Origin of the sequence: Arcicella sp. LKC2W, from assembly GCF_034931005.1 — a bacterium.
Lineage (GTDB): Bacteria > Bacteroidota > Bacteroidia > Cytophagales > Spirosomataceae > Arcicella.
In genome coordinates this window covers 230,686-276,445 of the sequence record NZ_JAYGIN010000012.1, presented here as the reverse complement: position 1 = coordinate 276,445, position 45,760 = coordinate 230,686, and the positions used below count along the sequence as shown (strand labels likewise).

Here is a 45,760-nt window from a genome sequence, read left to right as displayed (position 1 = left end):
AACAAATTAATTAATAATATTAAATATTGTCATCATGACGTAGGGGCGTATCGCATACGCCCAAAAAGTCGAGATGTGGGCGTATGCGATACGCCCCTACACAATATCAATTTATTTATTCCAAATACTTAGATTTGAATTATCGAAATCTAATCTATAAATGAATTAGTTATTTAATTTGTAGCCATCTTAGGGTTTTATAAAAGATAAAAATGACTTGATGAACGGAACGTTTCGAATACTGTGTTTTCAATCTTACCTCAATGGTCATTTAATTAAACATACAGGTAAGATAGAAAACATAGATGTCAAAAAAAATCGGTTTTCTTCCTGAAAAGCAATTCTGTTTGAATTTGAGATTATAAAAAACTTTAGGATTATAAACTAAAAATAATTCATCGAAAAGCTATTATTTGTTCCCTATATATATGAAATATACTTTACAAATTTACCCATATTTATTCAAACAAACGATTAAGATTTTAGCCTTAATCTTCTTTTGCTGTTCGGTAGCTTATCCGCAACAACCAGATTCTACGTCCCAAAAATCAGTAGAAATTGTCAGTATGAAGTCTGAAAAGGATAGTTTGATGTTTACAAAACTGAAAAAACGATTCTCTAAAAATAAAATCCTCAACGAAATCTACAATGCTCTTTTTAGAGATGTTTATAACCAAAACTCATCGGGACAAGAAATTATACAGATTGAAGATAATCCTTTCCAAGAATATGAAGGCAGAGTAATTCGTAAAATATATGTGAAACGTAGGCAAGTTTTTGGTGAAAGTATTGCCGATACGAATAGAATTGCCAAAGGGTTCGACCGTTTCCTCAATTCACTACACAGTAATACTAAAGAAAAAGTAATCCGAAAATCATTTTTAATGTTTGATGTTGGAGACATTATAGATGCCGACCGATTGCGTGATAACGAACGTCTGATGCGTAGGAGTTCAATCCTCCACGATGCCCGAATTTTGGTTTTACCAGACCCACAATTTCCTAATTTAGTTGATTTATTGGTCATCACACAAGACATCTGGTCGTTGCTACCCGAAGTAGGATTTAATAGTTTTAACGATTATTATTTGGGCATTAACCAAATCAATGTCAGGGGATTAGGACATTCTTGGAAAAACATTCTCTATTTTAATTATAATGAAAAACCAGCCCTCGAATATTATAGTCAATATACCATTCCGTACATTGGTCGTACTTTTATTACGGGACAAGCAGAAGTAGAATTAAGAAGATTAACCAATCATTATGCAGTCCGTTTTTATCGTCCATTTCTTACGCCTGACATGAAATTGGCGGGAGGTTTTGAAATGAGTAATGACCGAAATAATGTTAATACTTTTCGTGGATATGATGGAACGTCCTTTAAAAATACAGATACTACTTACTTGAAATTTCCGACCAACCGTAATTATTTGGATTTTTGGACAGCTTATGCCTTCAAATTACCGTTTTTGGACAAAGAAGTTCAGCAACGCTCAAGACTGGTTGTTGGCGTGAGATTTTCGGATATTTCTTATACGCAACGACCAACTGTTTCTGCCGACACTAATCAATTATTTAGAAATCACCGAGATTATTTAGCAGGAATTGGATTCTCGAATAGACGTTACAAACGAGATTTTTTGATTTATGGTTTTGGACTCACCGAAGACGTTCCTTATGGATATTTGGCAACTTTGGTGGCTGGCTTTGAAAATTCAGATATTTTCGGGAAACGCTGGTACTCAGGCATTAAACTCGCCAAAGGGCAATATATTGGCAAAGCTGGCTATATTTATGGATTACTAAATGCAGGAGGATATTCAAATGGGACAACAGGTTTGAGCATAGAGTCAAACTACTTCAGCACCTTACACACTTATCGAAAAAGAACACAGGTACGTCATTTTGTAAACCTTCGTTACGCATTTGGCAATAACCGATACACTGGTGAATTTGTAAATGTAAACCGAGAAAATGGGATTCTGGACGTAAATAGCGATAAACTATGGGGAACTAAAAAATTAGGCATCGGCTATCAAATTGTCTTTTTCTCACGACTAAACTTTGTGGGTTTCAGAATTGCCCCATTCTTTCAAACCGATTTTGCTTTTGTCAATCCTAAAAGTCAGTTCTTGCTAAATAAAGTGCCTTATACGGGCATTGGCATTGGTATTCGTTTGAGAAATGAAAATTTAACTTTTAATACCTTTCAGATTAAATTTTCATATTTCCCTAATTTGCCCGATGTCCAAACCTTGAATTTTGCCTTCAATGATACTTATAATCTTCGTTTGAGAGACTTTGATATTTCAGCACCAGAGATTGTTCCGTTTAGATAAACGGTCTATATTATCCTCCAAAACTACCGTTTAATAAGTCTTTGCTATCAAATACAACAAATTTCGTTTAACCTATGTTGGTACATTAAAGATACAGACATATATTTCGTATTGATATTTATGCCCTACATGACTTATGACAATAGAAAAAGATATAAAACAAAAAAACTTCAAAAATCCTTATAATAAATTAACGGTCAATTTGATGTACACAAATGGTTGGCTAACTAATCAATATGCCCAAATATTAAAGCCGTATCAATTAAGCACTCCTCAATACAATGTTCTGAAAATTCTACAACAAATCTATCCAGAGCCTGCAAATATTAATTTTATCATCGAAAGAATGGTTGACAAAATGTCTAATGTTTCTCGTTTGGTGGATAAATTAATTGCGAAACAATTGGTTGTAAAGGTCAAGTCAACAGAAGACCTCCGCTCTGTTAATGTGGCACTTACGGCAAACGGCACTATACTTTTGAAGGAATTAAACCAAAAAATTATCGAGTCAGAAGCTAATTTTATTAGATTAAATGACGCAGAAATAAATTTATTGAACATTTTACTCGAAAAAACAAGAAATAGCAAAACCATAAACAATTGATTTTCAGCAATTTAAAAAACATTAACAAATAATTAACAATTCAATGTATTGACATCTAATGTTTATACATTAATTTTGAATCACAAACAAGATGAGCATAGAAAAAGATATACAGCAAAACAGTTTCAAATCCACCTATTCTAAGGCGGTTATCAATATCTTTTACACAAATAATTGGTTGACATCATTGCAAATGGAGATTTTTAAGCCTTTTGACTTAACGCCACAGCAATATAACGTTTTGAGAATTTTACGTGGTCAATATCCAGAACCCATTACTGTAATTGCTATTATTGAAAGAATGCTTGACAAAATGTCTAATGCCTCACGTTTGGTAGATAAATTATTAGCTAAAGAATTGGTTATCAGAAAAATTTGTCCCAATGACCGCAGAGCAGTTGACGTAATTATTACTCAAAAAGGGTTAGACCTCTTAGCAGAATTAGACGTTTTACAACAAAAATGGGAGCAACAATTACACGGACTTTCTGAATGTGAAGCCAATCAATTAAGTTTTCTTTTGGATAAATTAAGAAATTCAGACCCGAGCAATGAACTCGAAGAACTTACTAAGAAAATTACCAATAATTAATACAATAGAATTTCAACAATTCTAAATCATAATAATTCTTTTTAACAATTAAATTTTAAGCAAAAATGAAAGTAATTAAATTCATCGCAAGTATTTTAGTAGCTGCTTTATTTGTAAACGTTGCAACGGCTGGTACTCCATCAAAAGTAAGCAAAAAAGCAACTTTGTCAGTAGATACAAAAGCAAGTAAAATCCATTGGTTAGCTAAAAAAGTAGCAGGTCAACACGAAGGAACAATCGGAATTACTTCTGGTTCATTAGTAGCTGACGGAGCAAAAATCTCAGGTGGTTCATTTGTAATTGACATGAAATCAATCGTTTGTACTGATATTACAAATGCAGAATATAACCAAAAATTCATCGGTCACATCACTACTGGTGATTTCTTTGAAGTAGAGAAATTCCCAACTTCAACTTTCAAAATCACTAAAGTTGCTGGTTCAAACATTACTGGAGATTTAACAATGAAAGGTATCACAAAGTCAATTACTTTCCCTGCGAAAATTGCAGTTGTAGGTGGTAAAGTAACGGCAACCGCTTCTATTCCAGTTGACAGAACTGATTTTGGTGTGAAATACAACTCTAAAAAATTCTTTGATACAATCGGTGATAAAGCTATCGACGATGTATTCAACTTAGACGTAACTTTAGTAGCTGGTAAATAAGAATTAGTTTGAACAACTCATACTAAAACGGCGAAACACCACGTTTACTAAACAGTTTCTCATTAGTCCTCACATTATTCAAACCTTTAAGTTTGAATTTTGTGGGGATTTTTTGTTGACCAAATTCTTTTTTTAGTTATTGGTGATTAGTTATTAGAAAATTAGTGAATTAAAAGCTGAATTATATCCACAAGATTTATTCTATCCAATAATTATAAGTCACCATTAACAAACACTCAATACTGCCCAATAGCAAGCAATACCAATGTACACGCTTCCTCTGTTTTTATTCCTTTTGCTTGAGCCATTGCTTCAAATTCAGCATTTTCAGTGCCTGGATTAAAGATAATTCTACGTGGATTTTGCTTTAAAATATAATCGTATAGTGCAGGTTGATTTTTAGGCCCAACATACATCGTTACGGTATCAATATCTTCAAAATCAGGATAATTGGTTTGAATCTTATGCTCTTGTATGACACCCTCCTTTTGTCCTACCAAAACAATTTCATGTCCGTGAGCCAATAAACTGTTTGCAGCCTTAAAAGCGTAACGTTCTGTATTGGTCGAAGCTCCTATTATTAAAGTTTTCATATTATTTAAAATCGATTTAAGTATTTATGCAATATTTTTTCTGAATTGATGTAAAACAACTAATGAATTTGCAATGTTTTGCGTATTTTCTGCGTATTTTTTCTTAATTTAAAACAATTTTTAGGACTCTTTTAGTTTCTCAAAAAGTTATTACGACCATTTTTATATAAAATTCATGAATATTCCAGAATCGTATGAGGGTTTTCGCCAGTCATGGGTGAATAATCCGCAGACGGCTATATCGTCTTATATAGCTAAGGAGCAGTCCTTTATACCCAATTTACTACCCGAACAAGCAGTACAAATGCCAGCAGTGCAATTAGCTTATCTTTTAGAAAAAAGATTTGGACAACAAGCATTTTACCAAGCATTAAACCCTGCCAATACGATTGAAAGTCCTGTGAATCACGAAATAGATGGAACTTGGCTGAAAACGGTAAATATGGTAGGAATTAACGTTCGCACAATTGGGAGTTTCTGGAATGTTATAAAATATGCGATGACTTTACCAACTGCCCAGTCCTCAATTCATCTTTTACCCATTTGGGAATGTGGCGTTGTGGCAAGTCTCTATGGTATAGCCAGTTGGAATATAAATCCTGAGTTTTTTGATGCAGAATTAGCCATTTCTTTTCCGCATCTTGATACTGTCGAAAAACAATTAAAAGTTACTTGTAATTTATTACACTTAATGGGAAAAACAGTAGGAATGGACGTGATTCCACATACTGACCGTTATTCAGAAGTTTCTTTGGCAAATCCGCAGTTTTTTGAGTGGTTACAACGCCGTGAATTTGACATTATTGACCATTCTGAAAACTTGCACGAGAAAGTACAAGAACGTATTTTAGATTTTTTGTATCAATATGGAGGAACGGTTGCAGAACATTATTCAAGACGTAAAGAAGATTTTTTTAACAATGACATTTATTCGGAAGAACAACGTTTGAAATTTCTCTTCGGTGAAAAAAACAATCTTGAAGGACGTAACAAACGTAGGAATCAACTTATCAATCATCTATTTGCCGAAGGCTACGAACCCGTACCTGCAACGATGGCACCACCATATAGAGGACTCGAAGTTGACCACCGTGAAGAAGCAAAAACCATTGATGACGATGGAAGAGTTTGGCGGGATTATGTAATTGCTAAACCACAAGCAATGTCAAGAGTTTTTGGACCTTTGGCAAGAGTGAAATTATACGACTCAAAAAATGAAAATCGAGATTGGGAAGTTGACTTTTCAAAACCAAGACAAAAAGTTTGGGATTATATGGCTCAAAAATATTTGAACGTTGCCCAACATTATAATTTTGATTTTATGCGTGGAGATATGTCGCACGTACAGATGAATCCTAATGGCACTCCATCAAATCCAGACAATTATTATGACATTCATAAATATATCAAATATGTAGTACGTCAACAAAAACCGTCATTCGGCTATTTTGCTGAAAGTTTTTTAGCTCCACCCAATACAATGGCTTATGGAGTGGAAGAAGAACATCTGGAAGGCTCAGATACGGATACGACTTTAGGAGACTTGCAATCTATGGTAGTAGGGTCAGAAAAGTTTGTTTCAGAATTTGCTCGTTATCATTATTTATTGACAACTCGTAAATTTGCCCCTAACTTTACAATCATGACTGCCGATAAAGATGACCCACGTTTTGATGAATTTTATGTAAAAGGCAACGAAATCAGAATGTTTATTGGTTTATTCTTGACAGATATGCCTTCTTATATGGCTTTAGGCTTTGAGCAACGAGATACACATTTATCGCCTGCCCCCAATGAACATTATACCAAATTGTATGTTTTCCAATTATCAGAAGGTGATAAAGCAACACATGGAAAATACCACTGGGGACAAAATGGCAAGTTGTTTAGCAATATTAGTATTTTAAAACAGATTTCGGAAAAGATAAACCCATCAATACAAAACCAAGAAATTGAATGGATAATCCAACCAGATTTGACAGGGCAAAAAAAGGTAATTGCTTGGACACAAAAAATAATCCAAAAATATTTATTTATCGTAAGTTTAAATACTGAGTTTACGATTGAAACTGATGAGGTCAAAAATATCATAGAATCTAAAAATGCAAAACCATATTTCTCTACGCATTATACAAGTTCTAATGAGCCAATGGTATTTCCAAATAATCTATTAAGTGCAGGAGAATGTAGAATATATGAAATTTAGTTTTTTGAAATAACCAATCACTTTGACCTTAACATAAACTTGTTTAAACAAGTTTAATCCTTTTTTTTTAGTAGCATTATCATATCACTAACTTTTTATACAACCACTAAAACATTTATTACTGTCACTAATTATCAAAATAAGTTGTAAATGAACTCGTTAATTAAGTCATCAATTCAGCATTAACAATTAACTTTTCAAACATTATAAACGACCCATTGTTGAAATATACAGTAGTAAAGATTGAACTAAATTAATTCCCCTATGACGGAGAAAAAAGCAGGTATTGGCATCAAAAAAAACACCAGTTTTTGGAATGAAAAATGGGTAACCATCCCATTTCCAGAAGTGGAAAACCCACCCACTTACAAAATATCAAATTATGGACGTTTGAGAAGTTTTCAGAACGACCCAGAACATGGTGATATTATTGGAGGGTCCAAAATTCAAGGTTACAAATCATTAAACATTAGGGCAAAAGGCAATAAATCATTGAACCGATATGTCCACAAATTAGTAGCGGAGTTTTTTGTTTCAAAAGATGACGACGAAAACAGAAAGTTCGTTCTTCATCTCGACCATGATAAGTTAAACAATTATTGGGAGAACCTAAAATGGGCTACTCGTGATGAAATGACTATTCACAACCGTGAAAACCCTGCGGTGAAAGATAGAGTTATCCCGAAACGAACAAAGAATTACAAACTCACTGAAAGTAAGGTAATTATGATTAAGAAGATGTTAAAATCGGACAAAAATCGCTTGAAAATGATTGCCAAACAATTTGGTATTACGCATACTCAATTGAATCGTATTCGTTCAGGAGAAAACTGGGGACACGTGAAGTTGGAAGATTAATTTTGTTTCGGAACTATCTACAATTTGTCGCAGAATAAAATTAGACCACAGATTGTACTGATTCAACGGATTTACACGGATAAATTTAAAGAAAAATCAGTGTAAATCTGTTTTATCCGTGGGCTAATTTTGTCTTGCGACAAATTGTAGATAATTCCGTTTTGTTTTGACAATCATACAAAGCTGAATTTATCAACGCTTTCATAAAGATTGGAAAACATCCCGAAAGTTTGACCCCTAACGGAGTTGTTTCGGGATGTTAAAATAGCTAATCACCATTCAGTTCTACTTTGGCACTTTAAAATAAAGATGGGAATTTGGGTATTTATAGTCCAACTTCCCGAAAGTCAAATTTGGTCAATTTATTTAAAGTGCCAAAGTAGAATTATTTAATTCTACAAATTTCCTTTTCTCATTTCCTTCACGGCATAATCAACAGAACGAGCCGTAAAAGCCATATACGTCAATGATGGATTTTGAGTAGAAGTTGAAGTCATTGATGCACCATCAGTTACAAAAACGTTTTTGCACGAATGTAAAGCATTCCATTTATTCAGAAGCGATGTTTTTGGGTCTTTTCCCATTCTTACGCCACCCATTTCATGAATATCCAATCCTGGAGTTCGGTTAGAATCATTCGTTCTGATATTTTTGAAACCTGCTTTTGTGTACATTTCGGTCAATTGCTCAAAGAAATCTTTGGTCATTTTTACGTCATTATCGTCATAATCCACCGAAACTTTCAACTGAGGAATTCCCCAAGGGTCAACTAATGTTTTATCCAAAGCCACATAATTACTTTCCTTCGGAATGGTCTCTCCCATCATGTGCGAACCTACGCTCCAAACATTATTTAATTTCGGATTCAAGATTCCTTTTTTCAAATCTTCACCCAAACCATTTCTGTCATCATGTTCGTATCTGTTTGCCCCAAATCCAGAAGCATAGCCACGCAAGAAATCAGTTTCTTGTTTCAATAAATTGCGAAAACGTGGAATATATGGCGAATTTGGACGACGACCGTCGGTTGTACTGTCTAAATATCCTTCATATTCAGCATTAATAGTGGCACGATAATTATGAAATGCTACGTATTTTCCGAGCAATCCGCTATCATTGCCCAAACCATTTTGAAAACGATTTGACGTTGAATTCAATAAAATCAAATTGGTATTCAAGGCAGCAGCATTCACAAAAATGATTCTTGCATAATACTCAATCATTTCTTTGGTGTTTGAATCAACAACTCTTACGCCTGTGGCTTTGCCTTTTTTCTCATCGTAAATGATAGAATGTACAACCGAGTCTGGACGCAATGTCATTTTGCCTGTTTTGGCAGCCCAAGGTAAAGTAGAAGCATTACTACTGAAATATCCGCCGTAAGGACAACCACGTTCACAAATGGTACGATGCTGACAAGATGCACGCCCTTGGTCGAAATGAATTTGTTTAGGTTTTGTTAGATGAGCCGCACGACCCATGATGATATGACGGTCTGTATAATTTTTGGCAACCGACTGACTAAAATATTTTTCAACGCAATTCATTTCGTGCGGTGGCAAAAACTCACCATCAGGCAAAGAAGCCAAACCGTCTTTATTTCCTGAAATTCCTGCAAATTTCTCTACATAACTATACCAAGGAGCAATATCTGCGTATCTGATAGGCCAATCAACAGCAAATCCATCACGAGCTGGCCCATCAAAATCGTATTCCGACCAACGTTGTGTTTGTCTTGCCCAAAGTAATGATTTTCCACCCGTTTGATAGCCACGAATCCAGTCAAAAGGTTTTTCTTGTACGTAAGGATGTTCGGCATCTTTTACAAAAAACTGTTCAGTTCCTTCATAAAAAGCATAACATTTACTCACAATAGGATTGGCATCTTTTACTTCTTTTTTTATTTGATTTCGATGTTCAAATTCCCATGGTTGCAACATCGTTGTTGGATAATCAGCCACGTGTTTTACCTCACGTCCACGCTCCAAAACCAAAGTCCGTAATCCCTTACCTGTTAATTCTTTAGCTGCCCAACCACCACTTATTCCCGAACCCACTACGATGGCATCAAACGTTCTATTTTTTACTGAGTCTATATTTATATTTGACATTTTTTCGATGTTTGTAATTTTAAATTTGTTTGGCACAAATCGAGATTTATTTCTTTGCAGGAACACAACCGTAATAATGACCTGGAGCAAATTCAAATTTTCTAAGATTGGTCATTACATATTCAGAGTTGAGATAACCTTGAATAGTAATATTTTTAACTAAACCTACAAACGCCTTTTCTTCAGTATTGTCAGATTTAGACATTTTCGTCAAAACTTCCAATTTTTGCATAGCATCGCAGTCGATAAAGTTCTTAGAAAAATCTTTTTTTGCATTTGCATCTACCGATTCTAAACCTTTTTTGAAAACCTCCTGAGCTTTTTTGTCGTAGCAATCAGTAATCATTTTAGGAACAAACTGATGTACATTCAACTCTTTCGCTCCGAGTGTGTCGGTTTTAGGAATTATCGTTTCAACGATTTCGGCTAAAAGTGCCTCTTGCGAAGCAGATACAAAAAAATGAGTGTTTTTTACGCTTTCATGATTCCAAGCATTTGCCCATGACGGCAACACGATGGCACTACCAATGGTTAAAGCGATATTTTTTATGGCTGAACGTCTTTGCATTTGATATTTTTTTTTGATACAAAACAAAAGGCTAAACATAAAATTAGCCTATCAAAATTGACAGGCTAATTTTATACTTTAAATATACAAGAATTTCTGAATTACGCTATCCTTTATTATCGCTTAGAAATTTATCATTTTCAAACAAACTGGCGTTGGTACAGCAATTTCTTTGCCTGTTGGAGTCAGGGTTCCTTTTACTTTATCACGTTTAAAAATTACGATATTATCCGTTTTTTGATTTGCCACCAAAACGAAATTTCCAGTTGGGTCAATCATGAAATTTCTTGGTACTTTCCCCATCACAGATTGCTCTCCAATATATGTTAATGTGCCTGTTTTAGGCTCAATTGCATAAATCACGATAGTATCATGAAAACGATTTGAACCATATAAAAATTTTCCGTCGGGAGATACGTGAATATCTGCACATGAATTATCTCCTTTAAAATCAGCAGGAAGTGTTGAAAGGCTTTGTTTTGCTACCAATGAACCATTTTTATAATCAAATACCGTTACTTGGCTTGATAATTCTTGAATGACATAAGCGAACTTTCCATTTGGGTGCATCGTAAAATGTCTTGGACCAGAACCGTCTTGTACCTTCGTAAATGGCGGATTTCCATCACTCAATTTACCTGTTTTAGTGTCCAATGAATAGGTAACAATTTTATCAATTCCCAAATCTGCTACAAAATATCCTGATTATTAGGTGCAAAATTGATAGAATGAACGTGTGGTTTTTCTTGACGTTCCGCATTTACCCCCTTTCCTTCATGTTGAATAGTTTGTGTTGGTTTGCCCAAGCCACCATTGGCTTCTACGGGTAAAACCGTTAAACTACCTGCTCCATAATTACCTGCAATTACCCATTTGCCTGTTTTATCAATGGCTACGTGACAAGGGAAATTTCCGTTTGAAGATTGTGTGCTTAGTTGAGTTAAATCACCTGATTTTTTATTGAATGAAAAAGCATAAACAGCTCCGTTATTATCAACTTCTCCTGCCGAATAAACGTATTTTTCATCAGGAGAAATAGCTAAGAAAGAAGGATTTTTGATATTTTTTGCAATACTTTCTGCTTTAAATTCCCCCGTTTTAACATTGAATTTATAGACATAAATACCTTCACTTTTACCAGTTGTGTATGTTCCAACTAAAAGATGAAAATCATTGGTCTTCGCTTTTTTTGTAGGATTTTGGGCAAATGCAACCGAATTAGCAAGTAGGCTAAATGCTATGGAAAAAATTTGTATGCGTTTCATAGTGAAAGATTAAAATTTATGAGACCACAATTTAAGGATTTTTTATCTTGAAACACAAAAAAATACCCTGCACAGGCGTACCTTGCAGGGCGGGATATATATTTAGGTTATTGGATACGTGTGATTGGTTAATGGTTGATTTGTCTTGTTAAGATTTTGCTTTTTATGAGATATTGTTGGTTAGCGGTCTGACTATCGTCTGACCAAGTTACTATTACCAATTGGTTATTGGCGGTATGACTATCGTCTGAACGAGTTACTATTACCAATTGGTTATTGGCGGTATGACGACTTGTACCGATAACCAATCTCCAATAACGAATAACTACTTATCAAAACTCAACTTCCACATTTCTTTTAAATCCTTTACGATTATCGTCAAAAGGCATAACAATTTTCCATTGATGATTATGATAACGTGCTGAGATATTTTCTAAATCAACAAAATTTGGAAGCATTAGTTGTCCAATGGTTTGTTGAACGTAATTGTCAGCGATTTCCTGTTCTGCGGTTTTCAAAACAGGTTGTAAAGCATAAAGTAACAGGCGGTTTTCTTCAATATCTACTTTCAAATGGTCAGCTTCCAAACCTGCTACTTTTACAAAAACTTCGTAAGCATTTTCTGTTTGATTAACTTGAATATTGGGTTCAACTCGTCCACCGTTTAGAGTATTACTAAAATCTATATTGGCTAAAATCTCTCTTGGGATTACTATTTTCTTATTTTCCATGATTGTGCAGTTTGTCATTTGTTGTTTGTGCTTTGTAAGCTTCAAATCTTATACCAGCCAAAACATCAAGACATTATGTCTTCTTTGCTTTAATCAACAAAGACAAAATGGCATCTTTATCATTAAAGTCAATAAAAAACCTCCTATAAGTTGAAAACTCACAGGAGGTTTTGATATTCTAATTTTAACAAATTTCTATTTTACAATATATTTACCCGCATCGTCAACCGTTACTGTTGGAACAATATTTCCGTTTTCAAAAGCATCATAACCAGGTTTTAGCCATGACCAAAATTCTAATAAAGTAGCATTTGAAGCATATTCACTTTTCAAGGCTGAATAGTTTTCGTCGGTCATTTTATTTGGGAAAATATGAATTGGAATTTCTTGCTCTCCACTTTTTGCTCGTGCCGCCAATAAGTACAATTCTTTAATATTTTCGTCTCCCACAGGAATACAACCAATAGTAATACAAGAACCATGTACAAAAATATTATCGCCTGGATTTAACCAATCTGCCAATTTTTTATCGGAAGCATTTGGATAACCCACTCTGAAAGACAAATAATAATTACTGGTTGGATTGAAAGCGTCAATGGTATAAAAACCTTCGGGAGTTTGTCTATCCCCTGAACGGCGTTTGGGGCCTAAAACACCTGTACTGGAACAAAAATCATACACTTTAATGAGTTGAAATTTTCCTTCTTGTTTGTTTTTTGCCCACACTTCAAATTTCTGTTCCTTTTTGAAAACTCTAAAAAACAGGTCAAAATTAGAAGTATTCACGCCTTTGGAAGCAAGCATTTCATCAACGACTTTACCCTTAGATTTTAACGCTTCTCTTACTCTTGGAAAACGTAATTGTGCTTGGTAAAAATCAATGGGCGGATTTGTTAAAGAACATAACAAAACAAACAGCGGAATATAAAGTAGCAGTTTTTTCATAGTGATTTATATGGGGGAAAAATTTGGATGCAATTTATGAATTTTGAGGCTAAAGACAATTTTCTGGAAACGTGGATTAGTACAAAAGTTATTTTACGTGAAAATTCTTAAATTCGTACTCAAAAATTAAATATGACAATTACAGAATTCAATAACTCACTCACAGCGTTAAATCCTCCGCAAAATATCTCTGAAATCCTTGAGGCACTCTGGTACGATGGAAAAGATGATTGGGAATCGGCTCATAATATTGCTCAGTCGCAGGAAGGAACACAAGCCTATGACCGCCTTCATGCGTATTTGCATCGCAAAGAAGGTGATGACTGGAATGCCAATTATTGGTACAGAAGAGCCAAAACAACTATGCCTAATGTCAGTTTGGAAGAAGAATGGAGACTTTTGGTAAACCAGTTCTTGGCAGTTTAGTTTTAGTCTTTGCGTTTTTATTCGTAATTTAACATATCATTTCACATCATTTTAAGCCACAAATTGCACAAATTAGGTAATTTTTTCAGGTTTCTTACAAAGTTGCCTGCATAATTTTATCTGACTGGTGTTATTTGTGGCTTCAATATATAACTCATAATAGCCTGACTCTAAACATTTTAATACATTTCCATAAGTAGTGGTATAAAATTTGTCTTATTACAAATAACAAATAAACAGACCCTAATGTCAAAACGATTTACTTCCTTACTAAAACTCATTTTTACTAAGAAAAACATATTTTTAATCCTTGCATTGGCAACTTTTGGCTTGGCGATGCTCATGTTTTTCATCACCAAGAAAGGTCCTGTAAGTGCTACTGAAGACAAATATCTGTATAATATTCAGACCAAAGTTCAAGAAGAAATTCGTTCTTCAAATGAAGATTTAGCAAAAGTTGTAACCTTAGTTTCACAATCAAAAGATACCACTTTTTCTCACCTCAAAACAGGCACAATTCATCCCTATTTCATCTTCAAAAATAGTAGGTTAATTTTCTGGTCTGACCACCGATTTATACCAGAATATCAAGCAGTTGAAGGTAATTATAACCTCAAATCCATTCAAACGCCAGAGGGGAAATTTATTGTAAATCGCCGTTTAGTGATTGGTACGCCCGATAATTTTGAAATATTTTCGGTAGTCACTTTATTCCGTCAATTTGAATCGGAAAGTAATCACATCAAAACCAATTACAATCCTAATATTTTCACCGCCGACCCACAACAAATTGAGACATCGCCAGTTGCTGCAACGCACCTAAATATGTATTCTGAAACGAAGGAATTTTTATTTTCGGTAACTCCTTCAAAAATTGATAACTTAAAAAACCAATCCATTCCTTCAAATGTCATTCTTTTGGGACTATTGAGTATGTTTTTTTTGGTGGTTTATCTATTTGCATGGATTTGGTATTTGAACACAACGCACCGTTATGGTAGAGGTTTTTTACTGCTCATGGGGTATTTTTTGTTATTTAGAGCCATCATGCTTTACTACAATATTCCTTTTATTTTCTACGAATCAGCACTTTTTAATCCTAAATTTTATACCTCATCAATCATTGCTCCGTCACTTGGAGATTTGCTTTTAAATCTTACAATTATTATCATTTTATTGATTTATTTGGTAAATAATTACTATAAAATGAAGCGATATTTTTGGTTATTACACTTGCCAGACATTGCAAAAAAGATAATATCAGTAATAATTATTATTCTGAGTTTTAGCGTGTTTCAAGGTTTTTACCGACAATTACAAAATGTCTATGAAAAATCAGCTTATCAATTAGACCTTGCCCTAAATATTGATTTTTTAGAAAAACCTTTAAAATTATCTTCATTGGGTGGGTTTGTGTTGCTTTCAATTGTTTATTTTTTAGCCACACACTTATTGACGAATCTTGTTATAAAACTTAATAGAAATGCCAAACGTTGGGGATTTTTTGCTCTTTTGATTGGCTTATTAATTTGGAGCATAATCATTCTGAGTCTTCAATCTTCAAACATTTTATTAATTCTCTTACATGGGCTTTATGTAGCTTCACTTTTGATTAGTCAGTTTCCTAAATTTTTATATACTTTCCGTTATCAAACTTCTATTTATTTCTTTTTGGGTGCGTTGGCGTGTGCAATTTTAGGAACGTATGTAATTCACCATCAAGCTATTAGAAAAGACTTTATTCAAAAACAGGCTTTTGGAAATAAATATTTGGCTGAAAATGATGAAATCGGAGAATTTAAACTTAGCAAGGCCAATGTAGATATTAGTAAAGATTCTACCTTGAAAGAATTGATAAAATCAGCGTTATTACCTCGTGAACAAGTTCAGAATTTTATCCGAAGAGAGATTTTAGATAGTTATTTTGACTATTACGACACCGAAGTTTCGGCTTTTGATGTTAATGGAAAATCATTAGATAACGTTTCGGATGCACTCAGTTTTCAAGATTATGAGAATAAATACAAAACGCAAAAATATCGGACAGATTACAATAATTTGTTTTTCATTAACGATGTTAGCAATGGTTATCAAAAGCAATACATTGATTTTATTCCCTTATTAAACGCTGAAAATAAAGCAATTGGCTACGTTATCATTGACTTGCGAAAGCGTAATGATGCAACCCGTGACGCTGCACTTGCGGATTTACCAACCAGTGGCGAAGAACAATTGGAAGCCAGTAATTATAGTTATGCCGTTTACGAAAATGGACGAATTATCAAATTGGGCGGAAAAAATTATAATTACGAGCGTAAAATGCCGCTCAGTTTAGTAGAAGGCAAACAAATTAGCGAAGAAGGAATTATTGACAACGGTTACAATCACGTAGCAGTTACTAATAAAAATGGACGTAAAATTGTGGTTTCGTCAGAACAAATTAGCCTTGCCACCATTTATTCTAACTTCTCATTTTTGTTTCTCATTTTGGTTGTAACCATCATTTTTATTATTTTGGTTTATGCCATTCGCTATGGATTTTCAAACCTGAATGTCAATTTTGCGACCAAAATCCAGATTTATCTCAATGTTGCCTTCTTACTTCCACTTATTTTGGTAGTCGGTATTACGCTCAGTATTATTGGTACAAAACTATCTGAAAGTCAAGAACAGTCGTATGTAAGTCAAACTGAAAATGCTGGAATCAGTATTTTACCTGCCGTTGATAGGTTTATTCAAGGGAAAATGAGTAAGCAATTCTTGACTGATACGCTCAAAAATATTTCAACAAATACCAAAAAATACGTTAGTGTTTTTGACACAACAGGTCGTTTATTGGCAACCAATAAATTATTAAGTTACGAAACTGGAATTGTTTCAACTTACTTAAATCCAGAGGCTTATATCAGAATTATTGAAGAAAAAGAACACAATGCCATCATTCCAGAATCAATGGGAAATCTAAATTTCATGGGTTCTTATGTAGGAATAAATGCCAATGATGGAACATTAGCAGGTGTGGTAAGTATTCCTTTTTACGACTCAAAAGTGGCTTACGAAAAAGAAGTTGGAGCTGTTATTGGTTCTTTACTGAATACATTTACCACGATTTTCTTGGGTTTATTACTACTTTCATACTTCGCTTCGAATGTATTAACTGTTCCATTGCGACTGATAACCAACAAGTTACGAAAAGTAGATTTGAGCAAACCAAGTGAACCACTTGCCTGGCGTTCAGATGATGAAATTGGCGTTTTGATAAAAGCCTACAATGATATGTTGGTAAAATTGGAAGAATCGAAAGTGGCTTTGGCAGATACTACCAAACAGTCGGCTTGGCAACAAATGGCAAAACAAGTGGTTCATGAAATCAAGAATCCACTTACACCGATGAAATTGTCGTTGCAATTGCTACAACACAAATTATCAAGAGGTGCAACGATTGATACTGCCCAAATAAAAGACCAAATTGAATCTTTAACAGGACAAATTGACAATTTATCGTACATCGCCAATTCATTCTCAGATTTTGCTCGTTTGCCAATTCCAAAACGTGAGGTTTTTGATTTTGTTTATGAGGTAAATAAAGTAGCCAATTTATTCTTTGAAGACAAGAAAATTAATATTTCAAAAGACGTTCCGAACAAAGCCGTAATGGTTTGGGGTGACCGTCAATTGACAGGCAATATCATCAACAATCTTTTGATGAATGCCATTCAATCTGTACCTTCTGAACGCAAACCTGTTATTAGAATCAAGGTTGAAATCAATACAGAATCTGTAACTTTTAGCATTACAGACAACGGAATTGGGGTCTTGAAAGAAAATCATAGCAAAATTTTCATGCTTGATTTCTCTACTAAAGCCGAAGGAACAGGCGTTGGGCTTGCCCTTGCCAAATGGGTAGTGGATAATTCAAAAGGAAGTATTTGGTTTGATACCGTGCAAGATGTGGGAAGTACGTTCTATTTTACACTGCCTTTGGCGATATAAAAATTATGACAGGAATCATCAATTATGAAACGTTTTTATTAACTGGTATTTTGCTAAATGTCACTCCTGGGAATGATACTATTTTTATTATCTCAAGAAGTATGGCTCAGGGGAAAAAAGCTGGAATAATGTCAGTTTTAGGAATCGCTACGGGAAGTATTGTTCATACTTTTTTGGCGGCGTTTGGTTTGTCCATTATCATTGCAAAATCGATTTTGGTTTTCAATATTGTAAAGTACGCAGGTGCAATTTATCTTTTATATATTGGTTTCAAAATGCTAACAGATAAAGCCGTTTTGAATACCGAAAATCTATTAGAAAGTCCAGAAACAGACTATTTTAAAGTCTATCGAGATGGCGTAATAACCAATGTCTTAAACCCCAAAGTTGCCTTGTTTTTCATCGCTTTTTTGCCCCAGTTCATTAATTCAAACGTAAAAAACACCGTTTTACCATTTCTTACGTTGGGTTTCTCGTTTACGGTTACAGGTACAATTTGGTGTTTAATTTTAGCTCTTTTCGCTTCCACATTTTTTTCAAAATTGAAAGGAAACACAAACATTACCAATTATATCAATAAGATTTGTGGCATAACACTCATTGCCCTTGGAATAAAAGTGGCTTTGACGGAAAGAAGGTAATTTCGACTTATATAAGTTTCTCAATCTGAATGCTTAAACCTTTCAAAATTCGATAAATATCGAAAACTTCATCAGCTACACACGAAAAATCCTTACTAATAGCATATTCATTATCGACCAATGCCATAAAATACCAATCTCTTCCAATAATATAACTTCCAAATATTGGTTTCTGATTATTATTTAGCTTTTGAGCAACCAACATGGCAATTAAAGCCTGACCAGTTGGGTCACCATTAGGGTCAGTCTGTCGTTTATACTCACTCAAACAAAAATAGGGTATTTTAGGATTTCGAAATCCCGTTGCAATCATTCCATCAACTTTACCACTTAACTCATATTCACCAAGCGTTATTGAAAGCTCTCTTTCTAAAAAATATGAGTATTTTTGATTCGCAATATCTGAAAATACAATTAATGGACTGATAAATTTATTTTCAAGCTCAACTTCATTCCAGTTATCTCCCCCAAGAGTAAGATATTTTTCACTCAGATTTGACAAGTATCTTGTTTCATAAGCATCAGCTTGGTACTCATGAGCTAACAGTTCTTCTAAAATAGGTAATCTTCTAACTTGTTGTAAGCCGAAGGTCTCTTCAATTTTATCTAAAGTCCATTCTCTAAAATTACTTTTATACATGATTTCTAAATAGTTTTATTCAAATTTACGAAATATAAACCCCACAAGCAATCTCAAAAGTCTTTCCACTTTCCAAAACCAAAAGTCCATCGCCTGAATTATAAGCGTCGGTATTTCCTGTCATTGGCTCAATAGCGATACAATCTCGACTGGCAGGAATATACACTACCGTAAAAGTAAAACCACCTTTCATACCCTCTTGCCAAACATTCAAACTCATGTTTTTCTTAGGAGAATGTAGTTTTGAAACAATTTTACTCGACGTTTTCATCGCAAAAACGGCATCTAACGTTTTCCCTTTCAAGTCCATTATTCCTGAAAAATTTACAGGGATTTTATCTACTGAAATCATCTGACTATCAGCACTATATTGATGGGTCGCTGGAAAATCAATCTGCCAATCATCGGCTTTTTCTCCTTCAATTTTAAAGTATGGATGCCAACCCAAAACCATTGGCATATCTCTTGTTCCTGTATTTTTGATAGAATAATTAATTTCTAAACCTTCATCAGAACTAAAAATATGGGAAATTTCCAACACAAAAGGAAAAGGAAAACCTAAAGCACCACCATAATAAGAATATCGCAAAGTCAAGATGGCTTCTACTTCATTAACGGTTTCTTCTATAACTTCAAAAGGAGCAAAACTCACCAATCCATGAATAGCATTTTTCAGACCAATTTCATTGACAGCTAACTGATAATCAACATTTTGAAAATTATATTTACCATTTCTTACCCGATTTCCCCAAGGAAATAAATGAGCTGATGGGTAAGCATTCATACCTGCTAAAAGTTTTTCAGCCGTATTTCCACATTCAATTACATGATGAAGATGACCATCTTTTTGCAAAGTCATTTTACGAATCATTCCACCAAATTCTGGCAAAATATATAAAGCCTCACCCGTTTCTGGATTTGTCAAAACATATTCTGTAAAATGTCCGAAAGGTTCTTTTGTGATTTTCATAATATTGATATTCGTTTCTTGATGTTTGGTTTTTGATATTGGGTTTTCGTTTTTTGATGTTTCACTTAACAAATATCGAAAAAAGAACATCCAATAAAATTACATTTCACCTTCAACTCCCAAGCCGAAAAGGGCAAAATCATATTTTGCAGGGTCATTTGGGTCAAGTTTTTTGAGATTTTCTGTTAATTCTACCGCCGTCGTCCAATCTGGTTTAGGTCTTTGAATAAGTCCCAAATGGCGTGCAACTCTATCAACATGGACATCGCAAGGGCAAATCAATTGTGATGTTTTTATATTTGTCCAAATACCAAAATCAACACCTTTATCGTCCTGACGAACCATCCATCTCAAAAACATATTGATACGCTTGCAAGAAGAATTTCTGATTGGCGTAGCAATGTGTTTTCTCGTTCGTTCTGGAAAATCTTCTAAACTAAAAAAACGGTCATGAAAATTTATCAGATGCTGTTTGGTATTCAATTCTTGATTTGAATTTTCATACAAAAATGCTTCTTCTAAGCTTTCATGTCTATGATAAAAGTCTTGAAACCAAGCGATAAAATACAGGGTATCGGTAGCATTGAAGGTACGATGTTTGAAATTCAGAAGACGTTTTAAGTCAGAATCTTGATGATTAACTACAAAATCATACGGCGAATTATCCATCAACTCAATCAATTCTTTACACTTATTGATGATGGTTTTACGCTGCCCCCATGCCAAAACTGCCGCCCAAAAACCCATGATTTCAATATCTTGTTTGCGTGAAAAAAGATGAGGAATACAAACGGGGTCGTTGGGAATAAAATTTGGCTGATTGTACTGCAAATACTTTTCTTCTAATAAATCAGCAACGTAGGAAGTCATTTTGAGAGTGGGATGAATGGTAAAGTAATATTCAAAGCGAAAAGCGATTTGCGAGAAAGCGAATGATTAAATTACTGTAAGCCAATAACTTTCATGCGTTCTATTTTGCAAATTCCCTACAACCAACACTTGTTTTACTTAATTTTTGAGCCAAAGAAAGCAATGATTCTTGAAGGAATGGAAAATACCCAAACGATAACTGTGTAGAGAAAAGCAAAGGTAGCAATGGCTGGAAATGCCAATGTATAGAGGACATTAAATACGATATGTCCGAAAGTGATTTGTCGTTTGTTGCGTGGCATTGTTAACAGTATTCAGTAACCAATTAACAGTTATCAGTAAAAAAAGTTTACCAAAAGCAAAATAATTCATTTTCGGATAACTGTTTACTGATAACTGTTCACTGAATTAAGGGGTCATATAGCTTATTTCAGCTCTAATTCGTTTATCAGAAGGATTCAATTTTTCAAATGCTCTTGGCGATAATTTGATTATTACTTTATCGCTACCAATATCTGGTAATTTTCCAACCACTTTTACCCAAATACTTTGTCCGTTTGATGAATTTTTCACGTTCACGAGTGTTCCAATTGGAGCTGAACGGTGAAGAGCTAAATATTTTCCAGATTTATCTTCTACATCTATTAATTCTGCTAAACCTGTTTCAATCGTTTTCTTATAACCTGATGAAGTTTTTGAAGTTTCGGACGATGTTTTCGCATCGCTAACATCTGGTTCTGTTGTTGGTTTTGTATTTATTACATTACTGCCCAAATTAGTATCTTCAACTTTTACTACTTCTCCTTTAGCTGGTAAATCTCCTGCTTTTTTAGCTCTCTCATATTCTCGGGCATCAACAATAAGTACTTGACCTGCTGTCAATTGGTCAGTCGTTAAGTTATTCCACTTTCGCACATCTGCCATTGTAACTTTGTACTTCGTTGCAATTGAGTATAAACCTTGTCCTGATTCTACCACGTGCGAAACCATTTTCACCGATTCTGTTGGTGTTGGTATAGTTGCTGGCGGAGAAGGTACAGATTTATTCACAGGAGCAGTTGCTACCACATAACCTTTATAAGGAATTTTGATAGTTTGCCCAACCTGAACGCTTTCAGAAACACCTGGATTGGCTGCCTTAAACTCAGCAACTGAACTTCCATAGCGTTTTACAATTGAAAATAAAGTCTGCTTAGGAGCTACTTTATACAAAACAAACGACTTACCTCCCTCCCTTTTTAGTCCAATAGAATCTTTTACGGTTTCAGCAGAAAAAGACGAGAACATCACTGAGGTTAAAGCACAAGTAAGAGCTGTTTTAAGGGCGGATTTTGGGTTATAGTTCATAACCGATGAATTGAGTTTCATTTTTAACATATAACAAAGTATCGGATTTCACTGTAAAAGTATCTATTCCAACACCTTCGGTTTCTGCAATGAGGTCGTTTAGTAAAATTTCTCGCTCTCTATTGGTCACTAAAAGATAGTTTTGGAATGATTTCTCTCTGTAAATATAATAAGAAATTATAATCTTGTTACTTATTTCGAGATAATCTACTGCTTTTTGGGCTTCTATCCCCAATAAACGATACAAAAATTTAAAAATTGTAGGAAAATGAGGGCTATCTTCAGGGTAATGAATTACCGATGAAGTAGCTGTGTGATTGTCTAATTGAGTGATGGAAGGTCTATTTTCATGCAACTCAATATTTTTATAGATTGGATAATTATTTTCTAACTGATAAACGACTAATATATCATCTTTAAAATCAAAGAAAACCCAGTTGTCTAAACGTTGAATCACCTCTCCAGTTTGTATATTGAGGATTAAAACGCCTTCTGGTTCTGGTTTTTGTTGAGACGAATATTTATGTAAAATCAAGTATTCTTTGAATATGCCCACTAAACCTAACCACCAAGACTTTTCGGGACGATTGTTTTCCCATAATACATTTCCTGTCAATAAATTAATGCCCGAAAAACTCACTTGACGACTTAATTCATCACGAATTTCTAAAGCAGCATAATCACCGCCAAAAGCCGTATTCCAAATTTTCCCTGATAATGTATGATTGATTTTTTGTTTCATTGCTGATATTTTCGCAAACTTTTACTTTACCACTGCCAAACGACTTACTAAAGTCTCCTCCCCTTTTGCATTGCCACTAAAAATTAAATAAATCCCCGTTTCTACCCGCCCACCAGATAATGTACGACCATTCCAAACGGCTGTTCCTCCATTGGCACGAGTTTCATATACTAAATTTCCTGCTACATCCGTAATTTTTACGTAAGCATTTTCGACTAATCCTTCAATCCCAATTTGTCCTTCAAAATCTGGTCTGACTGGATTGGGGAATACTTTTACGGCATTTTCATCTTGCTTTGAACTTCCTTCAGTTGCCGTTCCTCGATACGAAATCATCCCTTTTGTTGTTCGAATATAAATTTCGCCAGTTTTAGGTTCAGCCGTAATATAGGATATTTCATTGGTGGGTAGTGGTGAGTTTTTTTCGGTGAAATTGCTAACTAATTCTGTCCCGTCTGAATTGAACAAAAAGATACCATTTTTAGTCCCCATCCATTTTCTATTACCACCATCAACTGCAATAGCCGTAACGGTTTCGTTGCCCAACAATCGTCTTCGTTCAAATACAGGTGTATAAGCATCAAAATTCTTCCCACTAAAAACAGCATTAGGACTATCAAAAACCACAACACCTCTGTCTGTGCCTACCCACATTTGTCCATCTTGGTCTAATGCCAAAGACTTTACAGAATTACTTGGCAAGTTTCCTGAGCCAACACCTGTATAAATCAATTGTCGTTGTTTTTTAGGATTTTCCACTAATATTCCCCCATAATCCCCTTGTCTTACCCAACGATTTCCGTCTAAGTCTGTTACAACAGAATCTTTCCGAGTCTGATAAAGTGTATCGGTACTACTTGGGCTAAAAGTTCTATAATTTCCTTGAGCATTACTCAACAATCCATTTGTATAATCAGCCAGCCAATATTTCCCTTGTGTGTCAGCTTGCAGTGTTTTGGGTTGAACAATTTTAATTTCAGTAATTTTATTTAATTTAAAATTATCTGTATTTAAAATATTTATAGAATTTAAAGTTTTTACAAAATATTCTTTATTATTTATATTTTCGATATTTTCAATTTTTTCTGAAAATTTGAGAAAATTATTATATTTACCATTCTGATACGTAAAAATTTCGCCAATATCAGAAGCCAATATTAATCCATTTTGATAATTACTAATGGATAAATTTCGATTGATTAAGGTATTCCAATTTCCAAAAAATTGAAGATTGATATTTGAAGCAAACTTTGCTCCTCTGATTCCCTGTGAAGTTGATAAATAAATACTATCAGGTGTGAAAACCGTTTTATAAATATTGATTAATGAGCCATTATTACCTAAATTTTGATACGTTTCTCGAATATCTTGTTTCTCAATATCTAAAACCACTAAACCGAAGTCGAAAGCCAAATAGGCTATTTTACCTTTAACTTCAATATGGTTTGCTTTTTTATTTCCTTGAACTGAAGTTGATTCTTTCAATAAAGGGACATTGAATATTTTGAGAGGTTCACCATTGGAATTGACGGTCAATAAATCAATATTTCCAGACTGATAGGCAATAACCAGTGTTTTTGTGATTGAATTATACTTAATTTTAGCAATACTTGTTTCTGTTAAACCATCAATTTTCGATAATTTAATGGCTTGATTATCAGCAGTATCGTAGTAGAAAAAACCATTTTCGGAAACACAATAAATATTTCCTTCTACAATGGCAACATCTTTGGTATTCAAATAATTGAAATGTGTTTGCCAAGTACCAATTTGGGCAAAAGTTGTGAAACTGATTGAAAAAAACAAAAGGCACAACACAATGAATTGTCTGTGGAAAGTCGGACAATTAAAAGATAACTCCAGAAATCTTACTTTTACAAATGAAAACATTTTCTGCATCTTGCTTCGTAGCTATCGGTTTCACCTAACATTACTTGCTCTTGGGCGGCGGTTTTTCGGTATGAATAATTGGCTACATCTCCACAAACTACACAAACTGCGTGTACTTTGGTGATGTACTCGGCAATTGCCATCAATGCGGGCATTGCTCCGAATGGTTTACCTTGAAAATCCATATCGAGCCCTGCAACGATAACTCGTTTGCCTGAACTGGCAAGGCTATTTACTACTTCAACTATTCCTGAGTCAAAAAATTGTACTTCATCAATACCAACTACGTCACAATCGCCAGAAAGCAATAAAATTTCTTGTGCAGACTGAATGGGTCTGGAGCGAATCATTAAAGAATTATGCGATACAATGTTTTCTTCGTGATAACGTGTGTCCAAAGCAGGTTTAAATATTTCTACTTTCTGCTTGGCAATTTTAGCCCGATTGAGACGGCGAATGAGTTCTTCTGTTTTGCCAGAAAACATAGAACCACAAACGACTTCTATCCAACCTGTACGTTTTTCGTTTTGCTGATGTTGATTATGATAAGGCTCAATAAACACGTTTTTAATGGAATAGTTAAGGGTGAAAATAATTGTTTACGAAGATACGAGATTTTGGAGTTAGTGGAAAACGAATCAACATTTGTAATATTTTTTAGGTAAAATAAGAATAATATCGCTCCAAGTATAAATATTATAGAAATCTAAAAATAATACAATTGAAGATGATTCTAATTTGACTTTTTAAAGACGATTTTGTATTTTTGATATTATTCACCCACACTATCACTAAAATACCATGAAAACAATTAATCAATGGCTCGCCGAATATGGTGAAAGTCATCAAAACCCCACGAACAAAACTGTCCACTGGATTTGTGTTCCACTCATTTTCTTCAGCGTTGTTGGTTTACTCTTCAGTATTAAACTCTCTTTTTTTAATCTTGGTGACATTGAAGGTAATGTAGCCTTAATTGTATTAGGATTAACTTTAATTTATTACTTCTCTTTGTCCAAAACACTCTCTATCGGGCTTCTACTATTTGCTGCTGTGTGTACTTATCTTTGTTATGTCATTGAACAATCTGGATTTGCCCCACTTTGGCAAGTTTGTATCACTGTTTTTGTATTGGCTTGGATTGGTCAATTTTGGGGACATAAAGTAGAAGGCAAAAAACCTTCATTTTTCAAAGACTTACAATTTTTAATGATTGGCCCCGCTTGGTTAATGAGTTTCATTTATGAGCGGCTGGGAATTAGTTATTAAGGTATGAGGTATGAGGTATGAGGTATGAGGCTATTTCACATTTGAGTTCCACAATACTAAGACATTTTCAAAAAAACTCATTTATTTATAGCTCCCACTTCAACATTTTAACTCATACCTACGACCTTATACCTAAAAATAGCCATCCATACTATTTTAGGATAAAACCGCATCAAGTAGTTCATATTTGATGCGGTTTTGTTTTGTAATTCATTCAGAACAAACTTTAAAAACCAAAGCTTAAATTATATCATAATTTTAATCACCAAAACAATGTTCTTAATTTTCTTAGGTATTGTGGTATTAATGGCTGGATTTGCTATTAATACACCATCATTAACGTTTGCACGTTTTTCTCGTCCTGCTAAAGTGGCAGGTGGCATTTTTATTATTTTAGGTTTATTTTCATCGGGTATTAAACAAATTAATGCAGGTGAAGTAGGCGTTCAGTCATTATTTGGAAACGTCGGACAAAGTACCCTTTCAAGTGGTTTAAATTTTGTAAATCCTTTTGCAAAAATTGAAACGTTTGACATTAAAACTCAAAATTATACTATGTCTGCGGTTCATGATGAGGGACTAAAAGAAGGTGATGACGCTATTAGGGTTTTAACGGCAGACGGATTGGAAGTAATTATAGACCTAACCGTTTTGTATAAGGTTATTCCAAGTGAAACGCCCAAAATTTTAAGAGAAATTGGGGTTGATTATCAGAACAAAATTGTTCGCCCGATTACTCGGACTAAAATCAGAGATAATGCTGTTTATTACGATGCAGTGTCACTTTATTCAACAAAAAGAGAGGAGTTTCAAAATCGTATTTTTAAATCTATCGAAGTTGATTTTAAAACAAGAGGGCTTTTTTTAGAGCAACTTTTGATTAGAAATATTAATCTTCCAACATCGGTAAAACAAAGTATTGAATCTAAAATCAATGCTGAACAAGATGCACAAAAGATGCAATTTGTACTTCAAAAAGAAAAACAAGAAGCTGAACGTAAGCGTGTTGAAGCACAAGGCATTGCTGACTACCAAAAGATTTTATCACTGGGGTTGAGTGATAAACAGTTACAGTATGAATCAATTTTAGCTCAAAAAGAAATTGCAAAATCACCCAATACGAAGGTAATTATTATGGGAGGAAAAGGAAATGCTCCATTCATTTTGGGAGATAAATAACAGCAGTGAACAGTGAACAGTGAACAGTGAACAGTGAACAGTGAACAGTGAACAGTGAACAGTGAACAGTGAACAGTGAACAGTGAACAGTGAACAGTGAACAGTGAAAAAGCCATTTCGGGAATTATTAGTTCCCAAAATGGCTTTTTTTTTATACTTTTTTATTTTTGTTCACTGATAACTAATAACTGTTCACTGATAACTAATAACTGTTCACTGATAACTGATAACTGTTATTTCACTTGTCCATTGACAATATCTTGAAAAAACTGGTCTAAACGAGGCATAATGATAATGTCCGTTCGGCGGTTTAGCTTGCGATTGGCGTCATTGCCTGTAAATTCTTTTGGGGAATATTCAGAGCGTCCGCCTGCATACATTCTATCAGGAGAAACACCAAATCTTGTTTGAAGTAAACGTACAATTGTAGTTGCTCTTTTGGCACTTAAATCCCAGTTATCTTTGATACAATCTGCCGAAATAGGCGAACTATCTGTATGCCCTTCTACCAAAATATCTAAATCACGATGGTCGTTGAGAGCTTTTGCTAACTTTTCTATCACAAATTCTCCTCTCTGGCTCATATTCGTGTTATTTGAAGGAAAAAACACTTTATCTGATACAGAAATACTCACCAATCCCTTTTTTACTTTGATATTCAAATCTTCATCTGAGAAATCATTTAAAGCACGTTTTAGAGCTACCATAAACGATAGATTCAATGAATCCTTACGCTGAATTGTTGCGTTAATATTTTCAATATATTGGCTTTGTTCGTTGAGGGTTTCCAACGATTTTTTGATACTCTCTGCCCCTGCTTTACTAACCATTGTCAGGTCAGTCATGCGGTCTAAAAGTCGGGTATTGGTTTTCTTCAAAAAATCTACTTGGTCTTCAAGCACTTTGATATGCTTAGCCCGAACTTCCAACTCTTTTTCTTTCTGTCTTGTGCTTGTTTCGAAGGTTAAAATCTGTTTATCACGGTCTTTGATGTCAATTTTAGCTTTTGATAAGGTATTCCGAGAAGTGGCTTTGAAACTTGAGTATTCATCTTGCATTTCCACATATTTTTTCTTACTTACACATGAGGACGTGACTAATACAAACAAAATAAATACAGTAATTCTGTTCATGGGTATATTGATTTTTAATGGGTTACGTTCAAATCTTTTCAGATTCAAATTTTAGCGGTCAGCTAATCAATATACTATCAAAAACCGTGCTGTTTTTATCTCAAAAGGATATGAAAAATGACTTCTCAACAAAAAAAGTCGTTAGCAAACACTTAAATATCTGAATATCTAAGTGTTCGCTAACGACTTGAAAATTATTTTTTAACAATTATTTTTGCCCATTTGCCAACATTTGGAAGAATTGGTCAAGTTTTGGCGTTACGATAATTTCTGTTCTACGGTTATTTCTACGTCCTGTTTCGGCTGTATTGGCTTCTTTCGGAGCATATTCTGAACGTCCACCAGCAGTCATGCGTTCTGGAGCAATACCGAATTTAGTTTGTAATAAACGAACAACTGAAGTGGCACGTTTGGCGGATAAATCCCAGTTATCTTTAATACAATCTGTTGAAATTGGCACATTGTCGGTGTGTCCTTCCACCAAAATATCTAATTCTTTATGGTCGTTCACGACTTTAGATACTTTCTCTAAAACAACTTCTGCTTTTGAGTTAATCATTGCACTACCCGACTGAAATAACATTTTGTCAGAAATAGAAATATAAACTACTCCTTTTTTAACTTCTACTGTTACGTCCTCATCGTTAATATCTGCCAATGAACGTTTTAAAGTCATCACTAAAGCTAAATTCAATGAATCTTTACGTTGCACCGACGAGTTCAAATCTTTGATATATTTACTTTGGTCGTTAAGCGTTTCTAATGATTTTTTGATGCTTTCTGCTCCTGCCTTACTCACGATTGAAAGGTCTGACATTCTATCCAAAAGGTTGGTATTTGTCTTCTTTAAATAGTCAATTTGGTCTTCTAATGCTTTCACTTGTTTTGCTTTCGCTTCTACTTCTCCCGCTCTGTTTTTGAGGTCTGACTCTAAAGTAATTTTTGATGTTTCACAATCTCTCAATTCTGTACGCACTTTAGCAATACTATTTTCAGAACTTGCTTTGAAAGCTGAATACTCCGCCTGAGCCTCAGCCAATTTTTTCTTACTTACACAAGACGACATCATGGCGATTGATGCGGCTAACAAAATTATTTTTTTCATATTTTGATGCTATTTGTTGGTTTTGAATTTGTGTTGTTACCGTATTGAGAACGAAATAAAGCCATAAATCTTACCTTTTTGTCATGCTTTATCGTTTTATATTTTCAAGTATATCTTGTTAAAAAATCATACCAGACATCCATTTTCACTCTACTTTAGGAATATCTTTCCAAAATGTGGTATATCTTGGACTTATTTTTCCAGCATTGCCTTGCCAATTGGATTTACTTCCCTGAACGGCAAAAGTGATGGTGTCTTTTCCAAATTTTGCATTAACCAAATCCATCAATTTGCTGATTTTCTGCGACTTACCATCAGCCTCTTGTCTAAACAAGTTTCCTTGAATGGCATCATTTGGCACCAATCCTGTTACGCAAACACCTGCTTTTTTATAATCATAACCTTGCACAAAAATTTGTTTCAGCCCCCAAATAACTTTTTGCTGAATTTCCATTGTGCTATTTGTCGGAATATCAAAATTTAAGGTGATGCTATTATAAAATTGAGCTTTTTTATTAAAAGGGTTTGTTCGAATATAGATACTCACAGCATTGGTACAACTTTGCTGACTACGTAATTTTTCGGCACATTTACTCGCAAAAGTTGTTAGAGCTTCTTCCAAATCTTGTAACGTATTTACATATCTTCCAAAAGAACGAGTATATTGAATGGCTTTTTTTTTATCCGTTACTTCCGTCAAACTCAAGCATGATTCCCCTTTGAGTTCTCGATAAAGTCTTAAGCCAACTATCGAAAAATGTTTTCTAATAAAATTCTCTGGTAATTTTGTAAACTCTAAAGCTGTATTTACATTATGATTTTTCAAGAATTTACCGTGCTTTCGCCCAATTCCCCAAACACTTTCAATGGGTGTTTCTGTCAATACTTTTTCTAAAACTTCTTTGGAATCTATCACAAATACACCTTCGATTTTATGATATTTTTTGGCGTAACGGTTAGCCACTTTTGCTAAAGATTTTGTAGGAGCAATGCCAATACTGACTGGAATTTTAGTCCATTTACCAATTTTGTGCTTCACTTCTACTCCAAAATCATATAATTCTTCGTCAGGAATAATGCTTAAATCCAAAAAGGCTTCATCAATGCTATACACTTCCACGGCTGGACAAAGGTCGTTTAAGCAATTCATTACTCTTGAAGAAATATCTCCATAGAGTGCGTAATTACTTGAAAAATACTCAAGTTGTTTTTTGTGAATATAATCTGAAATTTTGTGAAGAGGCACGCCCATTTCAATGCCCATATCTTTGGCTTCTTGAGAACGAGAAATGACACAACCATCATTATTGGAGAGGACAACGACAGGAATATCTCGTGCAGAAAGGGAGAAAATACGCTCGCAGGAAACATAAAAATTATTACAATCTGCTAAACCAAACCATTTGTTCATCTGAATTTTCGGCTTAGACCTTTCACCACGCCAAATACCCTAAAATCGTCTGATTCTTGAATTTCAACGGGCTGAAAATTGGGATTTTTAGAAATCAAAAAGAGCTTATTTCCCACTCTTCTGATGATTTTTGCCATGTAGAAATGATTTAAACTACAAATTACAATGTCATTCTCACGGTAATTAAGCGTAGTATCAACTATCAAAATATCACGGTCTGAAATTCCCGCATCAATCATTGAATCTCCTCGGGCTTCTACCAAATAACAAGTGTGTTTTTTAACGCCATGAAATTCATTCAAATCCAATGTTATATCTACATAATCATCGGCAGGACTCGGAAAACCCGTTGCTGATGTACCACATTCTACGGGCATGAGGTATTTATTGAGTTCAACAATGTCTGAATCGTTGATACTAAAAAACTGGATTTCACCGTCGTAAGTTAATGTCATAGTCGTCAAAATTTCTCAAATATAATACCATTTGTTTGATTTGAACTTTCGCAAGCCCTATGTTTGTTGTGAAATTAATACATAATCTTTAAGTTAATGCAAGTAGAATTAGTAAGAGTTGACGATGCCTTTCACTTTGAGGCACAAGGAATGTCGGGCGTACCCGTACACATAGATGCTGCCGAAAATATTGGCGGACACAACGCAGGCTCTCGCCCGATGGAATTATTGTTGATGGGTTTGGGCGGTTGCACAGCCATTGACGTGATTTTGATTATGAAAAAACAACGTCAGGTGATTGAAGATTTGAAAATTTCAGTATCGGGAGAACGTGAAAAAATTGAAGGAACAGAAATGACTCCTTTTCGTAAAATCAACGTTCACTTTAAATTTAAAGGAAATATTTCGGAAGATAAAGCCAAGAAAGCCATTGAAATGTCGATGGAAAAATATTGTTCAGCCACGGCACAGTTAAGTCCTTCGGCAGAGATTACGCATAGTTTTGAGATTAATGCTTAAATAGTGGTTAGCGGTTGTATCAACTAAAAAATAACCGCTGACAGGGCAAAAGCCGCTGTCAGGGTTTTAGAATTAGCCCTGACAGCGGCTTTTTGCCCTGTCAGCGGTTAATCTCACTATCAATACAACACCGAACCGAGATAAACAAAAACCTGCCTCACTCTTAAAATTTTCATTCCCCCGAAAATGGAATAGAAATCGTTACCGACGTGCCTTTATCGGTATATAAATTTATTGTTCCGCTCAGATAATTCACCCTTGAACGAATATTTGTCCAGCCATTACTATCCGTTTTTACTTGATTTTCATCAAACCCTACCCCATCATCTTCTACGGTTAATGTAATATTGTTATCTTCTGAAAATATCACTTGAATTAATATTTCGGTAGCTTGAGCGTGTTTGAGGGAATTTGCCAATAACTCTTGAATGATGCGATAAACCATTAAACTTTTCTTATTTTCTATTTCAAATGGTTCTCCAAAATATTGAAAAATAATGATGGGTTCTGTACTATTTTGCTTAAAAACAAGGTCTTGAACGGCTCTAATCAAACCAAAATTACTCAAGGTATTGGGTTGTAAATTGCCCGAAATATTTCTTACTTCCGAACAAGCTTCATCAATCATCTGGGTTATTTTTTCTTGTGGCAAACCTCTTCCCGCCAAGATTTTCATCCGTGAAAGCATCGTTCCCAAACCGTCGTGCAATTCTTGGGCAACTCTCACTCTTTCCGATTCCTGACCGTTAATTAAAGCGTTGAGTGTTTCAATATGCAGGTTTTTGTCAATTTGAATGGCTTTTAATCGGCTTAATCTTCGGCGATTGATGAAAATGTAAGTGAAGAGTAATAAGAATAAAAGTGTCAAAATTATCGTGACAATGTATAATTGTTGCCTCGACCGAAGTTTATCTAATTCAATTTCTGCCAATTTTTTTTCGAGGGCAATTTTTGAAATGATAATTTTCTGATTTTCCAATAATCGGTACTCATTGAAGGAACGAACATCACTTTCGATTTTAGAAAAATAAATAGTCTCTAAAGTTTGCTTTGTTCTGATGGCATAGGCATAAGCCTGTGTATAGTTTTTTTTCCGATAATAATAATAATGCAGATTGTCATAAACGGATTCTCGAAGCTGAATGAGATTGACATTATTTTCGGTGACTTTTAGGCTTTCTTCCAGATAAACCATCATTTCATCGTATCTATTTAAGCCTTCCAAACATTTGGCCGTAAAGTATAGCGAAAGAGCTTCGAGCCAGTCAATTTTTAAGCGTTTGCCAATATCTAAACTAATTTTTGCATGAGCCATCGCTTTTTCGTACTGTTTTTGGCGAGCGTATAAGTCAGAATATGAAGAATGTAAACGCCCTCGAAATGCCTCATCGTGGATTTTGGTGTTCAAAAACTCTACTCTTTGTAGCATTTGTTGAGCCAAAACATAATTTTCATTGTGAATATTAATATTGGCTAAGTTTATTAAATGCCCGATTTCATTGCTATACTTCTTTTTGGTACGAAAATAATCAACCGCACTTTGAATATATTCCTGAGCATACTGTTTGATAAATGGTCTGTCCATAAAATAAGACCCGATTGCCCCACGAACATCATAGAAATTTGACGAGTCTTTAATTGCTCTAAAACACTCCATACTTTTCCGAAAATTGGTCAGCGGAGACGTATTCATACCACTAACTTTTTCTTGATTTTTGGCATACGCCCAATAAGTATAAGCTAAGCCCAAAGTATCACGTTTGCGTTCATATTTTTTCACTAAATCTTCTAATTGAGTTTGCGTATAAATAGCATCAATATTAGGGTAATTAGTATTTTGAGCCGTGACACTATAAAATTGAAGTAATACCAAAATTCCTATTAACTTCGTGGCGTATTTAAGACTATCCATTATTTTATACAATTTTTTATAGAAAAATAACCATTCAAATGATACGTATTTTATTAGTTGATGACCATAAAATATTCACAGAAGGCGTTACTTCTTTGATGTTACAGGAGCATGACTTTGAGGTAGTTGGCGAATGTCAAAACGCTGTACAAGTTAAAGAAACGCTACGGTCAAAAAAAGTTGATGTGGTATTATTGGATATAAACTTAGGTAAAGATAGTGGTTTAGACCTTTGTAAACATATCACTGAGAATTTTCCGTTGGTGAAGATTTTAGCCATGTCGATGTACAACGATGAAAGTTTTATTACTAAAATGATGAAGAATGGAGCTTTGGGCTACATTCTCAAAAATACTGGTGCTGAAGAACTTTTAAAGGCTATCCGAACCGTTAATTCTGGTAAAAATTATCAAAGTGCTGAGGTTATGGATATCATTATGAAAGGCATGACTCGACAAAAACAACAAGAGAAAAATCTCTATCAAATTCGTTTTACTCGTCGTGAAAAAGAGGTTTTGGAATTAATTGCTCTCGGAAAAACAACCCGTGAAATGGCTCAAGATTTATTCATTAGTGAAAAAACCGTAGAAACGCATCGAAGCAATTTATTATCAAAATTTGAGGTGAAAAATGTAGTAAGTTTATTAAAAATGGCAATGGAATACGGTTATGTGAAATAATGTAGGGGCGTATCGCATACGCCCGCATCGTAGGAATAGGCGTATGCGATACGCCCCTACATCATAAAAATAACACTACTTCTTATCAATCATCACAAAAACACTTCCCCATGCAGGAACGGTTACTTTAATTCCGTTGGCAGTTGATGCCGACAAGGCTTTAATTGTTGCATAATCTGACGGCCCACCCGCTACTCCTTTTGGTGCTGAACCATTGACTAAAACCTTTCTCGAAAACTCACCATTATCATTCCCGCCTGCCAAACTATACCAATAAAAACGATTGCCAACATTAAAATTCTTGGTTTTTACTTCTATCGTCTGTGGGTTGGGTGATGGATTAATTACCGTAACATTCATCTGTCCAGACGAATAAGTCGAAGCATAAGTTGTCATCGGAGCTAATGCACCGCCAGTTCCACCCATTAGTGTTGACACCATTCTGTCGCCCATACATTTTTGAAAATAATACATATAGTGAAATGATGGTCTTGGATTCCATCGAGGGTCATCAGCACTACCTCCGTCACTAAAAAGCCCGTGGTCATTGCCACCCTCCCAGCCATTTAGTAAATCCCAACGAGCTGCCAATCCATATTTATTTTTGATAGCTTCTCCTTGTACAACTACGGCAAAAAGTCCACTAATATTTGAAACTTGTTGTTTTGAGCCTTTTGCCCACATATTCCATTCTGAAAATGCAATTGGCTTCAATTCGCCACCATTACTATTCACTTCATTACTCACAAAATTCATCATTTGAGCAGGTATTGTTAATGCTCCATTTATAATTACTGATGCAGAAGAATTTTGGTCGTAAGGTGTAATATAATTATGAACAACGTAATAATCCGCCTTATTATTCAATTCTGGAATCATCGTTGAATTCCATGTTTTGGTTGTATTCGTTTGCCAAGATTGGGTTTGAGATTCTTGCATCACAGCTCCAATTTTGATTTTTACACCAATTTCAGCGGCTGCTTTTTTCATAGAATCAGCATAAACTTTAAAGTGTTTTGCATACAGCCCTCCTGTTAAAAATTCGGGTTGTCCATCTTGATTTTTAGAAACGTCAATTCTATAACCTGCTTCCCAATCAGCATAATTTTCGTTACCAATTTCCCAATATTCGGTTCTTCCTTTGTCATAACGTACCCACTCTGCGGCAAGATGTGCAGCAGTTGCTACTGGGTTTTTGCTCGTTCCGTATCGTGCAAAACTATAATTGATAGCTATAATACCTTTATTATTAGTCTTTTGTAACATATCGTAATAATTACTCAAAGAGCCACGCCAATTATCATTTGTCTGCCCATAAAAAAACCAAGAGTCTATCAATTTCCCATCTTTATCCATGTATTTATCAGGAATTCCCCAATCTTTCATGTATTGTACGGGCGGTGTTTGACGGCTTTTATTATTAATGTCTTGAACAGGATTGGCATTCCAAAAATAACCATTGCTACCACTACCCGCAGGCCAGCGAATTACATTGGGTTTTAGATTGGTCATGTCTGTCATAAAACTGGCTTGGTCAACAAAAGTACCCATCCAAGTATTAGCATTATGTCCAAAAATTTGCGTAGGGATTTTAGTAATAATATCAGAAGCATCAACCGTGACAGTATTGACGGCAGTGGTAGGAACAGAACTTTCAGTATAAGACGGAGCTACAAATGGTTTGGCTTGCCAATTATCCAAAAAGAAGCCAATTGTAGGAGCAATTTTGGGTTCTACGGCGGGATTTATCACAATAACAGAATCTTTTGGAGTAACGATTACACCATTATCAGTAGTCTTAGAACAAGAAGAATATAGAGGAAAACCCAATATGGCTACACAAAGCGAATGGGACATTAAAAACTTAGTAAATCGAATCATTTTAGTTTTGAGAATTGTTATAAATTTTGGAAGAATTAATATTACAAAATTCAGTTATTTTCAATCCTCATTCATCAGGGAAAACCCTTGATTTGCAAGATATTAGTTGTGAATTATGATTTAGTTTAGTTGTGAATAATAGTTCATCAATCACAATTCACTAATTCACTGTTTTATAAGTTATTTCAACTTCCCGAAAGTAGAAATAACTTTCGGGAAGTCCCTTAATCAAACATTTTAGGATAAAAATTATTCAGATAACTTATTAAACAGTGTACTAATTCACAATTCACTAAATAACAACTAATTACATCATTCAAACTTATTGTTAACCGTAAGTCCCGCCCAATCATCTGTGCGGAAAGGGCAAACAGGGAAGCCTTCTGTATTAAATAAATTAGCATCTATCGGAGAATCTGCCCACGCATAACGCACAGATATGGGTTTTACACCTTTTGGATGATAAACAATCACTTTATCGCCAGATATTTCAGCTTTTGCATAATGAAACACCTTATCCTCTCCTGCTATTTCAAAACCTTTTAAGTAGCCAAATTTATCGTGTACTGCCAAGCCTTTTCCAATTAATTTAAAGGAAACAATCGCTTTCCCATCTTCAAATTTTACCGACTCGTACATGGGCGAACTGTACGTAATATCTTGCTTATAATTGAATTTTAAGGCATTTGTTGCTAATCGGTGGGCAACATCTTGTTTATTAGTTGGGTGAATATCGCTCGGGTTTCCTACGTCTGTCGTAACTGCCATTCCTGTATTTGGCAAACTTAAAGTCATGGTTTGAGCTTCCCGAAGTTCTGCCCAATTACTTCCTTGATTACTGTTTTGATAATCTCCATAAGTGGCTAATTGGACAAAATAAAATGAAAAATTGTCATTCCATTTTTTACGCCAATCTTCAATCATTAAAGGAAAAGTTTGACGGTATTGAAAAGCACGTCCTGCATTGGTTTCACCTTGATACCACAACGCTCCGTTGATAGTAAATGGCACAATTGGAGCAATCATCGCATTATAAATGGTTGTTCCTGTATTATTGCTTGAATGTACGTATTCGTGTTTTTCGGCAAAAGAAGGCATTAATTTCCAGTCATTGGTAATGCTAATTTTCTGATTTTGAGAACTCATAAAAAGGTCATTTTCAGCACCTTGCAAGCCCAAACCATACCAAGGCAAGCTAATAAGATTTCCAAATTTTACCATAATTTGGTTTGTTCCCAATTGCCAAACATTAGCAGGAACCACAATCTTACGAACGCCTTTCACAATTCCCGCAGAGACTAATTTTCCATTGATATAAATTTCGTTGAAACTATCATTTTCAGCCAATGAAAGCGTGGTACTTTGTGTAACCATTTCGGTAGGGATTTCGATTTTTCGAGCCATAAATCCTTGCCCTCTGAACGCCCAAATGCCTTTCCAGTCCCATTGCCCCATCGGACTACCGCCATTATGCCATTTAGTAATATCATAATTAGCCTCCAAATATTTTTTTTCATCTTCCAAAGTAGGATTCACCACCCTTCCAAAGATTTGTTTTTGTAATTTTTCATCATGAAGTTTATCAGCTCCTTCCCAAGTATTGGGTAAATTTTGGGCATAATTTTTCAATTCTCCATTCGTCAACATTCCTTCTTTACTAATCCAACCCTCCACTTGCGAACCGCCCCAAGATGAGTGTAAAATTCCGATGGGAATGTTCATTTTTTGGTAAATTTCACGAGCAAAGAAAAAACCGATTGCCGTAAAGTCTCCCACTGTTTCTTCCGAAGCAATTTTCCATTCTCCTGCTTTCAAGTCAGTTTGTGGTAATATTGTTACTTCATGTTCAACCTTAAAATGGCGAATCTGTGGAAAATTGGCATTTTTCTTTTCCACAGAAAAATTATTTGCCTGAGCCACCGTCCATTCCATATTTGATTGTCCAGAACAAAGCCAAACTTCTCCAATCAGAATATCGGAAATGGTGGTAACGTTATTTGATGTTTTTGCCACCATTGTATAAGCATCTCCACCCGCATTTAAAGGACTAAAAATTACCTGCCATTTTCCAGCGATATCTGCTTGTGAGACAAGGGTTTGTTTGCCTAAAGTAACGATAACTTTTTCATTAGCTTTTGCCCATCCCCAAACAGCAATTGGCTTTTTTTGTTGAAGAACAACATGGTCGGAAAAAATACGAGCAAAACGAACTTGCCCGAATGATTTAACCCCAATAAAAAGTAAAATAAATAGTAATAAACGTTGCATGATTTTAAGAATATTGAGTAAATGGATATTTGATTCGTAAACTTAAATTTAATACCAAATAAAACTGTCCTCGATTAGAAGGCTCTATGCTTTTGGCATAATGATTCTTCTTATTTTCAGGCATGATTTTTGACTTCATTTTTTTAAAATAAAACCATTATATTCACGTTATCAAAGACTTACAATACATTTAAACATTTAGAAAACATGAAAAAAGTAATTTTAGGTTTATCATTATTAGCTTTCGTAGCGAATGTTTCTTTAGCTACTGACAAAGACAAAAATAAGAAATGCGAAAAGACCGAAGTAGGGTGTTGCAAAAAAAGTGAAAAAGCAACTAAATGCTGTGCAGATACTGAAAAAGAAGCAAAAGTTGAAAAAAGTGCAGCGAAAAAAGCGGTAAAAAAAGCAGCTTAGTGTGGTATCAAGTCCTAAGTATTAAGCATTAAGAATTTTACGAACAAAACGCTTAATACTTTGCGGAACTATCTAAGTATTTGGAATAAATAAATTGATATTGTGTAGGGGCGTATCGCATACGCCCACATCTCGACTTTTTGGGCGTATGCGATACGCCCCTACGTCATGATGACAATATTTAATATTATTAATTAATTTGTTATTCTTACTTAGAAAAGCAAACATTTACATTTACTCAATATCATTTACCAGCCCCAATAACTAATAACCATAATTATATTCACAAAATTACAACATATTCATAAAAACTACCCTCTAATCTCCAATCTCTAATCTCTAATCAGCTATCTTTGCACTCCGATTTTACTAACTCATTGATATTGACGGCTTTGATACCACTTTTATTCAGCATATTTATTATATCTGTTGCATTTCAGTTATATTTTATTCTTTTTGTTTTTGCTAAAGTTATTCAGCAGGATACTCCAATAATACCAATTGGGAAGTCTCATGGAGTATCCGTTATCGTTTGTGCATGGAACGAATTAGTTAATCTTAAAGAACTATTGCCACTTTTAAATGCTCAAGAATATCCCACTTTTGAAGTAATTATTGTGGATGACCGTTCATGGGATGGGACATTTGATTATTTACTGGGAGAATGCTCTGAATATCAAAAAGTTAGATTTCTGAGAATAGACCAAACTCCCGAACACTTATCTTCCAAAAAATATGCTTTGACTTTAGGGATAAAATCAGCTAAATACGAGACAATTCTTTTGACCGATGCAGATTGTCGCCCTCAAAGTATCAACTGGATAGCAGGAATGGCGGAATGTTTATCAACAGATAAAGAAATAGTATTAGGTTTTTCACCCTATTTTAGCGAGAAAGGTTTTCTTAATAATTTAATCAGATACGAAACATTTATTACTGCCATTCAATACTTCTCATTTGCCATTACAGGTGTACCTTATATGGGCGTTGGAAGAAATTTGATGTATAAAAAGTCATTATTTCTTCAAAATAAAGGTTTTGCCAAACACACCAATATTTTAGGGGGTGATGATGATTTATTCATGAATGACGTTGCCAATGATAAGAATACAGCCGTTTGTTTAAATCCAAATACATTTATGTATTCCTTTCCTAAAACAACTTGGGAAACATGGTATAGACAAAAAAGAAGGCATTTGTCGGTTGGAAAATATTATCAATTCAAAAATAAAGCATTGTTGGGAGCTTTGGCATCGACTCAAATCCTATCATGGATTTCGTTTATCATATTAGCACCATTATTTAGGCATAACCCTGTTGTTTTTTGGGTATTAGGGGTTTTTCTGCTGAGGTTAATAAGCCAATGGATAATTTTTTTTAAGGCAAATAAAAGATTCGATAATACGCTTGAAACATTTACATTCCCCTTTTGGGATGGTATCTTTGCTTTATATTTCCTGATAATGGGCATCAATAATTTTATTCCAAGAAGACAAAAAATGAGATGGAGGTAATACAAGAGATTGATAAAGTGAATGAATAGTTTATGCTCATTTATCATAAAACATTTTGTTCTCATTCATTAATTTTCCAAATCCTCATTTTATCATTTACACATTGAACGATATGAACGATTCAAAAATCATAGAAAAATATTTTCCACAACTTTCGGAGAAACAAAAGCAACAGTTTGCCCAATTAGGTGATTTGTATGCTACCTGGAATGCACAAATTAATGTTATTTCAAGAACAGATATTGACAATCTCTACGAAAAGCACATTTTACACTCTTTAGGAATAGCCAAAATTGTCGATTTTAAAGATTTTACCGAAATTTTGGATGTCGGAACGGGCGGAGGTTTTCCTGGAATACCCTTAGCTATTTTATTTCCTAATTGTCAATTTCACTTAATTGATAGCATTGGAAAGAAAATAAAAGTAGTCAATGAAGTTGCTCAAGCCTTAGGCTTAGAAAATGTAAAAGCTGAACAAACACGAGCAGAACAAGTAGAAGGAGAATATGATTTTATTGTAAGCAGAGCAGTAACACGCTTGTTGCCATTTTATGGTTGGGTAAAAGGCAAAATCAATATTAATAATTATAATAAACTCCAAAATGGGATTTTGTACTTAAAAGGAGGAGATTTAAAAGAAGAGTTAAAGGAATTTGGCAAGAAAACCAAAGTCTATGAACTATCAAACTTCTATGAAGAGGAGTTTTTTGAGACAAAAATGGTTGTTCATGTACCAATGAAGTAATTTTTTTTCAAACCTAAAAAACTGATAATCAAAGGGTAAAGATAAAATAGGATTTTTTTTAAAATTTTTTCAATCAAAACGCTTGCGTAATAAGTACAAACCGACTAATTTTGCATCACGATTAACAACAATCCTTCTTAGCTCAGCTGGTTAGAGCACATGACTGTTAATCATGGGGTCCCTGGTTCGAGCCCAGGAGAGGGAGCAAAAAGCCTTAAATCATTCGATTTAAGGCTTTTTTGTTTTAGAACTTAAACTTCACATTTACCCCACCAAAGTAATAAGCTTTATTCGAGCCGGGGTTTACGTCGGTGGAAGTGCCTGGTGGATAGTTATTGTCTGGGTCAGTGTCATTGATGTTGTTCCCCAAAAACAAAAATGTGTAATTAACTTGATTGGTTAGGTTGTTACCCGCAACGTAAATATCAAAATCTACCTTTTGACCTGTGTATTTAAACCCAATTTTACTGTTCAACAGAGCAAATTCTTTTACATTATTAGTATTCGCAAAGTCTGTATATACATCTCCCATGAAATTGTAGGTATTGTTGAGGTATAAACCCGCTTTGGTTACAATGTCTAAGCCGAGAGCATATTTGTTTTTAGGTATCCCAACTACTTGTTTGTTAGAATAATCAACGATGTCAGTTCCAAATCTTGTCTTAAAATCACTGTATTTGAAATTGTAGTTTGAATAATTGAAGAATGGCTCAATTTTCTTAATAAACGATTTCGTTCTTGGAATGAATAAGTATCCTAAACTAAGCTCTAACCCTGAGTTGCTTTGATTGCCTGTATTGGCAAAATAGCTATATGTTCCTCCCGTTGGAATTACTCCTGATAATTGCGTTAATTTGTTGGTAATGTCGATGTTGAATAAAGAGACTTGATAATCTAAGTGATTACTGAATAATAACCCCTGAATCGCTAAATCAATCATTTTTGCCTTTTCTGGCAATAAATTATCATTCGTTCTGTTGATTGTACCTATAAATGCTGTTGATGCTGTCGGAGCATTATAACCTTCGCTATAACTCAAATTTATGATTTGGTCATTTATATTTTTCTGTAAAGCAATATGCGGATTGAATGAGGTTGAAAAACTTTTCTGAAATGATAAATCTTTGTTATAACCTGCCACTAATCCAGGATTTGCCAATAAGTCAAGGCGACTGTAACTGATATTATTAGCACTCAATCCCAAAATTAAAGATAGGTCAAGTGGTGTAATCGAGGTTCGGTTGTGGATAAAAAAGGAATTCTGATTGGTTACATATTTGAAGTAAGAACCTTTAGAAATATCTTGGACTTTTAATGGATTGTTATCGTCTGTTCCAAGAAAACGATAGTTTGAAATCTGCGAACGTGATTGCTGAATTTCAGTGCCGATATTCAATTCATTGGTAATGGTCGATGAAAAGTTAGACTTTAAAAGAAAAACTGACCTAACGCCATAATTAGGATTCATACTCATTTCATAAGCACCAGCGGCAATTCGTGAAAAATCCTGATTGGAGTAAAATGCGGTAGTATAATTGCTGAAATTTTCCGAAAAATTATATTGATGCGTTATACCAAAACGGGTAGCATATATTTCGTTACGAGCATTTCTCTTTGTGTATGCAGTGTTGCCGTTGTCAATACCTGCGTAATAATCGGCATAAGGAATTTGTCCAGTCACTCCTTCATAAGAATAATTTTGACTCAAGTAAACGGATAACATTTGCTTCTTGTTGAACTTGAATTCGCCAAAAAATGTCAGGTAATTCTTTAAACTATTGCCTCTCGGACGATAACCGTCTGACTGTAAATGTCCATAACTTAAAGCAATGGCAGAACTATCACCTACGATGTCTAAACGAGTATTTGATTGGAATAAACCAAAAGACCCTGTTGATGCTTTTTCGGTAATTGAAACACCTTTGTTTTCCGACGATTTTAAATAAAAACGAGCTACTCCACCAACGCCACCACCATACATCGTTGCAGCTGGACCCTTTATTACTTCAATGTTATTCACTAATGAAAAGTCAATATCATCTAAAACAGTGACCCCTTCTGCATTTGTAATAGGAATTCCATTATAATATGCTTTTACACCCCAATTATTAAACTTTTGGTCGTTGCCATAACCTCTTATTACTAAGCGTTGTCCACCCAATTGCGTCCGTTTATCTACTTGTACACCTGTCATTGTTCCCAAACTTTGTTCGATAAAGGCAGGGTTATTTCTGTTAAGTTCTTCTTCGGTAAGTGCTTCTACGGTTTGGGCATGACGCTTAAATTCGCCTCTTTCTTTGGCAGTTTTACGTTTTTCTCTAACGATAACTTCTTCAAGAGCTTTACTGGTTGAATCTTGGGCAAAAGCAAACCCTGTACTAAAAATTAAATATGAGAGGGTAAATATTTTTTTCATGGGAATTGATTTAAGCGAAAAGTGATTTATAAAGAGCCAATAACGCAACAATTATGATGCTCTGTCATTATTGTAGTGATGTGTTGCTACAAACTTTTCGGGTTATTAAGGTTCGTGTTTTATGAAAACGTGCATTTGTCTAACGAATCTAAATCATAGACGAACCATAATTTTGACAATAAAAAATCAGCAAACTAAAAAATTAGGATGCTTTCAGGGGTTTATAGAAGTGTGAGAAAAGCAATTGGATGAAGTTATCGGTCGATTTGTCAAGGAAGTTTCTTTTAATAAAGCTATTTCGTTTAACCGATAACCAATTTTCAATAACCATTACCCAATTTTAAAACTGCGGAGGTTGTTCTCTTTCAAACAAAATGCTTGAGCTAAGAGCGATTAAAAATGGAGGAAAGTTTGATTTGTAATTGGTAGCAAAATGTTCAAATAAATAAAGTATGCTTTGATGAATTGTAATGGGTTCTAAAAGTAAGCTCAAAAAATGTTTTGTGTGGTTGCTAAAAGGTAAATGGTCGGTTTGGTGTTTGAGCAAGCTATCAATTTTCGCTTCTAAAAGGGTTTCTGCGTGGTCATTGATACAAAAATAATAAGTTGTTCCTTTATATATTTCTACCGTAACAACATCATAAAACTCTCCTTCAAATTTGAACTCTTTTTGAGGTCGTCGCCATTCAATTTTAGATATATTTTCAGAGGTAGCAATAATACATTTGAGAGCTGATTTTGGAATAGAATGGACAAGTTTATGTTCAATTTCTTCCCTAATTTCATGTCTTTCTATCATTAAATAGGCGTAAAATCCTCCTATTTTGATAAAGAAAGTGACAATTATAATTAAAGAAAAAAGTGCTTTCATAGCATAAAACTATTTTTTCTGAAAGAAAAATAGTCCTTTTTACGTTGATGAATGAATGATTATGTAAATATACAAAATCACAATTTATATATCATTTTTGGGAGTTGCTTCTTCGGTATTCAGATGTAATTATTTCCTGTTTAATATTGTACAATAAAAATATTTAAAATTGTACTTTTAAAATTTGTATGATATTAATAAAATTATTGTACCTTTGCAAGCCATTTAAAGAAATGGAATTGTTAAATCATTGAAATATAGGTTTTTAACTAATAAAAACAACCTGTTTTTTTGATTTACAATCGTGATTATTTACAGCAGTGATGTTGCAATATTTTAACAAATAGAAAAATGAGAAAGCGAATCGAAAAAGAAGATTTGAACTTTGAGAGAAGAGAACAAACTCGTCAAAGAAAAGATGAATTAAACCGTGAATTAGGGCGTGAAGTGCCTGTAAGAAAAACCTACGGTGGAGAAGACGAAAATAGAGGTGGTTCAGTGAATAGAGGAGAGAGACGAGATTTCAATAGTGAACGTCCAGAAAGAAGAGACTTCAACTCAGGCGAGCGTAAACCTTATGGCGAACGTTCAGAGAATAGAGGAGAGAGACGAGATTTCAATAGTGAACGTCCAGAAAGAAGAGATTTCAACTCAGGTGAGCGTAAACCTTATGGCGAGCGTTCAGAGAATAGAGGAGAAAGAAGAGATTTTAATAGTGAACGTCCAGAAAGAAGAGACTTCAACTCAGGCGAGCGTAAACCTTACGGCGAGCGTTCAGAGAATAGAGGAGAGAGACGAGATTTTAATAGTGAACGTCCAGAAAGAAGAGATTTTAACTCAGGTGAGCGTAAACCTTATGGAGAGAAAAGAGACTTCAACTCAGGCGAGCGTAAACCTTACGGCGAGCGTTCAGAGAATAGAGGAGAGAGACGAGATTTTAATAGTGAACGTCCAGAAAGAAGAGATTTTAACTCAGGTGAGCGTAA

40 protein-coding genes, 1 tRNA gene and 1 pseudogene (1 of these 42 cut by a window edge) are annotated in these 45,760 nt (G+C 34.5%); 18 read left to right on the top strand and 24 right to left on the bottom strand.

Going from position 1 to position 45,760, the window contains the following annotated elements; all coding sequences use genetic code 11:
- Window positions 1–428: 428 nt before the first annotated feature.
- The 4 genes from VB796_RS12040 (at window position 429) to VB796_RS12025 (ending at window position 4,203) form a co-directional block, all read left to right on the top strand.
- Window positions 429–2,342 carry a hypothetical protein gene (locus tag VB796_RS12040; protein ID WP_323346790.1) on the top strand — a complete coding sequence of 638 codons (1,914 nt, stop codon included), beginning with the start codon at window positions 429–431 and terminating at the stop codon, window positions 2,340–2,342.
- A 136-nt stretch (window positions 2,343–2,478) separates the two neighbouring features.
- Complete coding sequence (locus VB796_RS12035) at window positions 2,479–2,946, top strand: MarR family winged helix-turn-helix transcriptional regulator (RefSeq protein ID WP_323346789.1); 468 nt, start codon at window positions 2,479–2,481, stop codon at window positions 2,944–2,946.
- A gap of 91 nt (window positions 2,947–3,037) precedes the next feature.
- Window positions 3,038–3,538, top strand: a complete 501-nt coding sequence (locus VB796_RS12030; protein ID WP_323346788.1) for a MarR family transcriptional regulator — start codon at window positions 3,038–3,040, stop codon at window positions 3,536–3,538.
- Window positions 3,539–3,603: 65 nt separating this feature from the next.
- The gene (locus VB796_RS12025; RefSeq protein ID WP_323346787.1) at window positions 3,604–4,203 is read left to right on the top strand and encodes a YceI family protein; all 600 of its coding nucleotides are present in this window, start codon (window positions 3,604–3,606) and stop codon (window positions 4,201–4,203) included.
- Window positions 4,204–4,439: 236 nt separating this feature from the next.
- Here VB796_RS12025 and VB796_RS12020 read toward each other — a convergent pair whose 3' ends face one another.
- Complete coding sequence (locus VB796_RS12020) at window positions 4,440–4,796, bottom strand: CoA-binding protein (protein WP_323346786.1); 357 nt, start codon at window positions 4,794–4,796, stop codon at window positions 4,440–4,442.
- Window positions 4,797–4,971: 175 nt separating this feature from the next.
- On the opposite strand from VB796_RS12020, the gene VB796_RS12015 reads away from it, so the two are divergent.
- Together VB796_RS12015 and VB796_RS12010 are read left to right on the top strand one after the other, a co-directional pair.
- On the top strand, window positions 4,972–7,002 hold the full coding sequence (locus tag VB796_RS12015; protein ID WP_323346785.1) for a hypothetical protein: 2,031 nt from the start codon (window positions 4,972–4,974) through the stop codon (window positions 7,000–7,002).
- Window positions 7,003–7,266: 264 nt separating this feature from the next.
- Entirely contained in the window at window positions 7,267–7,860 is a 594-nt protein-coding gene (locus tag VB796_RS12010) for an HNH endonuclease (protein ID WP_323346784.1), read from the top strand.
- Between the two features lie 395 nt (window positions 7,861–8,255).
- Here VB796_RS12010 and VB796_RS12005 read toward each other — a convergent pair whose 3' ends face one another.
- The 5 genes and pseudogenes from VB796_RS12005 to VB796_RS11985 form a co-directional block, all read right to left on the bottom strand.
- Window positions 8,256–9,971 (bottom strand): GMC family oxidoreductase, encoded by a 1,716-nt coding sequence (locus VB796_RS12005; RefSeq protein ID WP_323346783.1) that lies wholly within the window; start codon window positions 9,969–9,971, stop codon window positions 8,256–8,258.
- Between the two features lie 46 nt (window positions 9,972–10,017).
- Window positions 10,018–10,539, bottom strand: a complete 522-nt coding sequence (locus VB796_RS12000) for a gluconate 2-dehydrogenase subunit 3 family protein (protein ID WP_323346782.1) — start codon at window positions 10,537–10,539, stop codon at window positions 10,018–10,020.
- A gap of 123 nt (window positions 10,540–10,662) precedes the next feature.
- Window positions 10,663–11,804 (bottom strand): annotated as a pseudogene (locus VB796_RS11995) (lactonase family protein).
- A 332-nt stretch (window positions 11,805–12,136) separates the two neighbouring features.
- On the bottom strand, window positions 12,137–12,535 hold the full coding sequence (locus tag VB796_RS11990) for an Hsp20/alpha crystallin family protein (protein ID WP_323346781.1): 399 nt from the start codon (window positions 12,533–12,535) through the stop codon (window positions 12,137–12,139).
- A gap of 195 nt (window positions 12,536–12,730) precedes the next feature.
- Window positions 12,731–13,480 (bottom strand): L,D-transpeptidase family protein, encoded by a 750-nt coding sequence (locus tag VB796_RS11985; protein ID WP_323346780.1) that lies wholly within the window; start codon window positions 13,478–13,480, stop codon window positions 12,731–12,733.
- A gap of 132 nt (window positions 13,481–13,612) precedes the next feature.
- On the opposite strand from VB796_RS11985, the gene VB796_RS11980 reads away from it, so the two are divergent.
- The 3 genes from VB796_RS11980 to VB796_RS11970 all read left to right on the top strand — a co-directional run bounded on the left by VB796_RS11980 (window position 13,613) and on the right by VB796_RS11970 (window position 18,540).
- Window positions 13,613–13,906, top strand: a complete 294-nt coding sequence (locus tag VB796_RS11980; protein ID WP_323346779.1) for a hypothetical protein — start codon at window positions 13,613–13,615, stop codon at window positions 13,904–13,906.
- A gap of 246 nt (window positions 13,907–14,152) precedes the next feature.
- Complete coding sequence (locus VB796_RS11975; protein ID WP_323346778.1) at window positions 14,153–17,899, top strand: HAMP domain-containing sensor histidine kinase; 3,747 nt, start codon at window positions 14,153–14,155, stop codon at window positions 17,897–17,899.
- Window positions 17,900–17,904: 5 nt separating this feature from the next.
- Window positions 17,905–18,540 carry a LysE family translocator gene (locus tag VB796_RS11970; RefSeq protein WP_323346777.1) on the top strand — a complete coding sequence of 212 codons (636 nt, stop codon included), beginning with the start codon at window positions 17,905–17,907 and terminating at the stop codon, window positions 18,538–18,540.
- Between the two features lie 7 nt (window positions 18,541–18,547).
- On the opposite strand, the gene VB796_RS11965 is transcribed toward VB796_RS11970, so the two are convergent.
- The 8 genes from VB796_RS11965 to VB796_RS11930 all read right to left on the bottom strand — a co-directional run bounded on the left by VB796_RS11965 (window position 18,548) and on the right by VB796_RS11930 (window position 25,562).
- Window positions 18,548–19,180 (bottom strand): hypothetical protein, encoded by a 633-nt coding sequence (locus VB796_RS11965; protein WP_323346776.1) that lies wholly within the window; start codon window positions 19,178–19,180, stop codon window positions 18,548–18,550.
- Window positions 19,181–19,205: 25 nt separating this feature from the next.
- Window positions 19,206–20,150 (bottom strand): aldose 1-epimerase, encoded by a 945-nt coding sequence (locus VB796_RS11960; protein WP_323346775.1) that lies wholly within the window; start codon window positions 20,148–20,150, stop codon window positions 19,206–19,208.
- A gap of 99 nt (window positions 20,151–20,249) precedes the next feature.
- Window positions 20,250–21,020 carry a TIGR02757 family protein gene (locus VB796_RS11955; protein ID WP_323346774.1) on the bottom strand — a complete coding sequence of 257 codons (771 nt, stop codon included), beginning with the start codon at window positions 21,018–21,020 and terminating at the stop codon, window positions 20,250–20,252.
- A gap of 134 nt (window positions 21,021–21,154) precedes the next feature.
- Window positions 21,155–21,322: a hypothetical protein gene (locus VB796_RS11950; protein WP_323346773.1), complete on the bottom strand. Its 168-nt coding sequence runs from the start codon at window positions 21,320–21,322 to the stop codon at window positions 21,155–21,157.
- A 106-nt stretch (window positions 21,323–21,428) separates the two neighbouring features.
- Window positions 21,429–22,388, bottom strand: a complete 960-nt coding sequence (locus VB796_RS11945) for a LysM peptidoglycan-binding domain-containing protein (RefSeq protein WP_323346772.1) — start codon at window positions 22,386–22,388, stop codon at window positions 21,429–21,431.
- Window positions 22,357–23,109 carry a DUF4905 domain-containing protein gene (locus tag VB796_RS11940; protein ID WP_323346771.1) on the bottom strand — a complete coding sequence of 251 codons (753 nt, stop codon included), beginning with the start codon at window positions 23,107–23,109 and terminating at the stop codon, window positions 22,357–22,359. The genes VB796_RS11945 and VB796_RS11940 overlap by 32 nt, the downstream gene beginning before the upstream one ends.
- A 21-nt stretch (window positions 23,110–23,130) precedes the next feature.
- A complete protein-coding gene (locus tag VB796_RS11935) occupies window positions 23,131–24,999 on the bottom strand; it encodes a two-component regulator propeller domain-containing protein (protein WP_323346770.1) in 1,869 nt (622 codons plus the stop codon).
- Window positions 24,984–25,562 carry a thymidine kinase gene (locus VB796_RS11930; RefSeq protein WP_323346769.1) on the bottom strand — a complete coding sequence of 193 codons (579 nt, stop codon included), beginning with the start codon at window positions 25,560–25,562 and terminating at the stop codon, window positions 24,984–24,986. Before VB796_RS11930 ends, VB796_RS11935 begins: the two co-directional genes overlap by 16 nt.
- A 238-nt stretch (window positions 25,563–25,800) precedes the next feature.
- Here VB796_RS11930 and VB796_RS11925 point away from each other — a divergent pair, with 238 nt between their 5' ends.
- Complete coding sequence (locus VB796_RS11925; RefSeq protein WP_323346768.1) at window positions 25,801–26,268, top strand: DUF962 domain-containing protein; 468 nt, start codon at window positions 25,801–25,803, stop codon at window positions 26,266–26,268.
- 273 nt (window positions 26,269–26,541) lie between these two features.
- Window positions 26,542–27,447: a prohibitin family protein gene (locus VB796_RS11920; protein WP_323346767.1), complete on the top strand. Its 906-nt coding sequence runs from the start codon at window positions 26,542–26,544 to the stop codon at window positions 27,445–27,447.
- A 233-nt stretch (window positions 27,448–27,680) separates the two neighbouring features.
- Here VB796_RS11920 and VB796_RS11915 read toward each other — a convergent pair whose 3' ends face one another.
- The 4 genes from VB796_RS11915 to VB796_RS11900 form a co-directional block, all read right to left on the bottom strand.
- The gene (locus VB796_RS11915; RefSeq protein WP_323346766.1) at window positions 27,681–28,580 is read right to left on the bottom strand and encodes an OmpA/MotB family protein; all 900 of its coding nucleotides are present in this window, start codon (window positions 28,578–28,580) and stop codon (window positions 27,681–27,683) included.
- A 208-nt stretch (window positions 28,581–28,788) separates the two neighbouring features.
- Complete coding sequence (locus VB796_RS11910; RefSeq protein WP_323346765.1) at window positions 28,789–29,685, bottom strand: OmpA/MotB family protein; 897 nt, start codon at window positions 29,683–29,685, stop codon at window positions 28,789–28,791.
- A gap of 145 nt (window positions 29,686–29,830) precedes the next feature.
- Window positions 29,831–31,096: a Y-family DNA polymerase gene (locus tag VB796_RS11905; protein WP_323346764.1), complete on the bottom strand. Its 1,266-nt coding sequence runs from the start codon at window positions 31,094–31,096 to the stop codon at window positions 29,831–29,833.
- Window positions 31,093–31,551, bottom strand: coding sequence for a LexA family protein (locus VB796_RS11900; RefSeq protein WP_323346763.1), 459 nt, complete (start codon window positions 31,549–31,551; stop codon window positions 31,093–31,095). The genes VB796_RS11905 and VB796_RS11900 overlap by 4 nt, the downstream gene beginning before the upstream one ends.
- Window positions 31,552–31,647: 96 nt before the next feature.
- On the opposite strand from VB796_RS11900, the gene VB796_RS11895 reads away from it, so the two are divergent.
- Window positions 31,648–32,070 carry an OsmC family protein gene (locus VB796_RS11895; protein ID WP_109742958.1) on the top strand — a complete coding sequence of 141 codons (423 nt, stop codon included), beginning with the start codon at window positions 31,648–31,650 and terminating at the stop codon, window positions 32,068–32,070.
- Window positions 32,071–32,242: 172 nt separating this feature from the next.
- On the opposite strand, the gene VB796_RS11890 is transcribed toward VB796_RS11895, so the two are convergent.
- Window positions 32,243–33,982, bottom strand: coding sequence for an ATP-binding protein (locus VB796_RS11890; protein ID WP_323346762.1), 1,740 nt, complete (start codon window positions 33,980–33,982; stop codon window positions 32,243–32,245).
- A gap of 38 nt (window positions 33,983–34,020) precedes the next feature.
- Between VB796_RS11890 and VB796_RS11885 the strand changes: the two genes are divergently transcribed.
- Window positions 34,021–34,662: a response regulator transcription factor gene (locus VB796_RS11885; protein WP_323346761.1), complete on the top strand. Its 642-nt coding sequence runs from the start codon at window positions 34,021–34,023 to the stop codon at window positions 34,660–34,662.
- A gap of 75 nt (window positions 34,663–34,737) precedes the next feature.
- On the opposite strand, the gene VB796_RS11880 is transcribed toward VB796_RS11885, so the two are convergent.
- The 3 genes from VB796_RS11880 to VB796_RS11870 all read right to left on the bottom strand — a co-directional run bounded on the left by VB796_RS11880 (window position 34,738) and on the right by VB796_RS11870 (window position 38,950).
- The gene (locus tag VB796_RS11880) at window positions 34,738–36,543 is read right to left on the bottom strand and encodes a hypothetical protein (RefSeq protein ID WP_323346760.1); all 1,806 of its coding nucleotides are present in this window, start codon (window positions 36,541–36,543) and stop codon (window positions 34,738–34,740) included.
- Between the two features lie 312 nt (window positions 36,544–36,855).
- Complete coding sequence (locus tag VB796_RS11875) at window positions 36,856–38,811, bottom strand: sialate O-acetylesterase (protein WP_323346759.1); 1,956 nt, start codon at window positions 38,809–38,811, stop codon at window positions 36,856–36,858.
- A 4-nt stretch (window positions 38,812–38,815) separates the two neighbouring features.
- Window positions 38,816–38,950, bottom strand: a complete 135-nt coding sequence (locus tag VB796_RS11870; protein ID WP_323346758.1) for a hypothetical protein — start codon at window positions 38,948–38,950, stop codon at window positions 38,816–38,818.
- A 68-nt stretch (window positions 38,951–39,018) separates the two neighbouring features.
- Here VB796_RS11870 and VB796_RS11865 point away from each other — a divergent pair, with 68 nt between their 5' ends.
- The 4 genes from VB796_RS11865 to VB796_RS11850 all read left to right on the top strand — a co-directional run bounded on the left by VB796_RS11865 (window position 39,019) and on the right by VB796_RS11850 (window position 41,692).
- Window positions 39,019–39,228, top strand: a complete 210-nt coding sequence (locus tag VB796_RS11865; RefSeq protein WP_323346757.1) for a hypothetical protein — start codon at window positions 39,019–39,021, stop codon at window positions 39,226–39,228.
- 353 nt (window positions 39,229–39,581) lie between these two features.
- Window positions 39,582–40,742: a glycosyltransferase gene (locus VB796_RS11860; RefSeq protein WP_323346756.1), complete on the top strand. Its 1,161-nt coding sequence runs from the start codon at window positions 39,582–39,584 to the stop codon at window positions 40,740–40,742.
- A 112-nt stretch (window positions 40,743–40,854) separates the two neighbouring features.
- The gene (rsmG, locus tag VB796_RS11855; RefSeq protein ID WP_323346755.1) at window positions 40,855–41,487 is read left to right on the top strand and encodes a 16S rRNA (guanine(527)-N(7))-methyltransferase RsmG; all 633 of its coding nucleotides are present in this window, start codon (window positions 40,855–40,857) and stop codon (window positions 41,485–41,487) included.
- A gap of 131 nt (window positions 41,488–41,618) precedes the next feature.
- Window positions 41,619–41,692: transfer RNA gene (locus VB796_RS11850), tRNA-Asn, on the top strand.
- A 39-nt stretch (window positions 41,693–41,731) separates the two neighbouring features.
- Here VB796_RS11850 and VB796_RS11845 read toward each other — a convergent pair.
- Window positions 41,732–43,903, bottom strand: coding sequence for a TonB-dependent receptor (locus tag VB796_RS11845; protein ID WP_323346754.1), 2,172 nt, complete (start codon window positions 43,901–43,903; stop codon window positions 41,732–41,734).
- 340 nt (window positions 43,904–44,243) lie between these two features.
- Window positions 44,244–44,774: a hypothetical protein gene (locus tag VB796_RS11840; RefSeq protein ID WP_323346753.1), complete on the bottom strand. Its 531-nt coding sequence runs from the start codon at window positions 44,772–44,774 to the stop codon at window positions 44,244–44,246.
- Between the two features lie 351 nt (window positions 44,775–45,125).
- Here VB796_RS11840 and VB796_RS11835 point away from each other — a divergent pair, with 351 nt between their 5' ends.
- Window positions 45,126–45,760, top strand: the 5' portion of a protein-coding gene (locus VB796_RS11835) for a pseudouridine synthase (RefSeq protein WP_323346752.1). Its footprint extends 1,444 nt past the window's final position; the window shows 635 of its 2,079 coding nt (coding positions 1–635); its start codon is at window positions 45,126–45,128; its stop codon lies beyond the right edge, outside the window.

What these genes read in the sequence shown, in the direction of transcription:
- VB796_RS12015 (WP_323346785.1), top strand. Translation starts at nt 4,972, where the DNA reads ATGAATATTCCAGAATCGTATGAGGGTTTTCGCCAGTCATGGGTGAAT.
- VB796_RS12020 (WP_323346786.1), bottom strand. Translation starts at nt 4,796, where the DNA reads ATGAAAACTTTAATAATAGGAGCTTCGACCAATACAGAACGTTACGCT.
- VB796_RS11875 (WP_323346759.1), bottom strand. Translation starts at nt 38,811, where the DNA reads ATGCAACGTTTATTACTATTTATTTTACTTTTTATTGGGGTTAAATCA.
- VB796_RS11990 (WP_323346781.1), bottom strand. Translation starts at nt 12,535, where the DNA reads ATGGAAAATAAGAAAATAGTAATCCCAAGAGAGATTTTAGCCAATATA.
- rsmG (WP_323346755.1), top strand. Translation starts at nt 40,855, where the DNA reads ATGAACGATTCAAAAATCATAGAAAAATATTTTCCACAACTTTCGGAG.
- VB796_RS11910 (WP_323346765.1), bottom strand. Translation starts at nt 29,685, where the DNA reads ATGAAAAAAATAATTTTGTTAGCCGCATCAATCGCCATGATGTCGTCT.
- VB796_RS11985 (WP_323346780.1), bottom strand. Translation starts at nt 13,480, where the DNA reads ATGAAAAAACTGCTACTTTATATTCCGCTGTTTGTTTTGTTATGTTCT.
- VB796_RS12040 (WP_323346790.1), top strand. Translation starts at nt 429, where the DNA reads ATGAAATATACTTTACAAATTTACCCATATTTATTCAAACAAACGATT.
- VB796_RS11840 (WP_323346753.1), bottom strand. Translation starts at nt 44,774, where the DNA reads ATGAAAGCACTTTTTTCTTTAATTATAATTGTCACTTTCTTTATCAAA.
- VB796_RS11975 (WP_323346778.1), top strand. Translation starts at nt 14,153, where the DNA reads ATGTCAAAACGATTTACTTCCTTACTAAAACTCATTTTTACTAAGAAA.
- VB796_RS11885 (WP_323346761.1), top strand. Translation starts at nt 34,021, where the DNA reads ATGATACGTATTTTATTAGTTGATGACCATAAAATATTCACAGAAGGC.
- VB796_RS11970 (WP_323346777.1), top strand. Translation starts at nt 17,905, where the DNA reads ATGACAGGAATCATCAATTATGAAACGTTTTTATTAACTGGTATTTTG.
- VB796_RS11865 (WP_323346757.1), top strand. Translation starts at nt 39,019, where the DNA reads ATGAAAAAAGTAATTTTAGGTTTATCATTATTAGCTTTCGTAGCGAAT.
- VB796_RS12025 (WP_323346787.1), top strand. Translation starts at nt 3,604, where the DNA reads ATGAAAGTAATTAAATTCATCGCAAGTATTTTAGTAGCTGCTTTATTT.
- VB796_RS11920 (WP_323346767.1), top strand. Translation starts at nt 26,542, where the DNA reads ATGTTCTTAATTTTCTTAGGTATTGTGGTATTAATGGCTGGATTTGCT.
- VB796_RS11870 (WP_323346758.1), bottom strand. Translation starts at nt 38,950, where the DNA reads ATGAAGTCAAAAATCATGCCTGAAAATAAGAAGAATCATTATGCCAAA.
- VB796_RS11890 (WP_323346762.1), bottom strand. Translation starts at nt 33,982, where the DNA reads ATGGATAGTCTTAAATACGCCACGAAGTTAATAGGAATTTTGGTATTA.
- VB796_RS12035 (WP_323346789.1), top strand. Translation starts at nt 2,479, where the DNA reads ATGACAATAGAAAAAGATATAAAACAAAAAAACTTCAAAAATCCTTAT.
- VB796_RS12005 (WP_323346783.1), bottom strand. Translation starts at nt 9,971, where the DNA reads ATGTCAAATATAAATATAGACTCAGTAAAAAATAGAACGTTTGATGCC.
- VB796_RS11925 (WP_323346768.1), top strand. Translation starts at nt 25,801, where the DNA reads ATGAAAACAATTAATCAATGGCTCGCCGAATATGGTGAAAGTCATCAA.
- VB796_RS11950 (WP_323346773.1), bottom strand. Translation starts at nt 21,322, where the DNA reads ATGCCACGCAACAAACGACAAATCACTTTCGGACATATCGTATTTAAT.
- VB796_RS11945 (WP_323346772.1), bottom strand. Translation starts at nt 22,388, where the DNA reads ATGAAACTCAATTCATCGGTTATGAACTATAACCCAAAATCCGCCCTT.
- VB796_RS11980 (WP_323346779.1), top strand. Translation starts at nt 13,613, where the DNA reads ATGACAATTACAGAATTCAATAACTCACTCACAGCGTTAAATCCTCCG.
- VB796_RS11905 (WP_323346764.1), bottom strand. Translation starts at nt 31,096, where the DNA reads ATGAACAAATGGTTTGGTTTAGCAGATTGTAATAATTTTTATGTTTCC.
- VB796_RS11915 (WP_323346766.1), bottom strand. Translation starts at nt 28,580, where the DNA reads ATGAACAGAATTACTGTATTTATTTTGTTTGTATTAGTCACGTCCTCA.
- VB796_RS11935 (WP_323346770.1), bottom strand. Translation starts at nt 24,999, where the DNA reads ATGTTTTCATTTGTAAAAGTAAGATTTCTGGAGTTATCTTTTAATTGT.
- VB796_RS11895 (WP_109742958.1), top strand. Translation starts at nt 31,648, where the DNA reads ATGCAAGTAGAATTAGTAAGAGTTGACGATGCCTTTCACTTTGAGGCA.
- VB796_RS12000 (WP_323346782.1), bottom strand. Translation starts at nt 10,539, where the DNA reads ATGCAAAGACGTTCAGCCATAAAAAATATCGCTTTAACCATTGGTAGT.
- VB796_RS11940 (WP_323346771.1), bottom strand. Translation starts at nt 23,109, where the DNA reads ATGAAACAAAAAATCAATCATACATTATCAGGGAAAATTTGGAATACG.
- VB796_RS11845 (WP_323346754.1), bottom strand. Translation starts at nt 43,903, where the DNA reads ATGAAAAAAATATTTACCCTCTCATATTTAATTTTTAGTACAGGGTTT.
- VB796_RS11965 (WP_323346776.1), bottom strand. Translation starts at nt 19,180, where the DNA reads ATGTATAAAAGTAATTTTAGAGAATGGACTTTAGATAAAATTGAAGAG.
- VB796_RS11955 (WP_323346774.1), bottom strand. Translation starts at nt 21,020, where the DNA reads ATGACTTCCTACGTTGCTGATTTATTAGAAGAAAAGTATTTGCAGTAC.
- VB796_RS11960 (WP_323346775.1), bottom strand. Translation starts at nt 20,150, where the DNA reads ATGAAAATCACAAAAGAACCTTTCGGACATTTTACAGAATATGTTTTG.
- VB796_RS12010 (WP_323346784.1), top strand. Translation starts at nt 7,267, where the DNA reads ATGACGGAGAAAAAAGCAGGTATTGGCATCAAAAAAAACACCAGTTTT.
- VB796_RS11880 (WP_323346760.1), bottom strand. Translation starts at nt 36,543, where the DNA reads ATGATTCGATTTACTAAGTTTTTAATGTCCCATTCGCTTTGTGTAGCC.
- VB796_RS11900 (WP_323346763.1), bottom strand. Translation starts at nt 31,551, where the DNA reads ATGACATTAACTTACGACGGTGAAATCCAGTTTTTTAGTATCAACGAT.
- VB796_RS12030 (WP_323346788.1), top strand. Translation starts at nt 3,038, where the DNA reads ATGAGCATAGAAAAAGATATACAGCAAAACAGTTTCAAATCCACCTAT.